Consider the following 56086-nt stretch of genomic DNA (forward strand, 5'->3'; position numbering starts at 1 on the left):
CCCGCACTCCTGGTGCGACTACCTCGCACCCGCAGCGTACGAGAACGCCTACTACGCTGCCCGCAACCCTTCGACGGCAACCGCCGCCGAAGCACACACGACTCTCCACTGAACCCGGGGCGGTTCAGGCCGTCGACCCGCGAGGCGCAGCTGGAGGCCCAGGTCGAAGACCTCACCTTGGCGCTCGGCGAGGCCGCGGTCGAACTCCGGGTCTGGAAGAAGAGCGCGGAGGGCCGGTTGGGCCCTTCGAAGACCTCGAGGTAATCCGGATCGACGAGGGAATGTCGACCTCGAGGTTCTGCGACCTGCTCGACATTCCCGAACGAACCTGGCGACGCTGGCAAGCCAAAGCCCGGGCAGGCGAACCAGTCAAAGGTCCCTGGCGGCCCCATCACGCGACCAGCACCGGGAAGCTGTGGTGACGATGGCCGGCAAGCATCCCGCCTGGGGCCATCGCAAGATCTGGGCCATGGTCCGTCACGACGGGCACGGGCTTTCGCCGTCGACGGTGTTGCGGATCATGGCCCACGAAGGCCTCCTGCTCCATGCTGACTACCAGAAACAGCGCCGGGAGTTGGCCAAGCAACGCAAGGCCGCCTTCGCCGCGGCACCCACGGGTCCGAACCAGGTCTGGCAGTTCGACTTCAGTGAGTACGAGACCACTGGGGGCGGGACCTGGCGGGTCGCCGGCGTCGCGGACTACTACTCGAAGTACGAGTTCGGCTGGCACTGGTCACCCACCGCGAACCAGCACGACGCCATCGCCGGTGTCGAACTTGCCCTCGCGGAGGCCGAGGCCATGCTCGACGGCACCAAGCTCATCGATCACCTGACCGACCCCACCACGGGTGAGATCGTCCCGATCACGTTGGTCACCGACAACGGCGGACCGTTCCGCTCGTTCCGCTTCGAGCACTTCATCACGGCCCATCCCGAGCTGCGCCATGTCCGCACTCGCGTCAGGACGCCGGGTCAGAACGGGGTCCGTGAGCGGGCCTTCCAGAGCTTGAAGTATGAGCGGCTCTACCGCGAACAGATCGACGATGCTCTCGACCTGGTCCGAGAGGCTGATGCCTACCGGGCCCAGTTCAACACCATCCGACCCCACGAGGCGCTGTCCTGGAATCGGCCCTCACAGGTCCACCGCGGTCTGGCCGACCCCGGCATCCCCCACTTTTCCAAGCCCGAAATCCTGCCAACTACTTGACGCGGGACACAATGACCCAAGGACGGCGCCGACGGCCCCGGATGCGTCAATAGGTCATCAAAGCCTGCGACACTCGCGCCGTTTATTCCTGCGACCCACAGTTCCCTGTTGATGCACACAATGCGCTTAGGGTCGGGGGCATGGGCGCACAGGGGCAGACCGTCGGCTACATCCGAGTGTCGAGCGCGGGCCAGAATCCCGCCCGCCAGAAGCAGACGATCGGTGCCGTCGACACGACCTTCGAGGACGTCGCCAGCGGGAAGCGAGGCACGGAGCGGGACGGCCTGGCGCAGCTGCTCGCCTTCGTGCGGCGAGGTGACACCGTTCGTGTCGCCCACATCGACCGACTGGCCCGCTCCCTCGTAGACCTGGAGCGGCTGGTGGGTGTCCTGGTGGAGAAGGGCGTGACGGTCGAGTTCGTCTCGAATCACCTGACGTTCGCACCGGGGGGTGACGACAAGTACGCGAGGTTTCAGCGGCAGGTTCTGGCGGCGGCCGCCGATCTGGAGCGGGCCATGATCGCCGAGCGGCAGGCGGAGGGCATCGCGCTGGCCAAGGAGCGCGGTGTCTACAAGGGCCGGCGCCGGAAGTTCACCGAGGCCGAGGCCGAGCAGGTGCGCAAACGGTATCTGGCGGGGGAGTCCGTGGCGGCGTTGGCGAAGGAGTTGGGGTGTTCGCGGCGGGTGATCTACGACGCGGCCAATCGGTCGGGCGGCTACGCCCGACCGGTGGCGGAGCCGCCGAAGATGAGGGGCGCCGAGACCGTGGCGCTGTTCGAGGACGACGAGGTCGCAGAGCCTTCCGCGGCGCAGCGACGGCGGGCGCTTCGCCGCGCCGCGGCGGCCGCGGAGCGGAGCGCCGGATCGTGAAGGTGACCGCGTCGCTGACTCCGCTCGTGGTGCTCGTCCTGGCAGGGTGCGCGCACCCGGTTGTGGACACGAGCAAGGGGGAGGGGGAGGGCGGCGGCGTCGTGACGGGGGTAGTGGTGTCCGTGGCGGACGGGGACACGGTGACGGTCGAGGCCGACGGGCGAAGGGAGCGGGTGCGGCTGCTCGGCATCGACGCGCCGGAGCTCGGGCACGAGCCCCGGCGCCAGCAAGAGCGCGGTCCCGGCCGAGTGCGGCGCCCAGAGCGCGCGAGCGGCCCTGGCGGAGACAGTCATGGGCCAGGTGGTGCGGGTCTCGTCCGATGACCCGCATGTGGCTAGTAGGGATCGTTTCGGGCGGCTGCTGGGGTACGTCGAGACGGCCACGGGTGACGTAGGAGAGCGTCAGGTGCGATCCGGATGGGCGGAGGCGTGGGCGCCTCGGACGGCGGATCGGCCCGGGCGAATGGCGCGCTACGAGGATGCGCAACGCCAGGCGCGGGCGGAGCCCGCCGGCGCCTGGCGGACCTGCACGAAGGTGGGCCGTTAGCGGCTGGACCTGCGCGCTGTGGGGGTCGTCCACGGGGCCGTGCCCGGGTCGAGCGAAGCGAGTGCCGGGGTGCGGGGCGGTGGGCGAGTTTGGTGAGCTGGGATCTCAGCTTGGGTCGTTCGGGGGCATCTTGGGGCGCGTGGACGGCGCGCAGTGAGCTGGGAGCTCAGCTCGGGTCGGCGGCGGCGCGTGGCCCCGGCCCCGGATCACGTCGGGCGCGGCATACGGCAGGGCTGTCCAGCGTTGGACTAAACGGCTCGCCGCCCAGGTGGGGCCCGTGCGACCCTTGAGGGGATATGACTTCTACTCCACACTTCGACCTCTTCCGCTCCCGCGCCGAGGCGCTGGCCGAGGAGGGCGCCACCGTCGACCAGGCCCCGTTCGACGACGAGGGCGACCACGGCTACGACGGCGAGCAGCTCGACCGCGAGGAGCGGTCCGCCCTGCGGCGCGTCGGCGGCCTGTCGACCGAGCTCGAGGACGTCACCGAGGTCGAGTACCGCCAGCTCCGCCTGGAGCGGGTGGTCCTGGCCGGCGTCTGGACCGAGGGCACCGCGACCGACGCCGAGAACTCCATCCGCGAGCTGGCGGCCCTCGCCGAGACTGCCGGGTCCACCGTCCTGGACGGCGTGATCCAGCGGCGCCAGCGTCCCGATGCCGGCACCTTCCTCGGCAGCGGCAAGGCCGCCGAGCTGCACGACATCGTGGTCGCGGAGGGCGCCGACACCGTCATCTGCGACGGTGAGCTCACCCCTGGGCAGCGCCGGGCCCTCGAGGACGTCGTCAAGGTCAAGGTCATCGACCGGACCGCGCTGATCCTCGACATCTTTGCCCAGCACGCCAAGTCCCGGGAGGGCAAGGCGCAGGTCGAGCTGGCGCAGCTGCAGTACCTCCTGCCGCGCCTGCGCGGCTGGGGTGAGTCGATGTCCCGCCAGGCCGGTGGCCAGGCCGCCGGCGGTGTCGGCATCGGCTCCCGTGGCCCCGGCGAGACCAAGATCGAGCTCGACCGCCGGCGGATCAACACCAAGATCGCCCAGCTCAAGCGCGACATCAAGCGCATGAAGACCGGCCGCGACGCCAAGCGGGCGAGCCGCAAGGCCAACGAGATTCCCAGCGTGGCGATCGCCGGCTACACCAACGCGGGCAAGTCCTCGCTGCTCAACCGCCTCACCGGCGCGGGGGTGCTCGTGCAGAACCAGCTCTTCGCCACGCTGGACCCGACGGTGCGCCGCGCCGAGACCCCGGACGGGCGGCCCTACACCCTGGCCGACACCGTGGGCTTCGTGCGCGCGCTGCCGCACCAGCTGGTCGAGGCCTTCCGATCGACCCTGGAGGAGGTCGGTGACTCGGACCTGCTGCTGCACGTGGTCGACGGGTCGCACCCCGACCCCGAGGGGCAGATCAGCGCCGTGCGCGCGGTCATGGCCGAGGTGGGTGGTGACCGCCTCAAGGAGGTCATCGTCATCAACAAGGCCGACCTCGCCGACCCCGAGGTGCTGATGCGCCTGCGGGCCAACGAGAAGCACTCGATCGTCGTGTCCGCCCGCACCGGCGAGGGCATCGACGAGCTGCGGCGGCTCGTCGCCGAGGAGCTCCCGCAGCCCGAGATCCCCGTCGACGTGCTCCTGCCCTACGACCGGGGCGACCTGGTCAGCCGGCTGCACGCGGACGGTGACGTCGTGAGCGAGGAGCACACCCCGGAGGGGACCCTGGTCCACGCCCTGGTGCACCCGCGCCTCGCGGGGGAGCTCACGCCGTATGCCGTGGAGCCCGCCGCCTCGCGCTGAAGCCGGACCGCCCGGGCCGCCCCTCCAGCCGGTGGGGGAGCGGTCCGTCGCGTCGGCCCTCGGAGACCCTGGTGACCGCCGGCAGGCCGTCGGAGCGACTGTCAGGTGAGGCCCTGGCGGGCGTCGTCCAGGCAGGTCGCCCGCTTGCCGCGAGGGACGCCGACGCTGCGCAGGCAGGTGCAGCGGCGGCCCTCGCGCGTCGCCTCGCCGGCCAGGCGCGCCCACACGAACCGCTCCATCCGCAGGTAGTCCCCGAAGTCGAGCTCCCCGCCGTCGACGAGGGGCGCGAGCTCGGCGCTGACCGTGATCCGGCAGTCCCGCAAGGGGATTCGCTCGGCGAGGGCCGCCAGACGCTCCTCGGTCCAGTCGGTGCCCTCCCAGTCGACGTCGTCCGCGGTCTCGGGCACGTCGACCCGGCACTCCAGGGCCCGGCGCGGCTCCCGCGTCGTGAACGCGAGGCTCTGGGCGCGGCATCCCTCGCCGCCGACGTAGGCGTGCAGGTGGCCGCCGAGCGAGGCGACCATCTCCAGGGCGTCACGGGTGACGTCGAACCGTGCAGTGCCGCCGGGGTGGTCGACGGTGGCGGCATACGGCATGGGTGAGCGTCCTCGGGGGTGGGGGAGTGGGGTCCGGTGGGGTCTGTCGGAGGCTACGGCTAACGTCGACGCCATGGCCACCGCCCCGCCCGACCGTGCCCCGCGCGCCCTCCACCCGGGTGCGCCCCGGACCGTCGAGACGGCCAGGTTGCGCCTGCGACCGCCGACGACGGCGGACGCGGCGTTCCACCACGCCCTGCACTCCGACGAGCGGCTCTATCAGCACGCGCCATGGGCCGTCACGACCGACCGGACCGCCAACCTGGTCGGTCTGCAGACGTGGGTCGAGGGTTGGGAGACAGACGGGTTCGGCTACTGGGTCGCCGAGGACCGCGGATCCGGGCGCCCCGTGGGAGTGGTGGGGGTGCGGCCGCTCGCGCACGGCGAGGACGGTGTCGTCAACCTCTACTACCGCTTCGCCCACGAGAGCCACGGGCAGGGCCTGGGACGCGAGGCGGCCCGGGCCGCCACCGCGTGGGCCGCGGAGTGGCTGCCCGGGTGGCGGGCGCGGGCGGTGGCCCGCGACGACAACCCGGCCTCCGGGCGCACCGCCGCCTCGGCCGGGCTGGTGCCGGGCGAGCCGCACGTCATCCCGGGGGACCCGGTCGAGGCAGGGCCGTCGCGGGCGTGGTGGTTACCGCGGGTCCGCGTCGTGGGCGCCTCCGAGCGATCCGCGGACCCGTCGCTGCGGGACCAGATGCTCGACCTGTGGTGCGCCGTGAACGCCGCCGGGGGAGCGGTGGGATTCACCCGGGACACGCCGCGCGAGGCCGTCGCGGTGACCCTCGACGACGCCCTCGCCGCCACCGACGACGAGCTGCGGACGCTGGCGGTGCTGCGGGACCACACCGGGCTCCTGCTCGGGTTCGGCTGGTGGATCCGCAGCGCGGACGGGCTCTTCCGACACACGGCGACGCTGAAGCGCCTCATGGTCGACCCGGCCGTGCAGGGGCGCAACCTGGGAGCCGTGGCGCTCGCCGGGATGCACGCCGTCGCCCGGACGCTCCCCGGGCTCGAGGTGTGCGACCTGACCTATCGCAGCGGGCTGGGGCTCGGCCGGTTCTACGCGCGGATGGGGTGGACCGAGGTGGGGCGGGTGCCGCGCTCCCTGTGGCTGAGCGCGGACGACCGGCGTGACAGCGTCTGGATGGTCCGGTCGGTGACCGGGGCATCCGTGGTGGCGGAGGGATCCTTATGAGCCGTATGACGATTCGCGTGGCCCGCGACGACGACCTGCCGCTGCTGCCGGCGATCGACGCCTCCGGGGGACCGCTCTTCCGTGGCGCCGGCATGGACCTGGTGGCGGACATGCCCCCGGACCCGCCCGAGGCGTTCGAGCCCGCCCTGGCGGCGGGCACGCTGTGGGTGACGGCGGACGAGGACGACCGGCCGGTCGGCTTCGTGCGGGTCGGGCTCGTCGACGGCCACCCGCACGTCGACCAGCTCAGCGTCCACCCGGACCAGGCGGGGCAGCGCCTGGGGGCGCGGCTCCTCGAGGCCGCGGAGACGTGGGCGCGGTCCGCGGGGCACGCGGAGATGAGCCTGACGACCTACCGCGACGTGCCGTGGAACGGTCCCTACTACGAGCGGCTGGGGTGGCGGGTCCTGCCGGTGGCGTCGCTCGGCCCGGGACTGGCGGCGGCGCGGCAGCACGAGCGCGACCGGGGGCTGGACCGGTGGCCGCGCCAGGCGATGGTCAAGGACCTGGCGCCCGGCCCGGGTGGTCGACCGGTCCTGACGACGCCTCGCGTCACGCTGCGGCCCATGACGCTCGAGCACCTCCCGCTCCTGCACCGTCTCGACGCGGACCCCGAGGTGATGCGCCACCTGCTCGGGCGGGCACGGACGCCGGAGGAGATCGACGCCTTCTGGGCACCCAGGTGCGCGGACCCGAGCGGCGACGCCCTCGGCCTGGGCTGGTGGGTGGGCTTCGCGGGCGCAGGCGCGGGTGCTGACTTCCTCGGCTGGTGGGACCTGGGGCGCCGCGACTCCGAGCCGGGGTCACCGGTGCGCCCGGACGCTGCCGAGATCGGGTGGCGGCTCGACCGTCGCTACTGGCGTCGGGGGCTCGCGTCCGAGGGCGCGGCGGCGCTGGTGCGCCACGGCTTCGAGACCGTCGGGCTGCGACGGATCTGGGCCGAGACGATGGCGGTCAACGCCGCCTCCCGGGGCGTCATGCGCAGGCTCGGGATGCGGCACGTCTCGACCGAGGTGCGCGCGTGGGACGACCCGCTGCCGGGTGCTGAGGAGGGCGAGGTCACCTACGAGATCACCGCGGAGGAGTGGCGCCGCGGGCTTCGCTAGACCGGGCTAGGTGTACTGCCCGGGGACGTTGATCAATCGTGAGAAGGGCGGCTGGTTCCCGCAGGCTGTGGGGCCCTGCCCCCGTGTCCAAGAACCGGGGGCAGGGCCCGATCGGCCAACCATCGTCAACAACCAGACGAGCGACGATCATTCGGTGCCTTGGAGTGAGCGCCGCGTTGGCGTGCAGGCGTGACGGACCAGTCATCAGAACCTCACAAGCCCCGGCCCGGCCACTACTCCAGACCTTGGAGGCCGCCCGCAGACGAGCATGAGGATCTCGAGGGCTGGTCCGGTCACGACCGAGCCCTGACCGTGGGTCCAGTCGATGTCGTCGGCGACGAGCATGACTCCGACCAGCTTCTCTCGGGCGCCCCCAATCCTGACGCTTGTGGCCACTTGGTACTCGATGGCCATCTGGAGGTCCTCTGGCTGATATTCCCGGTGGAGACCGAGGGGGCGGCGAATGTCCTCGCCGTGCACGATTTCCTCGACAAGGCGCGTGGCCAGTGGAGCCATGAAGCGAGGTGGGCCAGACGTTCGATCCCTGACCTGCACAAGCAGGCTGATGAGCTCGTCTGGTTGCTTGTCTCGGTAGCGTTCCACACCGAGTTCGTTCTGCCGGTCGAAGTCGAATCCGGCTCGAACCATGCCTGTGAGGAAGGTGGTCGGGGTGGTGGCGGCCGTGTCGACCAGATGGGCGACCACATCGCGAATCCGCCACCTTCGACACCCGGACTCGGCATCCCAGTCGTGCGGGCCGAGGTCGCGAAGGTCGCGGATGAGTGCTGCCCGTTCGCGGTGGACAGAGTTCCAGATCGCGTCCATCAGGACCCCTCTCCGAGTCGCGAGGCCAGGACGGGGATGCCGTCGCCAGCGAGTTGGTCGAGGTGGCTCGGCCGCCCGGCCATCGCCATGACGAGGCTGAGCGTGGGGCCCGCCACCTCTGGGCCGTTGCCGTGCTCGAAGGTGCCGTCGGTGGCGCGCAGGTGCAGCCCAGACGCGAGGCTCTTGCTGTTGACGGCGAAGTTGCGGCTCGCGTAGAACTCGGCGACCTGCGTCACGGCGCCGACGTCGACCACGCTCGGGATACCGAGGGGGTGCCGGATGTCCTCTCCATGGACGAGAACCTCTCCGAGATACGCGGCCAAGTCCTTGGATGGGGCAACGGACGAAGCGATGACCGCCCGAAAGCGCGCCAACGTCTCTGCGGGGTCTTTGCCCAGGTGCTCACGAAGACGTCGCTCGTTGTGAACGGCAGGCCGGAATCCCGACAGGATGATGCTTCGCAGCCACGCGAGTTGGTTGGTGGAGGCGGCAGCCGTCAGGTGCGCCACTACATGCTCGACATCCCACCCCGAGCACAGGCTCGGGCTTCGCCAGTACGCTGCCGTCAAGCCTCCGAGGTCGTCCGCCAGCCTCTGTCGGGCTTGGTGCGTCCAGGTCAACAGCTGGTCGTTCATCGCGCTCCTTGCTACTGTTTTGGTAGCACTGACGCTACACTTTCAGTAGTAATCTGTGTCAATGGGCGAGCGAAAGACATACGGGTCCTACAACGACGGGTGCGCTGCGGCACACGCGCTGGACCTCATCGGGGACCGGTGGACGATGATCGTTGTGCGCGAGCTGCTGCTCGGCCCCAAACGCTTTTCGGACCTGCAGCGCGACGTGATGGGGATCGGGCCAACGATCTTGACGCGCCGCCTCGGTGAACTGGTCCAAGCTGGCATCGCCGTCAAGACAGAGGTCGACGGGCTCCCCGGTGAGCACTACGAACTGACCTCGTGGGGGCATGGGCTTGAGCGCGTGAACAATGAGCTGGCTGCCTGGGCAGTCGCATCACCTTCCCTTCCATGGGACGCCGACATGAGCCCGGACACCCTCGTGTTGACCATGCGAGCCCACGCGCGACCGCGCCCCGACCTCGTTACCAGCCCCGCAACGGTCGCCCTCCACCTCACCGACTCGCGCCGGGCCGCAGCTGGCGAATACGTCACCTATCTCGCTCGCCTGGCCCCCGACGAGACAACGATCGTCCGCGAGCCCTCCCCGAGCGCCTCGACGGCCGACCTGACCGCGACAACACGAGCCCTCAAGGCCATCATCCTGGGACAGGACCAGTACACGCCCAGCACCCCCGGAATCATCACGACAGGCGACCCGAAGCCCGTGCAATGGCTCCTGGCGGCCACACGCCTCTCCTAACGTCGTCCGGGTGTCTCTGTGCTGCGCTTGACAGGCGCCCTACTGCGGCTGAACGCCCTCCCGCCGAGGCCTTCCCGTTCGTCGGCCGCAGCCACTCAACCAACCTGCCCGGTCAGTACAGCTAGGCGCCGCTGCGGTCCGCCTGGGCCAGGTCGAGCTTGAGCCCCGCGTGGCTGGCGGCATACCCGAGGCGGTCGTAGAACCGGTGCGCCTCCTGCCGCGTCAGGTCGGTGGTCAGCTGGCTGAGCGACGCTCCGCGCTCCCGCCCCCACTGGTGGGCCCAGGCGAGCATCGCTGCCCCCAGACCGGATCCGCGGGCGCGGTCCGCGACGCGCACGGCCTCGACCTGCAACCTCGTCGTGGCGGAGCGGGACAGCCCGGGCAGGATCGTCAGCTGCATGGTGCCCAGCACCTGCTCGTGGGGGTCCGCCTCGTCGCGGACCACGACGAGCAGGTGAGACCGGTCGGCCTCGATGCGATGGAACGCAGCGACATACGGCTCGAGGTCCGCGACCTCCCGGTCCGCCCCGAGGGGGTCGTCGCGCAGGAGCCCGACGATGGCCGGGACGTCGGCCACCCCGGCGCGCTGGACCCGGAGCGTGCGCCCGTCGACGACGAGGTGGTCGAGGTCCTCGGTCCGGGATTCGGCGACGAAGAGGCAGAAGGGGTGACCCGCGGGATCGGCGTAGACGTAGAGGGGTTCGTCGGGATCGTCGGTCCGGTCGAGGAGCAGCTCGGCCCCGAGCGTCAGGGCGCGTGCGTGGTGCTCCTCCAGCGCTGCCCGGTCGGGGACGGTGAGGTCGAGGTGCAGCTGCATCGGCACGTCCGGGGCCGGCCAGGTGGTCCGCTGCAGGTGCTCGACCTGCTGGACGGCGAGCGTCCGCGTGCCGTCCGGCCGGGTCAGCACCAGCCAGTCGGCGTCGTCGGACGCCGGGTCAGCCGGAGGCTCGTCGCCGGGCCGATAGACCAGCCCGAGCAGCCGGCGGTAGAACTCCGCCAGGGAGCGGACGTCCTCGGCGTCGAGCACGGTGTGCAGCACGGACGGGTTTCCCACGCCGAGATTGTCGCGCGCCCACATGCGGTGCACAAGTGCTGCACATGCAGCCTGCCCGACGGATGCGCTCGTTGGGGCACAACAGGATTCGCAGAGCGAACACCCGATGTGCAGCAGATGTGCGCGCTGGGTCAGACGTCGGAGGCCGTGCGGTAGACCGAGACGTGCGAGCCCGACTCCGAGGTGAAGGGTGCACCTCGCCAGTCGGCGTCGCGCGACTCCAGCGCCATCCCGGCCAGACGCGCCATCAGGTCGAGCTCGGACGGCCAGACGTAACGGTGCGGGGAGCGCCCCACCGTCGCCGAGCGCCCCTCACCGAACCTGACGTGGTGGGACATCAGCCGCTGCGTCGCCGTGTCGAGGGTGTCGACGAGCAGATAGCCGTCCTCGACCGCGCCGACGAGCGCGGGCACCCCGGGCGCCCCCTGCTGCAGCTGCGGCACCCACAGCTCGATCACGAACCTGCCGCCTGGTCGCAGGTGCGCAGCCGCGTTGCGGAAGCACTCGACCTGCGCGTCCTGCGTGAGCAGGTTGCCGATCGTGTTGTAGACCAGGTAGACGAGCGAGAACTCGCCCGGGACACGGGTGCTCGCCATGTCCCCCTGCACGACGGGCAGGTCGGCGTCGCTCACCTTTTCCCGCAGGCGGGCGATCATGTGGCGACTGATCTCGATGCCGGTCACCGAGATCCCGCGCCGGGCGAGAGGTATGCCGACCCGGCCCGTCCCGACGGCGAGCTCGAGCACGCGGCCATCGCCGGCCAGGTCGGCGAGACGGTCGACGGTGGGGCCGAGGACGTCGGGCGCCTCCATCCCGGTCCCCGGGGTGTCATAGCTCGCTGCGGCGCGGGCGTCCCACAGCTGCTCTTGGTCGAGGTGGTCCAGCGAGGTCAGGTCGTGGGGCATGCGTCCAGCGTGCCCGGACCGCGAGCCGGACGGCCACCGGTTTGGCGTCAGGCGGCCGGCTCCGACCCGAAGAAGTCCCGCAGGTGGGAGGCGACCTCCTCGGCCCACGGCTCGCGCAGCAGCGTGAAGTGGTCGCCGCTGATCTCGACCTGCGCGTGGGGGCCGATGAGGTGAGGTGCCCACCGGGAACGGGCGTCCTTCTCGGGGGACTGGGCCACCAGGATCAGCGCGGGGCCGGGCCACGGCTGTGAGCGATAGGCGCGCGCCATCCTGTCGGACTGCACGAAGAACCGCCAGGCGTCCGTGGCGCCGGCGGTGTCGCGCAGGGATGCGCGCACCAGACGCACCAGCGAGCGCGTGCGCGCGGCGACCGACGTGCCCTCGACCGGCTCCGGGTGCAGCGTGGGCTCGGGTGGGAAGGAGTCGATCACGACCAGCCGCGCCTCCTGCCCGAGAGCGCGCAGCTGGTGGCACATCTCGAAGGCCACGAGCCCGCCGAAGCTGTGCCCCGCGAGCAGGTAGGGCCCCTCGGGCTGCACGCTCCGCACGACCTTGACGTAGCGCCGGGCGAGCCCGCGCAGGGTCAGGTCGGGCAGGCCGCGGGCCTCGAGCACGGGATTCTGGAGCGCGTATGCCGGCCGCCCGCCCAGTCGCAGGGCGATGGGCCTCAGCGCGATGCCGATGCCTCCAGCCCCCGCGACGAGGAAGACGGGTGTCTCGGCCGGTCCGGTCACCAGCGGGACGAGGCAGTGGTCTGGGCCGGCGTCCGTGCCGCGGACCGCCTCTGCGAAGTCGGCGAGCGCCGGCGCCTGTGCGAGGACGGTGGTGCGGGCCCGGTCCGGGTCGACCCCCAGCTCGGACACGAGCCGCGTCATCAGCGCCTCGGCGGCGAGCGAGTCCCCGCCCAGGGCGAAGAAGTCGGAGTGGGGCCCCAGCGGGCCGTCGTGCTCCAGCGCGGCCGCCCACTGCTCGGCCACGAGTGCCTCCCAGCGTGAGGTGTGGACGTCGGACGGGGCGCGCTCGGGCGCCTCGGGGAGGGCGGCGCGGTCGATCTTGCCGCGGTCGTTACGGGGGAGCGCGCCGACCAGGACGAAGGCCTCGGGGATCATGTGGGCCGGCAGCTGACCTCGCAGCGCCTGCCGCCACGCTGCCTCGAGCCCCGGGTCCGGCAGCTCCGCGCCGGGCAGCCCCGGACCGGTGGGGGGCGCGGGGAGGCGGCGGTGGACGACATACGCCACGAGCCGGGCCCGACCGTCTGCGGGGCGTGGCCCGCTGACGACCACGGCCTCCCGGACGTCCTCGAGGGCGAACAGTGCGGCGTCGACCTCGCCGGGGTCGACGAGGTAGCCGCGCACCTTGACGCTGTGGTCGACCCGTCCGACGATCTGGATCGCACCGTCCGGCAGGACGCGGCCGAGGTCGCTGGTGCGGTAGCGGCGAAGGCCGTCCTCGAGGTCGGCGAACGCGTCCGCGGTGGCCTCCGGCAGCTGCCAGTAGCCCGTCGCGACCTGGGGGGCCGTGACGACGAGCCGACCGGTGGCCCCGGGCGCGGCGGTCGCGCCGTCCTGGTCCAGCACGCTGAGCACCGTGCGTCCGACCCCCCTGCCGGCGGGCAGCGGGCCGTGGAGCGGCGGATGGTCGGGGCCGACGACGTACTCGGCGATCAGGCCCGTCTCGGACGAGCCATAGCGGTTGCGCACGAGGCAGCCAGGGGGCAGCAGGGGGCGCACCGCCTCGATGTCCCGGCCGTATGACGCCTCGCCGGCCACCGTGAGGTTGCGCAGCGTCGTCAGCATCGCCGGCTCGGGAGAGGTGGTGACGAAGCCGCGCAGGATCGCGGGGCTGGTGATCATCAGGGTGCAGCCGTGCTCGGCGACCACCTCGGGGAGGCCGGCGATGCCGCGGCTGCGGGCGTCGTACAACCGCATCCGGGCCCCGACGAGCAGGCCGTGCAGGGTCGTCGTCAGGCCGGCGTGGAAGGCGATCGGCAGGGTGTGCGCGATCGTGTCGGTCGAGGAGTAGCAGCCGGTGGCGATCGCGCTGTTCCAGGCGTCGCGGACGAGGAGGCGGTGGTCGTTGGCGACCGGCTTGGGGGTGCCGGTGGACCCGGACGTGAAGGCGAGTGCCGCCACGGACGTCGGTGACGGCGGGTCGCTCCACAGCGTCTCGGGGTCGGCGGGCTCGAGGCCGCGGACCGACAGGGAGACGACGTGCAGCTCGGAGGCGAGGCGTTCGTTGGCGGGGTCCGTGACCAGCAGACGGGCGCCGGCCCGCTCGACCAGCTGGGCCTGGCGGGGGCCGGGCGTGCGGGGGTCGAGCACGAGGACCGGGTGGCCGGAGGCGACGACGGCCAGCAGGGTGACCACGGCGTCGGCGCTGTGGTCGCAGCACATGGCGACGGTCTCGGCGGCACCGAAGGCGTCCTCGCCGTGACGCGCCGGGGGCGGGTCCAGGGAGGCCAGCGCCTCACGGAGACCGGCGAGGATGGCCGCCGCGCGCTGCGCCACCTGGGCATAGGTGAGCGTCACGTCCTCGTCGGACACGGCGACCGCCTCGGGGCGCGCCGACGCCACCTGCCGGAACCGGGGCACCACCCCGCCGTCGACATCGCGCTCGGACAGCTCCGTCCACACGGCCTCGCTCATGGTGCCCCCGTCGATCCCGCAACCCGATCGGTCTCAGGCCACTCCCAGGGATGAAGGTACGCGCGGTCACGGGGACCTCGCCAGCAGGTGACGAGGCTGGATCCTGCCAGTCAGGAGAAGTCGAGCGTCATCTGGGGTGGGGCATAGGCCGGGTCGACCCCGTCGAACAGGCTCGAGATCGAGGCGCCGGCGTGGATGCGGGCGATCGCCTCGGCGAACAGGTCGGCGGTGGAGCAGACCTTGAGCGCGGGCCAGCCCTGCGGCGGCGGGACGGTGTCGGTCGTCACCACCTCGCTGATCATGGGGTGGTCGCGCAGCCGGTCCACGGCCTTGCCGGTGAACAGGCCGTGCGTGCAGGCCACGGCCGCCTGCTGGCACCCCGCCTCCTGCAGCTTGCCGAGCAGCTCGACGATCGAGCCGCCCGTGGCGATCTCGTCGTCGAGCACGATCGCCGTCCTGCCGGCGACGTCGCCGACGATCATGTCGATCTCGACCTTGTCGTCCGCCTTGCGCTGCTTGGACCCGGCGGCGACGGGCAGGCCGAGCAGGCGCGCGAGCAGGGAGGCGGTCTTGGCGTTGCCGAAGTCGGGGGACACCACGACGTGGTCGGTCAGGTCCCGCTGGCGGAAGTGGTCGGCCAGCACCCCCGTCGCGGTGAGGTGGTCCACCGGCACGGAGAAGAACCCGTGCACCTGCGGCGCGTGCAGCGTCATCGTGAGCACCCGGTGGGCGCCGGCGGTCTGGAGGAGGTCCGCGACCATGCGACCGCCGAACGAGATGCGGGAGGCGTCCTTCTTGTCCGAGCGGGCGTAGGCGAAGTGCGGCATCACGGCCGTCACCGAGGCGGCCGACGCTCCCCGCGCCGCGTTGATCATGAGCAGCAGCTCGAACAGGTGCTCCTGCGTCGGGGGGACCAGCGGCTGGACGAGGTAGACGTCCTTCTGCCGGCAGTTCTCCAGCAGCTGCACCTGCAGGCAGTCGTTGCTGAAGCGGACCACGTCCACCCTCGAGAGCGGCACGCCGAGCTCGTCGCAGATCTGTCGGGCGAGCTCGGAGTGGGCGCTGCCGGAGAAGACCACGATGTCACGCACGAGGGGCACCTTCGAGGGGACGGGGGGAGCGGGTTGCGGCCAGCATATCGACGCCGCGCACCCGGTGCGTGATCGCGTGGCGGGGGTCTGTCACGCCCGTGCCATAGGGTTGCGGCGTGCCGCACCCAGACCTGGATCGCTACCTCGACGCTGCCGTCGCAGGGGTGGGCGGCAGCACCCGCCCCGGCCAGGTCCAGATGGCCCACGCCGTCTCCGACGCGATCGACCGGGACCAGCACCTGCTGGTCCAGGCGGGCACCGGCACCGGCAAGTCGCTGGCCTACCTCGTGCCGAGCCTGCTGCACGCCCTCGGCAGCGACAAGCCGGTCGTGGTCGCCACGGCGACGCTCGCCCTGCAGGCCCAGATCGTCGACCGCGACCTGCCGCGCCTCGCCGAGGCGGTCACCCCGCTGGCGGGCAGGCGGCCGTCATACGCGCTGGTCAAGGGCCGCCGCAACTATGTCTGCCGACACAAGCTCGACGGCGGTATGCCGGACGACGACGCCGACTCCCTGCTCGGGGTGGCCGCTGTGGACGCGGGCGTCGGACGCCTCGGCCAGGAGGTCCTGCGGCTGCGCAGCTGGGCCGAGCACACCGTCTCCGGTGACCGCGACGAGCTGGTCCCCGGCGTCAGCGAGCGGGCGTGGCGCCAGGTGAGCGTCAGCGCGCAGGAGTGTCTCGGCACGAAGTGCCCGCAGCGTGCGGAGTGCTTCGTCGAGCGCGCGCGGGAGGCGGCCAAGGACGTCGACGTCGTCGTGACCAACCACTCGTTCATGGCGATCGACGCCTTCGAGGGGCGGATGATGCTGCCCGAGCACGACGTGCTGGTGGTCGACGAGGCGCACGAGCTGGTCGACCGCGTGACGGCGACGGTCACCGACGAGCTGAGCGCCGGCATGGTCGCGACGGCCTCGAGACGCTGTGGCCGGCTCGCCGACGCCTCGGCGCTCGCGGAGGCCGGCGACATCCTCGGCGAGGTGGTCGAGTCGCTCGAGGAGGGGCGCCTGACCGACCCGCCGCAGTCGTTGATCCAGGCGCTGTCCCGGGTGCGGGACACCGCGCGATCTGTCCTCACCGAGCTCAAGCCCGACAAGGGGCAGGAGGACGGCCCCGACGCGGGCGCCCGCAAGGTGGCGCAGGCGGCGGTGGACGAGACCTTCGACACCGCCGAGCGGATCCTCGAGGGCCGCGAGCTCGACGTGGTGTGGCTGTCCAAGGACCCGCGGCGCGGGGGAGTGCTGCGCGTCGCGCCCATGAGCGTGGCGATGCTGCTGCGGGACAAGCTGTTCGGCGAGCGCACGGTCGTGATGACCTCCGCCACGCTGGAGCTCGGCGGGACCTTCGACGCGGTCGCGGGGACGCTGGGTCTGCGCGGCGACGGCGCGCCCGGCTACACCGGGCTCGACGTCGGCTCACCCTTCGACTACCCCAGGCAGGCGATCGCGTATGTCGCCAAGCACCTGCCCCCACCCGGGCGCGACGGCACGGCCGAGCAGACCCTCGACGAGATCGAGGCGCTCGTGCGCGCGTCGGGCGGGCGGGCGCTCGGGCTGTTCTCGTCCATGCGGGCGGCGCAGGCGGCGACCGAGGCGCTGCGCGAGCGGTTCGCGGCGGACGGCACCGACATCGAGGTGCTGTGCCAGGGCGAGGACCAGACCACCACTCTCGTGCGGCAGTTCGCGCGCGAGCCGCGGGTGGCGCTGTTCGGCACGATGACGTTGTGGCAGGGCGTCGACGTGCCCGGCACGTCCTGCCAGGTCGTGATCATCGACCGCATCCCGTTCCCGCGCCCCGACGACCCCCTGGCCTCCGCGCGCACCCAGGCGATCGGCCGGATGGGCGGCAACGGCTTCATGGCCGTGTCGGCGACCCACGCCGCGCTGCGCCTGGCCCAGGGCGCCGGCCGGCTGATCCGGCGAGGCGACGACCGCGGCGTCGTGGCCTTCCTCGACCCGCGGATGATGACCGCCCGCTACGCCGGGTTCCTGCAGCGCTCGCTGCCGCCCTTCTGGCCCACCACCGACCGCGAGCTTGTGCTGGGCGCCCTGCGGCGTCTCGACGAGACCGCCGCGCCCGTCACCCCGGTCCACGAGCCGGCGCTGCGCTCCCTGACGGGCGAGGTCACCGAGGACGTCGTCTCGGCCACGCCGCGGCCGTCCGCGACCGAGCCGCACCCGGCCCCGCCCTCCACCCGCACCGCCGTCACGAGCGGCCACCCGTGGACCGACGCCGGGGACACCGAGCTGCGCGAGGGCGTCGATGCCGGCCTGTCGCTCGACGAGCTCGCCGACCACTTCGAGATCGAGCCGGAGGTGGTCGAGGCCCGTCTCGCTGCGCTCGGGCTGTCGCTGCAGCCGCAGAGCGGCTTCACCTTCGACCAGGACTGAGCGGGGCTGGGCCTCGGAGCGCCGGGGGCGCCGGTGGCGAGGGCGTCTCGTGCTGCAGGGTGAGACGGGTGCGGCGCGGTGAGGCGCGGCGCGGGTCAGCGGGCGCGGTGCGTCTGCGTCTCCGTCGGGTCGTTGGCCAGCAGGAAGGCCTGCAGACCCGCCAGGTCGTCGGTGTTGATCTGGTCGACACCAGCCGCGACCAGCTCGCGCCACACGGCGTGGCGTGCGGGGCCGGGCAGGTCCGGGGTCGCCCAGAAGCGCACCTCGTAGCCCGCGCGGTGCGCCGTGGCGACGATGTCCTGCAGCTTCGCGCGCTCGGCCTCGGGCATCGGGCCCACGCCCTGCCACGTGAAGGTCTTGGTCCAGTTGTCGCTCACGACCGGCATCAGCTCCGCCGAACGCCCCGAGCGCAGGTCGGTCAGGCGGCCGTCATACGCCGAACGTCGCACGCGAGCGCTCTGCATCGCGGCCAGGTCCCGGTCGCCGGAGACGACGACCTCGACGGGACGTGCGGTGCGGCGGCCGTCGCGCCAGGTCGTGACGAGCTGGGGGTAGCGCGCGAGGATGCGCTCGAGGGTGGCCCAGGTCTGCGGGCCGGACTTCACGTCGACGTAGAGCCGGAACCGGCCGTCGTCGCCGCGGTAGACCGAGTGGGCGTTGTGCTGGACGCGGCGCAGGAGGGGACGGAGGTACTCGTCCTCGAAGCGGCGCGACAGGTCCGGGGCGTCGTGCCCGAGGTAGAGGTCGCCGTCCACCAGCCACACGTCGGCCTCGACGCTGGTGAAGCCGTGGTCGAGGGCGTCGAGCAGGGGGCGGTCGTGCTCGTAGTCGTTGTGCGCGTGCGCGCGCTCGAGGGGCTGCACGTCGCCGGGGCGGGGCTTCGGCGCGGCCTGGGCGCAGACGGAGGGGGTGATCGTGGTGGCGGTGAGAGCCAGCAGCGCCGCGACGAGGGCGACGAGCATGGCGCGCAGGGGGATTCGCATGCGCCAAGGGTTCCGCCGCCCGGGCAACAGGGGGCAAACATCGCCCCAACGCCAGGGCACGAGTCGCCGACGGGTGGGCCGCCAGGCCTGGCGGTGAGGGCGTCTCGTGCTGCAGGGTGAGACAGGTGCGGTGCGGTGAGGCGTGGCGCGCGGGCTGCGTCGACGGCGACCTGAGCCCGCGGGGTTGTCGGTGGGTCGTGGCAGGCTGTATGCCGTGACCGCCGCCCCCACCTCGCGCATCCCGCCGCTCGTCCTCGTCGCCGGGCCCGAGGGGGTGCTCGCCGATCGGGCGCTGCGCTCGACCATCGCCGAGATCAAGGGGCTGCACCCCGACCTCGAGACCGTCCCGCTCCAGGGGGCGGCCTACGAGGGCGGCGAGCTGCCGATGCACGCGAGCCCGTCGCTGTTCGGCAACGCCAAGGCCATCGTCGTGCGCGACCTCGACGAGGCGACCGACGCGCTGCAGACCGACCTGCTCACCCACCTCGGCACGACCCCGCCCGACGACGTGTGGCTGATCGTCACGCACAAGTCCGGCAACCGCGGCAAGAAGGTTCTGGACACCCTCAAGAAGTCCGGCGCCCGGGTGATCGACTGCCCGGCCATCAAGAGCGACGCCGACAAGGCGAGCTTCGTCACCAACGAGTTCCGCACCGCCCGGCGCAAGGCCACCCCCGACGCGGTGCGGGCCCTCGTCGAGGCGGTGGGCAAGGACGTCCGCGAGCTCGAGGCGGCCTGCTCACAGCTGGTCCAGGACACCACGGGGACGATCGACGAGGGTGTCGTCTCGACCTACTACGCGGGGCGCGTGGAGGCGACCGGTTTCCGGGTCGCCGACGCTGCGATCGCCGGCAACGCCGCCGAGTCCCTGCGCCTGCTGCGGCACGCCATCGCCGGGGGGGACAACCCGGTGCCCATCGTCGCCGTCCTCGCCATGAAGCTGCGCCAGCTCGTCAAGGTCGGCTCGGCGGGTCGCGGCCCCTCGGGCCAGCTGGCCGGCTCGCTCGGCATGGCACCGTGGCAGGTCGACAAGGCGCGCCGTGAGCTGTCCGGCTGGGACGGTGAAGCGCTCGGGCGGTGCATCCAGGCGGTGGCCCAGGCGGACTACGACGTCAAGGGCGGCGGACGCGACCCGGTGTATGCCGTGGAGCGAGCGATCCTCACCATCGCCAGGGAGCGTCACGGCGGCCGTTGAGGCGGGCCTGCCGGCATACGGAGGGGGTCAGTCGACCTCCTCCAGGAAGTCGATGACGCGCTGCATCATGAGCTCGGTTGCGGCGGCGTCGTACTCCTGCGTCAGGCCCTGGTCGTTGAACAGGTGCCCGGCCCCGTCGTAGGCGAAGTCCTCGACCTCGGCCCCGCCCGCCCGCAACGACGCCAGGGCCTCCTGCGCCTCGTCCGGCTCGAAGAAGGGGTCCTCGGCCTTGTGGTGCACCTGCACGGGGCAGTCCGCGGGCCAGGTCCTGTCGCCGAACCACCGCGTGGCCGCCGCGCCGCCGACCAGGATCGCGCCGCGGGCCTGCATCTGCAGGGCGACGTGCTCCGCCATCGCCGCGCCCATCGAGAAGCCCGCCACCACCATCCCTGGCGGCACGCCGTCCTTGGCGAGCTTGAGCGCGTGACCCAGCACGACCTTGTCGTCGTGCTCCTTCGCGGCCTCCATGCCCTCGTCGTAGGTCTCGAAGGTGCGGCCGTCGAGGTAGTCGAGGATGCGCACGTCGTGCCCGACGGCGCGCAGCCGGTCCGCGAAGTCGTAGATGCCGGCGCGGACGCCGAGGACGCTGGGGAACAGGGCTACGGTGGCCATGCTCCGACCGTAGTCGGCCCGCCGCCGACCGGCCAGGAGGTGGCCCGAACTCTGGTAACGTTGGTCCTTGCGTGCGCGCCTAGGTCGTGCGCGCAACGCAGCACCACCCAGCCGCCCCTCATCCCACGGGTGCCCCACGCCCGGTCCCGAGGACGGCTGCCGCCCTCAACGGCAATGATCGACCTGACACACAGAAGGATTCTCGTGGCAAACATCAAGTCCCAGATCAAGCGGATCAAGACCAACAACGCCCGGACCGAGCGCAACAAGGCGTACAAGTCCGAGCTGCGCACCTTCATCCGCAAGTTCCGCGCCGCGGTCGAGACCGGCAACGTCGAGGAGAGCACCGTCGCCCTGCGCGACGCCTCCCGCAAGCTGGACAAGGCCGTGAGCAAGGGCGTGATCCACAAGAACCAGGCCGCCAACAAGAAGTCGGCCATGGCCAAGGCCATCGGCAAGCTCGGCTGAGCCTGCGACACCCAGCCTGCGCAAGGGCCGTCACCCTCGGGTGGCGGCCCTTCGGCATGCCTGCGGGGGTGTGACGCAGCGCGGCGTCAGGCGCGCAGAGCGCGTACGGCTGCAGCCACCTCGTCGAACCTCTCGCGTGACAGCGTCGCCCCGATCCGGCGCACCGTGGCCGGGTCGAGCTGCAGCACCCGGTCGACGCGCACCTCGCTCGGTCGCCCGCGCGAGTCCCAGGCCCCCGAGCCGATGTCGCACCAGTAGCGACCCTGCGAGGCCTCCTGCGCCGCGTCGCGATCGTGGTCCTTGCTCGTGAGGGGGAGCGCCAGCAGCAGCGCACCGCGTCGGCCCACCACCAGCACCGGACGGTCCTTGCCCCTCGCGTGGTCCTCCTCGTAGGGCACCCACGCCCACACCACCTCGCCCGGGTCCGGGAGGTCATCGGCCACGGGGGCGTAGGTCATCTCCGGCACCCCGTCGAAGTCCCCGGCATACGGCCTGGTCTCCGGCTCAGGGGAGGGGGACGGCGAAGGGGAGGGGGAGGGAGAGCGCCGTCGGCTGCCCGTCCGCCCGCGCTGCTCGTCCCCGGCACGGCGGGCCGCATCGACGACGGCACCGGCGAGCGCATGGACGAGTCTCCTGCCGAGTGATGCCATAGTGGGACGGTAGCGCTTGCCGAGGGCGTCGAGCCGCATCCCCCCACCCTCGCCGACGTCCAGGAGCTCCGGTATGCCGCCCGCCAGCCCGCTCGCCGCGCCCCCGCACCAGGCATCCCGCCGCCACGCGGGGCTGGCGATCCTGGCCCTCGCCGTCGGCGGATTCGCCATCGGCACCACGGAGTTCGCATCGATGGGGATGCTGCCGGAGATCGCCCGGGGCGTCGGCATCGACATCCCGACCGCGGGACACCTCATCTCGGCCTATGCGCTGGGCGTCGTCGTGGGCGCGCCGACGCTGGCGGTCCTCGGATCGCGTCTGCCACGACGCCGGGTGCTGGTGGCGCTGATGGCGCTGTTCGCCGTCGCGCACCTGGCGAGCCTGCTCGTCACGAGCTACTGGCCGCTGATGCTGGTGCGCTTCCTGGCGGGGCTGCCGCACGGCGCCTACTTCGGGATCGCCTCGCTGGTCGCCGCGTCGCTCGTGGACGACCGGCGCCGCACCCAGGCGGTCTCCAACGTCCTCATGGGGCTGACCGTCGCCAACATCGTCGGCGTCCCCGCCGCGACCTGGCTCGGGCAGGTGCTCGGCTGGCAGCAGTCCTATGCCGTGGTGGGGGTCCTCGGGCTCGTGACGATGGCCGCCGTCTCGACGCTCGTGCCGCACCAGCCCGGCAACCCCGGGGCCTCGGTCCGCACCGAGCTCACGGCGCTGCGTCGCCCGCAGGTGTGGCTGGCGCTGGCGATCGGGACGGTCGGGTTCGGGGGGATGTTCTCGACGTACGCCTACATCTCACCCACGTTGCAGCAGCTCGGTGGCTGGTCGGCGAGCACGGTCCCGTGGATCCTGTCGCTCTACGGCATCGGGTCCACGACGGGCGCGGCGGTGGCGGGGCGGGTCGCGCGGCACGGCATCCTCCGCGGCATCGCCGTGCTCCTGGTGCTGATCGCGATCCTGCTCGCCGTCTACGCCCTGCTCCTGCCGTATGCCGTGGTCGGGCTCGCCGCCACGTTCGTCCTCGGGATGCTGCCGAGCATGCTCGTCCCGATGCTGCAGACCCGACTGATGGACGTGGCCCACGAAGGGCAGTCCCTGGCGGCCGCGCTCAACCACTCGACGCTCAACGTCGCCAACGCCCTCGGCGCCTGGCTCGGGTCGCTGGTCCTGGCGGCCGGCTGGGGGTATGCGTGGCCGAGCCGCGTCGGGGTGGTGCTCGCCGTCCTGGGCCTCGCCGTCACCGCCTGGAGCGCCGTGCTCCAACGCCGTTCGGCCTGATCAGAGGGTTTGTCGGGGGGCGCCGCCCCGTCCTGCGCCACGAGTGCGCGCGGTCGAAGGAGTCGCGCGTCCATCTGCGGCGCTGGGCTGCTCGGTCGCCACCGCTACGTCGTGTCGTTCAACACGGGGGTGCCGGTCAACCTCCGTGTCGCCGTCGTCGGGGCGGTGGTGGCGCTGGACCTGATCCGCGCCAAGGAGGAGAGCTCCTCCAGCGGCTGACGGGCCCGCGGTGACGGTCGTGCACGGGCGGGAGCCGCGGCGGCAGGGAGTGGCCCGCGACGGGGTCGGCCGCCCGGCATACGGGCCGGTCGACCTGTGGGAGACTGGGTCGCTGACCGTGCCCTGTGCTCCCCGGACCCCAAGTTGAGGTAGTCGCCCCGTGTCTCCCATGGCCACCACCGCGTTGAAGCCCCACGCGACGCCACCGGAGCTGATCCGCAACTTCTGCATCATCGCCCACATCGACCACGGCAAGTCCACGCTGGCCGACCGCATGCTGCAAAAGACGGGCGTGGTCGAGGAGCGGGCCATGCGCGCGCAGTACCTCGACCGGATGGACATCGAGCGCGAGCGCGGCATCACCATCAAGTCGCAGGCCGTCCGCATGCCCTGGGCCCTCGAGGGCGCCGACGGTGGCCTGGAGACCTACTGCCTCAACATGATCGACACGCCGGGGCACGTCGACTTCACCTACGAGGTGAGCCGCTCCCTGGCGGCCTGCGAGGGCGCGGTGCTGCTCGTCGACGCGGCCCAGGGGATCGAGGCGCAGACCCTCGCCAACCTCTACCTCGCGATGGAGAACGACCTCACCATCATCCCGGTGCTCAACAAGATCGACCTGCCGGCGGCGCAGCCGGACAAGTATGCCGCCGAGCTCGCCGGGCTCATCGGGTGCGACGAGTCCGACGTGCTCAAGGTGTCCGGCAAGACCGGCGTCGGCGTCGAGGAGCTGCTCGACGAGATCGTCCGGCAGCTGCCGGCGCCCACCGGTGAGGCGGACAACCCCGCTCGCGCGATGATCTTCGACTCGGTCTACGACACCTACCGCGGCGTGGTGACCTACGTCCGCGTCATCGACGGCAACCTCAACCCGCGCGAGCGCATCCAGATGATGTCGACGCGCGCCACCCACGAGCTGCTCGAGATCGGCGTCATCTCGCCCGAGCCCATGCCCTCGCAGGGTCTTGGCGTCGGCGAGGTCGGCTACCTCATCACGGGGGTCAAGGACGTGCGCCAGTCCCGCGTCGGCGACACGATCACCAACCAGGCCAAGCCCGCGGCCGAGGCGCTCGGCGGCTACCGCGACCCGCGGCCGATGGTCTTCTCCGGTCTCTACCCGATCGACGGCACCGACTACCCGCTGCTGCGCGACGCCCTGGACAAGCTCAAGCTCAACGACGCCGCGCTGGTCTACGAGCCCGAGACGTCGGCGGCGCTGGGCTTCGGCTTCCGCGTCGGCTTCCTCGGCATGCTGCACCTGGAGATCGTGCGCGAGCGGCTCGAGCGGGAGTTCGGGCTCGACCTCATCTCGACGCTGCCCAACGTGGAGTACGAGGTCACCATGGACGACGGCCGGCTCGTCGAGGTCACCAACCCCAGCGAGTTCCCCGACGGCAAGATCGCCGACGTGCGCGAGCCCGTCGTGCGCGCCACGATCCTCGCGCCCAGCGACTTCATCGGCGCGATCATGGAGCTGTGCCAGTCCAAGCGCGGCACCCTGCGCGGCATGGACTACTTGTCCGAGGAGCGCGTCGAGATGCGCTACACGCTGCCGCTCGCCGAGATCGTCTTCGACTTCTTCGACCAGCTGAAGTCCAAGACCCGCGGCTACGCCTCGCTCGACTACGAGCCCGACGGCGACCAGCTCGCCGATCTCGTCAAGGTCGACATCCTCCTGCAGGGCGAGCAGGTCGACGCCTTCAGCTCGATCGTCCACAAGGACGCCGCCTACTCCTACGGCGTGATGATGGCCGGCAAGCTGCGCGAGCTCATCCCGCGGCAGCAGTTCGAGGTGCCGATCCAGGCCGCGATCGGCTCGCGCGTCATCGCCCGCGAGACCATCCGCGCCATCCGCAAGGACGTGCTCGCCAAGTGCTACGGCGGCGACATCAGCCGCAAGCGCAAGCTGCTCGAGAAGCAGAAGGAGGGCAAGAAGCGCATGAAGATGGTCGGCCGCGTCGAGGTGCCGCAGGAGGCCTTCATCGCCGCGCTGTCCAGCGACGGCGGCGGGGACGGCAAGGCCAAGGGCAAGAAGTGACCGAGCCGCTCCCGCAGGAGGGCGACCCCGCGGAGCGTGCCTACACCGTCGGGCTGGGGGAGCCCTTGCCCCACAAGGGCGCTCGCCGGATCGTGAGCTTCGCGCGGACCGATGCCCGGTTGCAGGACAAGGACGCCCGGGCCCTGCAGCGGTATGGCGACGCCTACCTGCTCGAGGTCCCCCGCGACGCGGCGCGCACCGACGTGGACCCGGCCGCCCGCCTGGACCCCGCCGCCGTCTGGGGCCGGGTCGCCCCGCTGATCGTGGAGGTCGGCGCAGGATCCGGCGACGCCACCGTGGCCGGCGCGGCGGCCTACCCCGACCACGACCTGCTGTCCCTGGAGGTCTACCGACCGGGGTTGTACGACATGCTCCGCAAGGTGGGGTCTCGCGGCCTCACCAACGTCCGCCTCCTGGAGGCGGACGCGGTGCCGGCCTTCGAGACGCTGCTGCCGCCAGGGTCGGTGCGCGAGGTGTGGACCTTCTTTCCCGACCCCTGGCCCAAGACCAAGCACCACAAGCGCCGGATCGTGCAACCGGCCTTCGCCTCGCTCGTGGCGCGCGTGCTGGAGCCGGGCGGGCTGTGGCGGCTGGCGACGGATTGGTCCGACTACGCGGAGTCGATGCGGGAGGTGCTGGACGCGCACCCGGACCTTGAGGGTGGGGAGGCCGAGCGGTTCGACGTGCGGCCGATGACCCGCTTCGAGCGGCGGGGGATCGCCGCCGGCCGCTCGATCCACGACCTCACCTATCGTCGCCGCTGACCCTCGCCGACTGGTCACGTGCGGGTGACCAGTCGGGGGAGGGGGGCGGGGTCAGCGGACGCGGGTGAGCGACAGGACGCACGAGTCGCCGACGCGGCGATAGCCGACGCGCTGGTAGAGGCGGTTGGACGCGGGCGAGTCCAGGTCGGTGTAGAGCAGGCACCGGTGGCCGGCGCGCCGCTGGCGGGCGCTGACCGCGGCGACGGTGGTGGCGGCATACCCCTGCCCGCGCTCCTCGGGCGGGGTGTAGACCCACGAGATCCGCGAGACCCCGCCGTGCGGACGCGACGCGTGGGCCATCGAGACGGCCCCGCCAGCGGCCTCCCAGACCTGCATGTCGCCGCGTGCGACCCACTGCTGCAACGGGAACCGCGGTGGCGCCTCCGTGCCGGTCTCGTCGAGGTAGGCCCGGGCCCAGGCGTCGAGCAGGGGGATGTCGGACTCGCGCGCCGGTCGCAGCTCGCCGGGGACGCCCTCGGGGTGGCGTGGTGGGCGCGGGAGGTCGTGCATGCCCTCGCGGCGCACCACGCGGATGTGCCCGCCGGTCTCGAAGGCGAGGGTCTCGGCGAACGCGAGTGCCCCGGTCACCAGCCCGCCGATCCGCTCGACCTGCAACCCGTCGGTCAGCACCCGGCGGGCGAACGCGCGCGCGACGTGGGTGTCGACCGTCGCCACGTGGAAGGGCCGCGGGGGTGTGTGCATCGCGAGGGCGGTGACCCGGCCGTCGCGCTTGGCCCAGTACCACCGCGCGTCGGGGTAGTCCGCGGGGGACTCCAGCGCGTGGGCGAGCGTGGTCGCCACGACCGAGTGGATCACCGGGGCGGCCGCGACGCGGGGCGCCGACACCTGCTGGAAGTCACGACCAGCGGTGGTGCGCGCCACCGTGATGCCCTTCGTCGTGCCCCGCTGCATGAGGGCCACTGTGTCACGTGACCGCGGCGGCCGCCCACCCTCAGCCGGAGCGCTCGCTGGTGAAGGCGAGGGTCACGCTGTCCCCGATCCGGCGGTAGCCGAGCGCCTGGTAGATGCCGTTGCTCGAGGGGTTGGCGAGGTCGGTGAGGAGCATGCACCGCAGGCCGAGCTGCTGCTGGTGCCGTGACCACGTGGCGACCACGGCGCTGGCGTAGCCCCGTCCTCGTTCGCCCGGGGGCGTCCACACCCCGCTGATCCGGGTGACCCCGCCGGACGGCGCCGTGGCGTAGCACATCGACACCGGTCGGCCGTCCACCTCCCACACCGCGGTGCGGCCCTCGAGGACGTGCGGCGAGGGGTCCGGGGCCGGCGGGGCGCTCGGCCCGTGCGTCTCGCGGTGGAAGTCCTGCAGCCAGCCGCGGACAAGGTCCAGGTCTGCCGGGATGGCGGCCCGCAGCCCTCCCGCGACGGCGAAGGGCAGGCGCGCCGGTCGGGGCAGGTCGTACATCCCGAGGTCCATCACGACGTCGGCGTCGAGGTCCTTCTCGGCGCACCACCAGTCGCTGAACGCGACTGCCCCGTCGCGCAGCCCGCCGACGCCGTCCACGGGACGCCCCCGGTCCGCGAGCTCGCGGGCGACCGCGACGGCCAGCACCGGCGAGGAGAGCGGCAGGTGCGGGGGATACGGGGGCGTGTGCATGGCCACCCCGACGACCCGGGCGCCTCGTCGTAGCTCGATCCACCACGGGTCGGGGATCCGCCCCGGGTGGCGCCGGGCCAGCAGCACGTTGCTGGCGAGGATCGAGTGCACGACGGGCTCGGACTCCAGGAGGTCCCCCGCGTCGCGGAGGAACTCGTCGGGGTCGCCGGTGACGTGGACGGTGATGGGGCCGGGGTGCGCCATGGGACCCACCCTCTCAGGTCAGGGGAGAGGTGCGCGCCCGGTCCGCGCGGCGATCGACACGAGGTCGGCGGCGGCACCTCGCAGCGGGTCGCGGCGCCATACGGCCCGGAGCTGTCTCTCGAGGGTGAAGCCCTCGGTCGGCACGACGGCCAGGTGGCCGTCGTGCACGGCGTCGGCGACGGCCAGCAGGCTGAGGACGGCGGGGGCGGTCCCGGTGACGGCGCTCGCCCGCACGGCCGCGTTGCTCGACAGCTCCAGCGCCGGGCGGCACGGCTCGAGCGGGGCGAGAGCCGCGTCGAGGGCCTCGCGGGTCCCCGAGCCGCGCTCGCGGGTGACGAGCGGGGTGCCGGCCAGCTCGGCGGCGCCGACGGGAGAGGTGCGGTCCATCCACGGGTGGTCCACCCCGATGACGAGGGCGAGCTCGTCTCGCGCGACCACCGTGCTGGGTAGGTCTGCGGCGGGTTCGGGCCCCTCGACGAAGCCCAGCTCCACCACCCCGCGGCGGACCTGGTCGACGACCACGGTGGAGTTGGCGACGGTCATGCTGGCGAGCAGCCGGGGGTGGCGGCGGCGCAGCTCGGTCAGCCAGGTGGGGGCGAGGTGCTCGGCGACGGTCAGGGACGCGGCGAGCCGCAGCTCGGGGATGGTCTGTCCCTGGAGCGCGTCGATGGCCCGCTCGAGGCGGCGGGTGGCGGCCAGGATCTCGCGGGCATGCTCCACGAGCATGACCCCGACCGGCGTGAGCTGCGCGCCCTGCGGGCGGCGGACGACGACGCGCTGCTGCAGGTCCCGCTCGAGCCTCGCGACCAGGCGCGAGGCGTTGGGCTGGGCCATGCCGACGGCGCGGGCACCGGCACCGAGGCTGCCCTCGTCGTGCACGGCGACGAGCAGCTCGAGGGCCTTGAGGTCGGGCATCACCCCCACGTCATATCACGCTGATATGACGGGGTGCAGCGCTGGGGGCTGCCGCTCACCCGTCCGCGCGGGGGAGGGTGGCACCATGACCACCGCAGCGAGCCGCGCCACCCCGGCGGCCACCCCCGCCGGACGCCCACCCCGCGTCAGCCCCGCTCGACCGCTACCCGGGCTCGCTCTCTGCGCGGTCGCGGTCGCGCTGGCGCTCCTGGTCAACCACGTCGCCCCCGTGATGTCCCCGCTGCTCGTCGCGATCCTGCTCGGCGCCATCCTGGCCAACGCCGTGCCCCTGCCGGCCACGCTCGCGCCCGGGCTGGCCGTCGCCGCCAAGCCCCTGCTGCGTGCCGGGATCGTGCTGCTCGGCCTGCAGGTCGTGCTGGGGCAGATCCTCGGGCTCGGCTGGGGGATGATCGCCGTGGTCGTCGCCGTGGTGGGGCTCGGGATCGCGTCGACGCTCGGGTATGGACGGCTCCTCGGGGTCCCGGCCGGGCTCACGCTGCTCGTGGCCTGCGGCTTCTCCATCTGCGGCGCCGCCGCCGTGGCCGCTGTCGACGGGGTCGTGGACGCCGACGAGGAGGACGTCGCGACCGCCGTCGCCCTGGTCGTCGTGTGCGGCACCGTGATGATCCCCGTCGTCCCGCTGCTCGTCGGCGCCCTCGGCCTGAGCCCGTATGCCGGAGGTCTGTGGGCCGGCGGCTCGATCCACGAGGTCGCCCAGGTCGTGGCCGCGGGCGGCGCCCTCGGGGGAGGCGCGCTCGCGGCCGCCGTCGTCGTCAAGCTCACCCGGGTCCTGATGCTCGCTCCCGTCATGGCGGCGATCTCCTGGCGGCGACGCCGGGCGCTGGCCGCGGACGTGTCGGCGGTCGGGTCCGGCGGCGGTCGGCTGCCGCCGCTCGTGCCGGCGTTCGTCCTGGGGTTCGTGGCGATGGTGGTCGTCCGGTCCGTCCTGCCGCTGCCCGCCCCGGTGCTGGACGGCGCTCGCCTGCTGCAGACGATGCTGCTCACGGCGGCGATGTTCGCCCTCGGGTGCGGCGTCCGGCTCGCGCTCGTGAGGCAGGTCGGTGCCCGGCCGTTCGTGCTGGCGGCGCTGTCGACCGTGACGGTGGCGCTGGTCTGCCTCGCCGGCGTCACCCTCACCACCTGACCGGCCCACCACACCAGCGGCGACCGGCGACCAGGCATCGGGGGAGGACCTCGCCCCAGGCGGCTGTGCGTGGTGAGAGGGCGGTGTTGGTTGTCCACGGCACGGTGGAGGAGCCGTTCGTGCCCTCTCAGGCTCCGGCGGACGAGGGAGCAGGTGTGGCTGGGTGCCGTTGCCGCGTCGAGCCTGGCAGAGCCGCGCCGCCCGGCGGCCGCCTCACGAGGGCGGGCGCGGTCGTCATACACAATGGGCCGTATGCCGAGCGCCTTGCCCGATGGTCAGCCCGCCCCCTCCGACGGCTCGCTCCCGAGCACCGCGCTGGACCGTCTGGGGCTGGGCCCGTTCGGGATCTACGTGCACGTGCCGTTCTGCCGGGTCCGTTGCGGCTACTGCGACTTCAATACCTACACGCTGACCGAGCTCGGCACGCCGGGCGCGAGCGTCGCGTCCTACGCCGACACCGTCCTGGCCGAGCTGGACCTCGCCAAGCGGGTGCTCGGCGAGGACGCGCCGGCCGTCGAGACGGTGTTCGTCGGCGGCGGCACCCCCACGATGCTCGCGGCCGAGGACCTCGCCCGGATCGTCGAGGGCATCGGCGAGCGGTTCGGCTACGCCGGCGACGTCGAGATCACGACCGAGGCCAACCCCGACACCGTGGACGAGCACTACCTGGACTGGATCGCCGCCCGGGGGTTCTCGCGGGTCAGCCTCGGCATGCAGTCCGCCGTCCCGCACGTCCTGCGGACCCTCGACCGCACCCACGACCCCCTCAACGTCGAGCGTGCCGTCAAGGGCGCCCGCGAGCACGGGCTCGACGTGTCGCTCGACCTGATCTACGGCACTCCCGGCGAGTCGCTGGAGGACTGGCGCACCTCGCTGGAGACCGCCATCGCGCTCGAGCCCGACCACGTCTCGGCGTACGCCCTGGTGGTCGAGGAGGGCACCAGGATGGCGGCCCAGGTGCGACGCGGCGAGATCGCGCTGCCGAGCGACGACGACGAGGCCGACAAGTACGAGCTGGCCGACGGGCTCCTGCAGGCGGCTGGCTACGGGTGGTACGAGGTCTCGAACTGGGCCCGGGGCGAGGATCACCGGTGTCGGCACAACATCGGCTACTGGAGCGACGGGGACTGGTGGGGTGCCGGGCCGGGCGCGCACAGCCACGTGGGCGGCGTCCGCTGGTGGAACGTCAAGCACCCGAGCGCCTATGCCGCGCGCCTGGGCGCTGGCGAGTCACCCGCGGCGGCCCGCGAGCTCCTCAGCGCCGAGCAGCAGTACGACGAGCGGGTGCTGCTCGGCGTGCGGCTGGTGGACGGGCTCCCGGTCGACGAGCTGGACGAGCCCGGCCAGGAGGCGGTGGCGGGGCTGATCGCCGACGGTCTCGTCGACGGGGGTGCGGCCCTGCGCGACCGCCACCTGGTGCTCACGCTGCGCGGACGCCTGCTGGCGGACACCGTGGTGCGCCGCCTCCTCGGCGTGTGACTGCCAGCGAGACGGGGACCGGCACTGTGCACGTCGAGGCACAGTCCTGCCATGGAGCTGACCATCAGCGAGGCGCGCACCTGGCCGACGTCGTGATGCGCGCCGAGTCCGGCGAGGACGTGACGATCACCCCCCGAGTGCCTCCACCGCGAGGCCCTGGTGAGTGGCGGGACGGCTGAGGCCGGTCCGGCCAGGGTGGGATCAGGGTCCGGTCAGGGTGGGTTCGGAGGGCCGGCAGGGATCCGACCTGGGCAGACTGGAGTCCGAAGGGTCGAGCGGCAGGCCGCCGCGTCGAGAACGAACCACATCGGGCACGAACCACATCGAGCACGAACCACACGGAGGGGACCATGAGCACCGACGACCAGCACCGCAACGACCGCGAGATCCCGAGCTACCCGCAGGCCGGCCCGGGCGGTCAGGGCGCGAGCCCGCAGGGCAGCTACCAGCAGGGCGGTCACCCGCAGCAGGGCCAGCCGGTCTACGGCAACAACGCGCCGCTGAACCCGGAGTACGAGCGGCAGCTCGTCTGCGCGGCCCACTGGTCGCCGATCGCGTCGGTGCTGCTCGGCGGCATGACCTTCTTCGGCCCGCTGATCGTCCTGCTCATGGGCGGCGGACGCAGCCGCGCGGTCCGGGAGCACGCGATCGACGCGCTGAACTTCCAGATCACCGTCTGGATCGCCACGGTGGCGGTCATCCTCATCTCGCTGCCGCTCATGCTCGTGCTGGTCGGCTTCGTCACCATCTGGCTGGCCGGCCTGATCCCGCTCGCGGCACTGGTCGTCCACGGGCTCGCGGCGATCAAGGTGGCGGCGGGTGAGCCCTACAGCTACCCGTTCACCTGGCGGATCATCAGGTAACCGCCGGCGGCGCGTCGGGACCGATGTCGGGGTCGATGTCCAGGCCGATGTCGAGGACCGGCGCGCTGTGGGTGAGGCGGCCGACCGAGATGAGGTCGACCCCCGCCTCGGCGATGGGCACGATCGTGGTGGCGTCGACCCCGCCCGAGGCCTCGGTGACCAGGCGCCCGTCGACGAGGCGGACCGCCTCCCGCAGCAGGTAGGGCGTCATGTTGTCGAGCAGCACCGCGTCGGCGCCCACCTCCAGCAGCTCCCGCAGCTGGTCCAGCGTGTCGACCTCGCACTCGACCTTGACCAGGTGACCGACCTCCGCGCGGACCCGCGTGACGGCGGCCGTGATCCCCCCGGCGACCGCCACGTGGTTGTCCTTGATCAGCACCGCGTCGTCCAGGCCGAAGCGGTGGTTGTCCCCGCCGCCGGCCCGCACCGCGTGCTTCTCGAGGGCGCGCAGCCCCGGCGTGGTCTTGCGGGTGCAGCACACGCGGGCCCGCGTGTGGGACACCGCGTCGGCGAGCTCGGCCGTCGCCGTGGCGATCCCGGACAGGTGGCCGAGGAGGTTGAGCGCGACGCGCTCCGCGGTGAGCAGCCCGCGTGCGGGGCCGGTGGCCTCGCCGATCACGTCGCCGGGCGCGACGCGGGACCCGTCGCCGCGGTCGATCCGGACCTCGATGCGCGGGTCGAGCAGGGTCCACGCCAGCCGGGCCAGGTCGGTGCCGGCCACGACGCCCGCGTCCCGGGCGACGAGCCGGACCGTCGTGGTGGCGTCCGGCGGGATGGTCGCGTCGGTGGTGAGATCGCCGGCGCGGCCGAGGTCCTCGAGCAGGGCGGCGCGGACGACGGGCTCGAGCAGGATGTCCGGCAGCGCTCTCATGAGGCCTCCTTGTCGGTGAGGGTGGGGGTCGTGACGTCGGCGAGGGTGAGCAGGGTGTGCTGCGGCTCGCCGGTGGCGGGGTGGTCGGTGCGGGTGTGCGCACCACGGGACTCGGTGCGCTGCAGGGCGCCTCGGCAGACCAGGGCGGCGACGAGCGCGTCGTCGTCGTGCGCGGCCAGGGGAGCCAGTATGCCGAGGGCCCGCTGCAGCCCGGGGGCGTCGCGCAGGACGCCGGCGGCCGCCTCCAGCGTGGACCGGAGCAGCGCGAGATCGGTGGCCTGCGGGGCGGACCCGGCGCCGCGGGCGCTCGCGATCAGGTCGCGGCGAGCGGCGGGCCCCACCTGCGGGCCGCCGGGGCGAGCGAGCTCGTCGCGCAGGGTCGCCGCGAGGCGCCGCGAGCAGACCGTCGCCTCCAGGAGGGAGTTGGAGGCGAGCCGGTTGGCCCCGTGCAGCCCGGTCGAGGCGCACTCGCCGACGGCCCACAGGCCGGGCACGGTGGTGCGACCCGCGGCGTCGACCAGCACCCCGCCCATGGCGTAGTGCGCGGCCGGCCGGACCGGCAGCAGGTCGACCGAAGGGTCCAGACCCGCTGCGCGACAGGCGGACTCGATCGCCGGGAAGTGGTCCCCGAAGCGCGGGCCCAGCGTGGCGCGCGCGTCCAGGCAGGTCGCGTGCCCTGCCTGGCGGGCCGCCCACAGGGCGCGGGCGACGACGTCGCGGGCGGCGAGGGGGTCGGTGACCGCCGGCGCCCCCGAAGCGGTGACGAGGGTGGCGCCCTCGCCCCGCACGGCCTCGGAGACGAGGGGCATCGGGTCCAGCCCGACGTCCAGGGCCGTGGGGTGGAACTGCACCAGCTCCACGTCGCGCACGACGGCGCCCGCGCGGACCGCGAGGGCGAGTCCCTGCCCGCGGGACGCGAGCGGGTTGGTGGTGTGGGCGTAGAGGCCGCCGAGGCCACCCGTCGCCAGGATGACGGACCGGGTGGCGACCACGCGGCGCGGACCCGCGCCCTCGGCGAGCACCCCGGCCACCCCGTGGGCGTCGGTGAGCACACGCACGGCGCGTACGCCCTCGACGACGGTGACCGACGGCGTCCGCCGCGCCGCGGCGACGGCCACGCGGAGCAGCTCCGCGCCCGACCCGTCCCCCGCGGCGTGCAGCACGCGGCGGCGGCAGTGCGCTCCCTCCAGACCGAGTGCCAAGGCGCCGTCCGGCCCACGGTCGAGCCTCGCGCCGAGCGCCAGCAGCCACGAGATCGCCTCGGGCCCGGCGTCGGTCACCGAGCGGACCACCTCGGGGTCGCACAGGCCCGCGCCGGCGCGCAGGGTGTCCTCGGCGTGCAGCGCGGGGTCGTCGTCGGGCCCGACGGCCGCCGCGATGCCGCCCTGGGCCCACCCCGTCGAGGTGTCCACGCCGAGCGGTGCGGGGCTGATGACCGTGACGGGAACGGGGGACAGGGCGGTGGCGGCGAGCAGGCCCGCGAGCCCGGCCCCGACGACGACCGGGCCCTCGGCATACGTGATCTCGAGGGTCCCGAGGGTCCCGAGGGTGCCGGGCGTGCTGAGCGTGGACGAGGAGGGGGCCACCTCAGCCCACCGCCAGCATCCGCTCGACGGCAGCCCGAGCCCGGTCGGCCACCGCGGGGTCGATCGTCACCTCGTGGGTCAGGGTCTGCAGCGAGCGGCGGATCGCGGCCAGGGTGTTGCGCTTCATGTGCGGGCACAGGTTGCAGGGGCGCACGAAGTCCACGTCGGGGTGCGCCGCGGCGACGTTGTCGGACATGGAGCACTCGGTGATCAGGGCGACCCGCGCGGGGCGTTCGCGCGCCACGAAGCTCGTCATGTCGGCGGTGGACCCAGACAGGTCCGCCTCGTCCACGACCTCGGTCGGGCACTCGGGGTGGGCCATGACCACCACCCCGGGGTGGTCCGCGCGGATCTGCCGTATGTCGTGCGGGGTGAAGCGCTCGTGCACCTCGCACGCGCCGGGGTGGGTGATGACCTCGACGCCGGTCTGGCGGGCGACGTTGCGGGCCAGGTGCTGGTCCGGGAGCATGATGACCCGGTCGGTGCCGAGGCTCTCGATCACCCGGGTCGCGTTGCCGGAGGTGCAGCAGATGTCGGACTCGGCCTTGACCGCCGCCGAGGTGTTGACATAGGTCACCACGGGGACGCCCGGGTGGGCGGCCCGCAGCGCCCGCACCTGGTCGGCGGTGATCGACTCGGCCAGCGAGCAGCCCGAGCGCAGGTCGGGGATCAGCACGGTGCGGGTGGGGTTGAGCAGCTTGGCCGTCTCGGCCATGAAGTGCACGCCCGCCAGGACGATGACCTCGGCGTCGACCTCCTGCGCCTCGCGTGCGAGGGCCAACGAGTCCCCGGTGATGTCGGCGACCCCGCCGTAGATCTCGGGGGTCATGTAGTTGTGCGCGAGGACGACCGCGTCCCGCTCGGCCTTGAGCCGCCAGATCGCCTCCACGTCGGGCGTCATCAGCGCCCACTCGGCGGGCAGCACGTGATGGCGGACCCGGTCGTAGAGCGCGGTGGTGTCGGGCAGGATCTGCGACACGATGACCCCTTGTGCTAGACGTGAGCAGAAGAAAATGCTGACGGTGAGCATAACGCATCCGGGGACAACCGAGTTGGCTGGCCACCCCCGGTGCGCGACCATGGAGCAGCGACCCCGTCGACGACGCTCCGGGGAGGCCCCCACCGCACGTCATACGACCGGAGACCCCGCATGCAGCCCCACGCCCCCGCCCAGGCGACACCCGCGCCCGACGTGGACCGCGCCCGCACCCGGACGATCCTCACCGTGCTCGTCCTCGCGACCTTCGTCGTGATCCTCAACGAGACGATCATGACCAACGCGATCCCGCGCCTCATGCGCGAGCTGGACGTCACCGCGTCCACCGCCCAGTGGCTGTCCACCGTCTTCATGCTGACCATGGCCGTGGTCATCCCCGTGTCCGGCTGGCTCATGGAGCGGCTCGCGACCCGGCGCACCTTCGGCCTCGCGATGACGCTGTTCTCGGTCGGCACGGCCGCCTGCCTGCTCGCCCCCACCTTCGGCGTGCTGGTCGGCGGCCGGGTCGTGCAGGCCTGCGGGACCGCGATCATGATGCCGCTGCTCATGACGACGCTGATGACCCTCGTCCCCGCCCACGGGCGCGGCAGGGTCATGGGCAATGTCACCCTCGTGATCTCGGTGGCGCCCGCGATGGGGCCGGCGGTCTCGGGGCTGCTGCTGCAGCTCGGCTCGTGGCGGCTGATCTTTGCCGCGGTGCTGCCGATCGCCGTCGGCGCGCTGGTCGTCGGGCTCCGCGCCCTCGTGGACGTCGCCGAGCCCGGGCACAGCGACCTGGACCTGGTCAGCCTCGCGCTGTCCGCCGTCGGTTTCGGGGGTCTCGTCTACGGGCTCAGCGGCCTCGGCGAGGGTGCGTCCCCCGGCGCTGCGTCCTCGGGCCTGCCACCGTGGGGGTGCCTTCTCGTCGGGCTCGTCGCCATGGGCGCGTTCACCTGGCGGCAGCTCGTCCTGCAGCGCCACGGGACCCCGCTGCTCGACCTGCGCACCCTGTCCCACCGCACCTTCACCATCGGCCTGGTCCTGATGGTCCTGTGCTTCATGGGGCTCATGGGCACCGTGATCCTGCTCCCCATCTATCTCCAGGAGGTGCGCGGGCTGTCCTCGCTCACCACCGGCCTGCTGATGATCCCCGGGGGACTGGCCATGGGGCTGCTCGGCCCGCAGGTGGGCAAGGCCTACGACCGGTATGGCGCTCCCCGCCTCGTCGTCCCCGGCGCTGCCGGCCTCGTCGCGGGGCTGGTCATGCTGGCGCTGCTCGCACCGGTCCTGGCGCCGTGGGGCGTGCTGGCGCTGCACGTCCTGATCAGCGTGTCGCTGGCGCTCGTCTTCACCCCCGTGTTCACCGCCTCGCTCGGCGTGCTGCCGCCGCACCTGTACCCCCACGGCTCGGCGATCCTCGGGTCGCTGCAGCAGGTCGGGGCCGCGGCGGGCACGGCCACGACGGTGGCCGTCATGACCTCCGTGACGGCGCGGGCGGCGGCCGGCGGCGCATCGGCGGCGGGCGCTCTGACGAGCGGGGTCCAGGGCGGCTTCGCGGTGGGAGCAGTGCTCGCCGTGCTGGCGCTCGGCGCCTCGACCCTGGTGCGCACCCCGCGGTCCTAGGACCGCGTGGCGTCACCGGGTGCGCAGGGCCGGCAGCTTGGTGCCCGCCACCTGACGCTCGTCGAGCACGGAGCGGCGGAAGCGGTAGAGCCGCGCCGGGCGGCCGCCGGTGCCCGACGACACCGACCCCGTCTCCTCGACCAGGGCCTGCTGCTCCACGAGGCGGCGGAAGTTCTGCTTGTGCAGCGCCTGGCCCGCGAGCGCCTCGACGCACCCCTGCAGCTCACCGAGCGTGAACGCGGCCGGCATGAGCTCGAACACCACCGGGCGGTACTGGATCTTGGCGCGCAGCCGCGCGAGACCCGTCGCGAGGATGCGGCGGTGGTCGCCGATCATCGGCTCCCCGGGGACCAGGTCGTCGTCCGGCAGGCGCCAGGCCTCGCGGGCCTCGGGGACCAGACCGACCTCGTAGAGCAGCTCGTAGCGCTGCAGCGCCAGGTCGGGCAGCCACGCGTGCCCGCCGCGGCCGAAGGTCAGGTCGCAGCGGTGCCGCCGGGCCGTCCGGTCGGCGGGGGACCCGGCCGCGCCGACCCAGTGCGTCAGCTGGGGGGCGATCACCTCGTCGACCAGACGGGTGCCGCCGCGCTGGTCCTCCCAGGGGAGCAGGGCATAGGCGTCGTGCCAGGCAGAGGCTCCCGGCTGGGCGGCCCGGGCCTGCTCCGGCGCGTCGTCCGTCGTCAGCCCGAGGTAGGAGATCGAGATCCGGCGGCCACGCGTGTCGTCCAGCCCGCGGTCGTGGTCGGCGAAGGTGTACAGCTGCTCGACATACCCGAGCTGTCGGCCCGTCTGCGAGGTGACCCAGGAGCGCAGGCCGGCCTGCAGGGACGGCTGGCCAGCCTCGAGGGGGCCGGCAGGGAGGGCCGGTATGCCGGGGGCGGGCGGGGGAGCCGTGAGGACGCGGGGACGCCCGGACAGGACCGCCACCACGACGGCGACCAGCTCGACGGCGAGCGGCTCCTGCTCCTCAGGCACGCACAACCTCCTGCTGGTCATCCTCGAGGGGGACGGTGACGAAGTCGATCAGCTCCTCGACGCTTGCCAGCAGGGTCGGCTCCAGATCGGCGTACGTACGCACGGTACCGAGGATCTGCTTCCACGCGCGGGCGATGTCCGCCTGCGAGCGGTGCGGCCAGCCGAGGTGGGCGCAGATCCCGTGCTTCCACGAGGTGCCGCGGGGGATGACGGGCCACTGCTGCAGGCCGAGGCGCTCGGGACGCACCGACTGCCACACGTCGACGTACGGGTGGCCGAGGACCTTGACGAACCGCGAGTAGCCGGGGACCCGGCGCGCCTCCTCGACGATCCGGGCCTCCTTGGTGCCGGGCACGAGGTGGTCCACCAGCACGCCCATGCGGCGGTCACGGTCGGGGGCGAAGTCCTTGATCACCGCGGCCAGGTCGTCCACGCCGTCGAGCAGCTCCACGACCACGCCCTCGATGCGCAGGTCGTCGCCCCAGACCTTCTCCACCAGCTCGGCGTCGTGGCGGCCCTCGACGAAGAGGCGCGACCCGGTGGCCACGCGGGCAGGGGCCCCGGCGACGGCGACCGACCCCGAGGCGGTGCGCGAGGCGGCCTGGCGGGCCTCGGCCAGCCGGGCGTCGCTCCCGCTCGTGTCCGGGACGAGGGTGACCGGGCGGCCGTCGACCCAGAAGCCGGGGCCCAGCTCGAAGCCTCTTGTCCGCCCCTTGCGGTCCTCCAGGTGGACGACGTGGACGCCGCCGGCCTTCTCGACCCGGGCCACGGCGCCCACCCAGCCGGACTCGACGTCCTCGACGACCAGGCCGCGGGTGGCGGGGACCGCCTCCGAGCGCCCCCGGCGCGGGGCCTTCCAGTCGCCGGACAGGACGTCGGTTCCGTATCGGTCCACCACGGGGTCTCCTCGCTGCTGCGTCGCCGGACGGTGCTGAAGGCTAGCCGCAGGACCGGCGGAGTTCGTCGTGGCGCGCCACCCGGCGTAGAATTGGCACTCGGCATGCCTGAGTGCCAACCGCCGGAAGAGAGGAGGTCGACGATGAGCGACGGACGCCGCCTGCAGGTCCTGCGAGCCATCGTGCAGGACTACGTCGCGACCTCCGAGCCCGTCGGGTCCAAGGCGCTGCTCGATCGCCACCAGCTGGGCGTGAGCGCGGCGACGGTCCGCAACGACATGGCCGCGCTCGAGGAGGAGGGCCTGATCTGCGCCCCGCACACGAGCGCCGGGCGCATCCCCACCGACGCGGGCTACCGGCTCTTCGTCGACCAGCTGTCCGAGGTCAAGCCCCTGTCGGCCCCCGAGCGTGCGGCCATCGCCGAGTTCCTCGCCGGGTCGGTCGACCTGGACGACATCGTGGACCGCACGGTGCGGCTGCTCGCCAGCCTCACCCACCAGGTCGCGGTCATGCAGTACCCCTCGCTCACCCGCTCGTCCGTCCGCCACATCGAGCTCGTGCCCATCGGCGGGCCGCGCCTCATGGTCGTGCTCATCGTCACGACCGGCCGGGTCGAGCAGCGGGTCGTCGACGTGGGCCGCGACCTGGGCGATGCCGACGGCGAGCGCCTGGCCTTCGACCTGCGCGGGCGCCTCAACGCGCTGGCCGCGGGTCGGCCGTTCACCGAGGTTGCGCGGGCGCTCGCCGGGCTGTCCGAGGGTTTTGCCGTGGCTGACCGCGAGGCGGTCGAGGCCGTCACCACGGCCCTGGCCGAGCTCGTCGTCGAGGAGCGCGAGGAGCGGGTCGTGATCGCCGGCACCAGCAACCTCGCGCGCCGCTCGGGCGACTTCCCAACGTCGCTGCGCCCCGTGCTCGAGGCCCTCGAGGAGCACGTCGTGCTGCTCAGCCTCATCGACGCCATGCACGACGACCCCGCCCGCCCCGCCATGGACGCCTCCGACCTCGTCTCGGTGCGCATCGGCAGCGAGCTGTCCCACGCCGGCCTCGTGTCCACCTCGGTGGTCTCGACCGGCTATGGCGCCGGGCCGGACCTCGTGGCCGGGCTGGGGGTGCTCGGCCCGACGCGCATGGACTACCCCACGACGATGGCGGCCGTGCGGGCGGTCGCGGCATACGTCTCCCGGTCGCTCGGTGGCTAGCCACCGCCGGCCGGCGGTCAGCGACTCGACCGGCCCAGCCGACCCGACCGGCCCAGCCGACCCGACCGGCCCAGCCGACCCGACCGGCTCAGCCACCATCGTGACTACCGTGAACCAGGCCAACCACTCTGTCAGGCAAGGACTTTCGTGAACGACTACTACGCAGCCCTCGGGATCGACCGCAGCGCCGGCGCCGAAGAGATCAAGAAGGCCTACCGCAAGCTCGCCCGCAAGCTGCACCCGGACGTCAACCCCGGCCCGGAGGCCGAGGAGGAGTTCAAGCGGGTGTCGCAGGCCTATGACGTCCTCGGGGACCCGGCCAAGAAGCAGGCCTACGACATGGGCGCCGACCCCTATGCCAGCGCCGGGGCGGCGGGCTTCGGGCAGGGCTTCACGTTCAGCGACATCATGGACCAGTTCTTCGGCGCCGGCGCGGGGGCCGCGGGCGGTCGGGGCCCGCGCTCGCGCGTCCGCCGCGGCCAGGACGCCCTGGTGCGCGCCGACGTCGACCTGCGCACCGCGGTCTTCGGCGACACCCACGAGCTCACCCTCGACACGGCCGTGGAGTGCAGCACCTGCCACGGCGACGGGTGCCAGCCCGGCACCTCCCCCCAGACCTGCTCGGCCTGCCAGGGCCGCGGCGAGGTGCAGCAGGTCCAGCGCAGCTTCCTCGGCCAGATCATGACCTCCCGGCCCTGCGGCGTGTGCCAGGGCTACGGCACGGTGATCCCCAACCCCTGCTTCGAGTGCTCGGGGGAGGGCCGCGTGCGCACCCGCCGCTCCGTGTCCATCAAGGTCCCAGCCGGCGTCGACACCGGCACCCGCATCCAGCTGCGCGGCGAGGGCGAGGTCGGCCCCGGCGGCGGGCAGCCCGGCGACGTCTACGTCGAGGTGGTCGTGTCGCCCCACCCGACCTTCCAGCGCAACGGGGACGACCTGCACTGCACGCTCGACGTGCCGATGACGGCGGCGGCCCTCGGCTCGACGATCACCCTGGACACCTTCGACGGCGCCGCCGACGTGCACGTGCGGCGCGGGACGCAGTCCGCCGACACGGTCACCCTCGACGACCTCGGTGTCACCCACCTGCGCGGCGGCGGTCGAGGCGACCTCGTCGTGCACCTCAACGTCACCACGCCGACCCGTCTCGACTCGCGCCAGGAGGAGCTGCTGCGCGAGCTGGCCGAGCTGCGTGGCGAGGAGAACCCCGACGGGCACGCCACCTCGCTCGACAAGGGGCTGCTCGGCAAGCTCCGCGACGCCTTCCGCTGAGTCGATGACGGCGCCGCTGTTCCTCCTGCCGCCCGGCTCGCTGGCCGGCGTCACCCCAGGGGCATCCGTGCTCGTGGACGGGCCCGAGGGCCGGCACGCCGCCGGGTCCTTGCGCCTGCAGCGCGGCGAGGCCGTGCTGCTGTCCGACGGCAGCGGCGCCGAGGTGGCCGGGTCGGTGTCCACGGTCGCATCGGGGGAGATCACGGTGCGCGTCGAGACCGTATGCCGACCCGCCGCCCCCACGCCGCGCTTCGTGCTGGTGCAGGCGCTGGCCAAGGGCGACCGCGACGAGCAGGCGATCGAGTCGGCGACCGAGCTCGGCGTCGACGAGGTCGTCCCGTGGGGCGCCGCGCGGTCCATCGTGCAGTGGCGCGGCGACCGCGCGGCCAAGGCCCACCGCAAGTGGGAGCAGGTCGTGGCCGCCGCCGCCAAGCAGTCCCGCCGGCACCGCACGCCGTCGGTCGCCGAGCACGAGACGAGCCGGCAGCTCGCGGGGCGCCTGGCCTGCGCCTCGCTGGCGCTCGTGCTGCACGAGGACGCGACGACATCGGTCAACGACGTGGAGCTGCCCGGGTCCGGCGAGGTGGTGGTCGTGGTCGGCCCCGAGGGCGGGATCTCCGCCGAGGAGCTGGCGACATTCGAGGAGGCCGGGGCGCGCGCCATACGGCTGGGCCCGCACGTCCTGCGGTCCTCCAGCGCCGGACCGGCGGCCCTGGCCGTGCTCCTCGCCCGCACCCGCTGGTGACCTACCGGGGGTAAGGGCATCGACCGGCCATCGTCCGCCAGGCTGATGATCCGGCCCCCGGTAGGGGCATCGACCGGGCTTCGTTCGCCAGGCTGATGATCCGGCCCCCGGTAGGGGCAATCAGCGGACGGTGAAGGTGCGGGTGGCCCGGCCCAGGTCGCGCTGGCCATCCGCCGGGCTCGGCGCCCAGACCTGCAGCTGATAGCTGCCGGCACCAAGACGGCCGAGGTCGAGCCGCCAGGTGCCGCGCGTCGGGCAACCCACGGAGGCCGTGGTGTGGCCCGACCGCACGGCCTTGCCGGCGCGCGTGAGGGAGTAGGCCACCGTCCCCTCGAAGGCACACGCCTGGCCCGTGGCGACCACGGGCCCGGCCTTGAGCGCGGCCCCCGCCCCCGGCGAGTCGATCCAGACCGCGGCGAGCTCGCCGGTCTGGGCGACGCCGGAGGAGCGGGCATAGGTCTTGCTGGTGGGGAGCGGACCGAGCACGCGACCGTCGGGGGAGCGGAACCGCACGGGGAGGTTCTTGCCGGTCACGGCGGTCACCGTCCAGACGACGGAAGCCGTGCCGATCCGGGCCGTGGCGCCGTCGACGGCGCGGGTCGGACCGTCGAGGGTCACCTCGATCGTGCTCGCGCCCACGTGGACGTCGGTGACGGTGCGCTCGCCCCACACGTTGAGGTAGCCGCGCGACCCGGCCTCGCGCATCGCGACGTTGGCCGCGGTCTCGGCGCGCTGGGCGGTCGAGCCCGGCCGGGGCGTCGGCACGAACTCACGGAAGAGGCGCAGCCGCGGCGTCGGCGCACCGCCGCCCTCGCGGACCTGGGTGCCGTCCAGCCCTAGGAAGTAGACGGGCAGAGCCGCCCCCGACACCGACGCGACGGTGCGTGCGGCGACGTCGGGTCCGGCGGGCGTCGCGGCGCCGGCCGTGGTGGCGTCCACGGGCGCGGGGGACCCGGACTGCTCCGCGGCGGGGCCGGTCGAGCCGGCGGAGCTGGTCGTGCCGGCGGGCGGTGTGGTGGGAGAGGTCGTCGCGCCGGCAGAGCCATCGGTGGTGCCGCTCGTCGCGGCCGCGGGCGCGGTCGCCTGGGAGGTGGTGGTCTGCTGGGCGCACCCGGCGAGAGCGACGGCGGCCGAGGCGGCCACCGCCGCGGCACGCAGGACCTGGCGGGACGTGGCGCTGGTGCTGGTGGTCACGTCGAGCTCCTTCGCTGACGACGACGGTGTGCGTCACAGTGTCTCCCACCCGAGGGCTCGTGGAGGCGCGCCCCGCCGACGAGATCTCGCCGGGCCAGGCTGGAGGCGCCTGGCTAGGCTGCACGCATGACCCCACGTGACCCGGACTGCCTGTTCTGCAAGATCGTCGCCGGGGAGATCCCGGGCGAGGTCGTGCACGAGACCGAGACGACGCTGGCCTTCCGCGACATCCAACCGCAGGCGCCGACGCACGTCCTCGTGGTGCCCAAGGCGCACCACCCCAACGCCGTCGCGACGGCCCAGGCGGACCCCTCGCTGCTGGTCGACGTCGTCCTCGCGGCGGGTCGGGTCGCCGAGCAGGAAGGGCTCGTCGAGCGCGGCTACCGACTGGTGTCCAACACCGGTCAGGATGCGCAGCAGAGCGTCGACCACCTGCACCTGCACGTCGTGGGCGGCCGGGCGATGCAGTGGCCCCCCGGCTGACGGGGGACCGACGACAAGGGGGTATGTCGCACCCGGCACGTAGACTGGCGGGACGATGACACAGACCCCACCACCCGACACCCCGAGCCCTGGCGGCGGCCCCGCCGCGCACCACGCGATCGTCATACCGGCATCCGTCCCCATGATCTCCCTGCTGGGCCCGCACGACGAGGTCCTGCGCACGATGGAGCGCGCGTTCCCCCGGCTCGACATCCACGTCCGAGGCAACGAGTTCCGCCTCGACGGTCCCTCCAGCGACGCCGCGCTCGTGGAGGACCTGGTCGGCGAGCTCCTCGTGGTCGTCGAGTCCGGGGGGACGATCAACCGGGATGCGGTCGAGCGCTCGATCGCCATGCTGCGCAACCGTTCCGCAGAGCGGCCCGCCGACGTGCTGACGACCAACATCATCTCGGCGCGCGGGCGCACGATCCGGCCCAAGACGCTGGGTCAGAAGCGCTACGTCGACGCCATCGACACGCACACCATCGTCTTCGGGATCGGCCCCGCCGGCACCGGCAAGACCTACCTCGCGATGGCCAAGGCCGTGGCCGCGCTGCAGGCCAAGGACATCACCCGGATCATCCTGACTCGGCCGGCCGTCGAGGCGGGGGAGAGGCTCGGCTTCCTGCCCGGCACCCTCACGGACAAGATCGACCCCTACCTGCGGCCGCTCTACGACGCGCTGCACGACATGCTCGACCCGGAGCAGATCCCGAGGCTGATGGCTGCGGGGACCATCGAGGTGGCACCGCTCGCCTACATGCGTGGCCGCACCCTCAACGACGCGTTCATCATCCTCGACGAGGCGCAAAACACCTCGCCCGAGCAGATGAAGATGTTCCTCACCCGTCTCGGGTTCGGGTCCCGCATCGTCGTCACCGGGGACGTGACCCAGGTCGACCTGCCCGGCGGCACCCAGTCCGGTCTGCGCGTGGTGCGCGACATCCTGTCCGACGTGGAGGACATCCACTTCGCCGAGCTCTCGGCCGCCGACGTGGTGCGCCACCGGCTGGTCGGCGAGATCGTCCAGGCCTACGGCGCCTGGGACGAGTCGCAGCGGTCGCAGCAACGGGGCGGCCCCGCCGGCGGCCGGACCACGCACCACCAGAGGGGACTGGCGCCGCGCCGATGAGCATCGACGTCCACAACGAGACCGACCACCGGGTCGACGTGCGCGAGCTCGTCGCGCTGTCGCGCTTCGTCTACTCCGCCATGCGGGTCCACCGCGGCGCCGACCTCGCCATCACGCTCGTGGACGAGGAGGCCATGGAGCGCCTGCACGTGCAGTGGATGGACCTCGAGGGCCCGACCGACGTCATGAGCTTCCCCATGGACGAGCTGCGCCCCGGACGGGAGGGGGCTCGCCTGCAGGAGGGGGTGTTAGGCGACATCGTGCTGTGCCCCTCCGTCGCCAAGAAGCAGGCCGCCGGGGCCGGGCACTCCTTCGAGGAGGAGCTGCTCCTGCTGACCACGCACGGCATCCTGCACCTGCTCGGCTATGACCACGCCGAGCCGGACGAGGAGCGTGAGATGTTCGACCTGCAGCGCACGCTGCTGCTCACCTACCTCGCCGGCCGCGGGCGACCCCAGGGCTGACACCGTGACGATCCAGCTGGTCCTGGGCGCGGCGCTGGCCCTGGTGCTGACCTTCGTCCTGGCGTTGACCGAGGCCGCGGTGCAACGGGTCTCGCGGCACACCAGCGAGGAGATGCTCGACGAGGGTCGACCAGGCTCGCGGGCGCTGGCCACCGTCGTGGCCGACAAGCCCGGCTACATCTCGGCGGCCACCTTCCTGCGGGTCGTGACGGAGGCGACGATGGCCGTGCTCGTCACGGTGGCGGTGACCGAGCGCCTCGACGGCCCCGTCGCTCCCGTGCTGGTCAGCATCGGCGTCATGGCCGTGCTGTCGTTCGTCCTGGCGGGGGTCTCGCCGCGCACGCTCGGGCACCAGCACGCCACCCGCGTGTCCTTGATGATGTCCCCGGCCCTGGTGTGGCTGCGGCGCGTCCTCGGGCCGCTCGTGCGGCTGCTGGTGGCCTTCGGCAACGCCGTGACGCCGGGCAAGGGCTACGCCGAGGGGCCGTTCGCCACGGAGGGCGAGCTGCGGGACCTCGTCGACATGGCGAGCCAGCGCGCCGTCATCGAGGACGACGAGCGCGAGATGATCCACTCCGTCTTCGAGCTCGGGGACACCGTCGCCCGCGAGGTGATGGTCCCGCGCACCGACATGATCACCCTCGAGCATGACAAGACCCTCGGCAAGGCCATGTCGCTGTTCCTCCGGTCGGGCTTCTCCCGCATCCCCGTGGTGGGCGAGGACAGCGACGACGTGCTGGGCCTGCTCTACCTCAAGGACGTCACCCGCCGCGTCAACGACGACGACCACGCCCGGTCCCTGGCCGTCGACGAGCTCATGCGGCCCATGCACTTCGTGCCCGACAGCAAGCCCGTCGACGACCTGCTGCGGGAGATGCAGCAGGACCAGGTGCACCTCGCGATCGTGGTCGACGAGTATGGCGGGACCGCCGGCCTGGTCACCATCGAGGACATCCTCGAGGAGATCGTGGGCGAGATCGCCGACGAGCACGACCGTGAGGCGCTGGGGGTCGAGCCCCTCGAGGACGGCACGGTGCGGATCCCCGCCACGATGCACGTGGACGACTTCGCCGAGGAGTTCGGGGTGGACCTCGAGGAGGAGGACGTGGACACCGTCGGCGGACTCATCGCCAAGGTCTCCGGGCGCGTGCCGATCCCCGGCTCGCGGGTCGAGCTGCTCGGGCTCGAGCTCACCGCGGAGCGTCCGGCCGGCCGCCGGCACCGGATCGCGACCGTCATCGTGCGACGACTGCCGCAGGAACCCTCGCCGGTCGACGTGTGGGAGGCTGAGCGCGACCGGGACCGCATCCTGCGCGCCGACACCGTCGACGCCGCCCGGCACCAGGAGGACCACTCATGAGCACACCGTTCCGCGCAGGTTTCGCCTGCCTCGTGGGTCGCCCCAATGCCGGCAAGTCCACGCTGACCAATGCCCTCGTCGGGCACAAGGTCGCGATCACCAGCAGCAAGCCACAGACGACCCGGCACACGATCCGCGGGGTGGCCAACACCGAGCAGGGGCAGCTGATCCTGGTGGACACCCCAGGTCTGCACAAGCCGCGCACCCTGCTCGGCCAGCGCCTCAACGACCTCGTCCGCGAGACGCTGCTGGAGGTCGACGTGATCGGCTTCTGCCTGCCCGCCGACCAGCGCCCTGGGCCGGGCGACCAGTTCATCGCCGCCGAGCTCGCCGAGCTGCAGCGGTCGCGTCGTCGCCCGGTCGTCGCCCTCGTCACCAAGACCGACAAGGTCGACAAGCAGCGGCTGGCCGAGCACCTGATCGCCGTGGACCAGCTGGGCGAGTGGGACGCGATCGTGCCGTGCTCGGCCACCGAGGGCGACCAGGTCGGCGAGGTCGCCCAGGTGCTCGTGTCCTACCTCCCCGAGTCGCCGCCGCTCTATCCCGAGGGGCATCTCACGGACGAGCCCGAGGCCGTCATGATCGCCGAGCTCGTGCGCGAGGCCGCCCTCGAGGGCGTGCGCGACGAGCTGCCGCACTCGCTCGCCGTGGTCGTGGAGGAGATGGTGCCGCGCGAGGACCGCCCCGAGGACAACCCGCTGCTCGACGTGCGGGTCAATGTCTTTGTCGAGCGCCCCTCGCAGAAGGCCATCGTCATCGGCCGCGGTGGGTCACGGCTGCGCGATGTCGGCACCCGGGCGCGCACCCAGATCGAGGCGCTGCTGGGCCAGCGCATCCATCTCGACCTGCACGTCAAGGTCGCCAAGGACTGGCAGCGCGACCCCAAGCAGCTGCAGCGCCTGGGGTTCTAGCCCGGCCCCGGCGCGGGCGGGCCGCGACCCCTGTGGATGACGGAGCCGGCCGCGTGCCCCGCCTGTGGATGACGCGTCGCCGCGACCGGGCAGGCGCCATACCCTCCTGACGACAGCCGATCAGGAGGCCTGCCGCCCATGAGCATGTATGCCGTGAACGTGCCCGCCGTGCTCGACGGCGGGCACTGCGTGCGCAGCGCGGCCGACGAGCTGGCCCACGCGCGCGTCGCACCGGCCCTGGAGCCGCTCGCCAGCGCGCTGACCGGCAGCGTCAGCGGGGAGGTGGCGTCCCGCCTGGCAGCGCTGCTCGACGGGCGCCTCGCCCTGCTGCACCAGGCGCTCGCTGCGCTAGGCGACGGGCTCGTGGCGGCCGGCGAGGCCTACGACGCGTGCGAGGACACCGCCACGGTCCGGTCCAGCGGTCGCTGTGGCGGTGGGGCGCCGGTCGCTGAGGCGGGACGGCTCGTGCGTCGACGGGGCGCGTATGCCGCGTGGTGCGGCGTGTCGGGCGCGTTTGTGACCCCTCGGTGGCGGGGACCAGCTCGGGTCCTCGCCCCGGCCGGGCCCCTGCGTGATCGTGAGGGTGTGGTCCGAGGACATTGGACGAAACCCCCACGATCATCGGGGGATCGAGCTCAGCGACGGGACGTCCGCGCGCCCGGACCCGCCGGCTCGACGCCGACCTGCTCCCACGCGCGGGCGACGGCGCCGCTCTCCTCCCCGTCGGCGCCGTAGCGGGCGGCGGCCGAGTCCAGGGTGGCCCGCGCGAACCGCGCGAAGTCGCAGTCCTGCGGGATCCGCACGCCGTGCGCCGCCGTCAGCACGTCCCACCACACCTGTCCGGCCCGCTCCCATGCGTGCCCGCCGAGCGCCGCCGCCGCGAGGTAGAACGCCCGGTTGGGGATGCCGGAGTTGATGTGCACGCCTCCGTTGTCGTTGTCGCTGTCGTGCGGCAGGTCGACGTAGTCGGCCATCGACCCCGGCTGGGGGTCCTTGCCGAGGGCGGGGTCGTCGTAGGCCGTGCCCGGCGCCTTCATCGAGCGCAGCGCCACGCCGCGCACCTTGGGCGTGAAGATCCCCGCCCCGATCAGCCAGTCGGCCTGGTCGGCGGTCTGCCCGAGCGCCTGCTGCTTGGTCAGCGAGCCGATGACGTCCGAGATCGACTCGTTGAGGGCGCCGGACTGCCCGACATAGGTCAGGCCCGCCGTGAACTGCGTGATGCCGTGCGCGAGCTCGTGGCCCATGACGTCGATCGAGTCCGTGAACGACGCGAAGTAGACGCCGTCACCGTCACCGAAGACCATCTGCTCGCCGTCCCAGAAGGCGTTGCTGTAGTCCCGGTCGTAGTGCACGGTCGCCACGAGGGTCAGCCCGCGTCCGTCCAGGGAGTCCCGGCCGTAGACGTCGGCGAGCAGGCGGTAGGTCGCCCCCAGACCGTCGTACGCCTCCGTCACCGACTCGTCCGCCGTCGCCGGGTCCGCCTCGGACCGCACGAGCTGCCCCGGCAGGGTCGTCCCGTGGCGGGCGTCGTGGAGACGGCGGTCGGGCTCCAGGGGTGCGGCCCCGCGCGCCGGGTCCGGCCGCGCCGGAGCCGGGGTCGTGTGCCGCGTGCGGGGGTCGCGCAGGCCGATGGCACCGGGCAGGCGCGGCTCGGGGCGCGACGTCCGGACCTGTCGTGAGCCGCGCTGGCGGGTGTCGTGCATGAGGGTGTGCCGCGCGGCCTCGGCGGCGCGCCGCTCCGGGGCGTCCTGGGCGATGTGGCGCAGCAGGTGCGGGGGGACGATGCCGCAGCGGTGCGGCAGGACGGGGGCGGAGGTCTGCGGCGGCGTCATACGGCCACTATGGACCCGACCACCGACAGGCCCCAGGCCTGCGTCGTCCCGGGCCATGTCCCGGCTGTGGGCGCGCGACGCCGTCCCAGGATGCGGGACCGTGCGGCGTGCCAGGTGGACGGGTGGGGGGCATCGCCATACGGTCAGGATCGTGCGTATGCGGAACGGGTCCCACCGCTGGGCCCCCTGGAGCCTCCTCCTTCCCTGCCGCGGCGAGGCCCTCTAGAGACGGCCGCCCTCGCCGCGGAGCTCGCTCTGCTCGGCCGTCGAGCACGACAGCGACCAGCGAACTGTGAGGCACGAGAGCATGATCCACCCCCAGCAGCCCAGCCCGATGCCGGTTGGCAAGTACGTCCCCTTCCACGAGCAGATCCGCGTCGACCTGCCCGACCGCACGTGGCCCGACAAGGTCATGCAGGCCGCCCCGCGCTGGTGCGCCGTGGACCTGCGCGACGGCAACCAGGCCCTGATCGACCCGATGAGTCCGGAGCGCAAGCTGCGGATGTTCCAGCTGCTGGTCGCCATGGGCTACAAGGAGATCGAGGTCGGTTTCCCGAGCGCGAGCCAGACCGACTACGACTTCGTCCGCCAGCTGATCGAGGGCGGCCACATCCCGGACGACGTGACCATCCAGGTCCTCACCCAGTGCCGCGACCACCTGATCGAGCGCACGTATGACGCGCTGCGCGGCGCCCGCCAGGCCATCGTCCACTTCTACAACTCCACCTCCGTGCTGCAGCGCAAGGTCGTCTTCGGCCTGGACCAGGACGGCATCGTCGACATCGCGCTGCAGGGCGCCCGGCTGTGCAAGAAGCTCGAGGAGACCCTGCCCGACACGGACATCTACTACGAGTACTCCCCGGAGTCCTACACCGGCACCGAGCTGGAGTTCGCGGCCCGCGTCTGCAACGAGGTGATCGAGGTCCTCGACCCGACGCCGGACCACAAGATGATCATCAACCTGCCCGCGACCGTCGAGATGGCCACGCCCAACGTCTACGCCGACTCGATCGAGTGGATGAGCCGCCACCTGGACCGTCGCGAGTCCGTCGTCCTGTCGCTGCACCCCCACAACGACCGGGGCAGCGGGGTCGCGGCGGCCGAGCTGGGCTACCTGGCCGGCGCCGACCGCATCGAGGGGTGCTTGTTCGGCAACGGCGAGCGCACCGGCAACGTCTGCCTGGTCACCCTCGGCATGAACATGGTCAGCCAGGGCATCGACCCGCAGATCGACTTCTCCGACATGGCCGGCATCCGATCGGTGGTCGAGCACTGCAACCAGCTGCCCGTCCACGAGCGCCACCCCTACGGCGGCGACCTGGTCTTCACGGCCTTCTCCGGGTCGCACCAGGACGCCATCAAGAAGGGCTTCGACTGGATGGACCGCGAGTCCGCGTCCTCCGGCAAGGGGATCGACGAGCTCGTGTGGGGCGTGCCCTACCTGCCGATCGACCCGCACGACATCGGCCGGTCCTACGAGGCGGTCGTCCGCGTCAACAGCCAGTCCGGCAAGGGCGGCGTGGCCTACATCCTCAAGTCCGAGCGCGGGCTGGACCTGCCCCGTCGCCTTCAGATGGAGTTCAGCGCCGTCGTGCAGGCCCGCACGGACGCGCAGGGCGGCGAGGTGTCGCCGGCGCAGCTGTGGGAGGTCTTCGAGGACGAGTACCTGCCGGCCGAGCGGCGCTGGGGCCGGTTCGCGCTCAAGGGAGTTCGCACCGACGACGAGGGCGAGGGCGGACGCGGCACGTGGTCCTTCCGGATCGACGACCGTGGGGTCGAGCAGGTCCTGACGGGCAGCGGCAACGGTCCGATCGCGGCCTTCGTCGACGCGCTGGGTGCTTATGGAGTCGACGTGCGCGTCCTCGACTACGCCGAGCACGCCATGTCGGCGGGCGGCGACGCCCGGGCGGCGTCATACGTCGAGTGCGCCGTCGGCGAGCGCGTCCTCTGGGGCATCGGCCTGCACGAGAACATCCTGCGCGCCTCGATCGAGGCCGTGGTCTCGGCGGTCAACCGCGCGGAGCGCTGACGACTCACCCCTCCCACCCACCGCCACGATCGTGAGTGTTTAGTCCAAGAATGTTGGACCGAACACTCACGATCTGCGGTTATGACGAGACAGATCTGGCCCACTCGGGCTGTTAAGGGGCCAGATCTGGCCCTGGGTTGATATTCTGCCTGTATGCCGAGCCCGACGCCCCGACCCGTCACCCGCGCTCTGGCGAGCCTTGGGGAGTCGTTGCGCGGCTGGCGGGTGCTGCAGGGACTGACGGTGGCCCAGGTCGCCGACCGCGCAGGCATCTCGGAGCGCACCGTCAAGCGCCTCGAGGCCGGTGAGGGGGCGGCGCTGGAGCACGCCCTGCGGGTGGCCCGGGCGCTGGGGGTGCTCGACGAGCTCGTCGCCTCGGTCGACCCGCTGCGCAGCGACGTGGGACGGCTGCGTGCGGAGGAGCTCCTGCCGCGGCGGGTGCGCCCGTCGCGACCGGGGAGCCGGGCGGGGGAGTCGTGATCACCGTCGAGGTGTGGCTCGACCCCGACGTGCGGGTGGGGACCATGCACGTGCACCAGGGGCGCGGGGCCGAGTCCCTCACCTTCACCTACGACCCGGGCTACCTCGCGCGCGAGGGCGCCTATGCGCTCGAGCCCGGTCTGCCGCTGCGATCCGGTGGGTTCCACAGTGCGGGGAGGTTGTTCGGCGCCTTCGCGGACAGCGCGCCCGACCGGTGGGGGCGGACGCTGGTGCGGCGCACCCTGGCCGAGGCGGCCCGCGAGGCGGGCGAGACGCCCCGTCAGCCGGGGGAGTCCGACTTCCTGCTCGGCGTGCGCGACGACCTGCGTCAGGGCGCGCTCCGCTACCGCCTGCAGACGGACCCGCCGGGCAGCTTCCGGGCCGCGGCGGGGGACGGCGTGCCTGTCCTGACCGAGCTCGGCACCCTGCTGTCGCTCGCGGACAAGGTGCTGGCCGACGAGGCCGATCTCGGCGAGCTGCGGCGGCTCGTCGGAGCCGGGTCGTCCCTGGGCGGGGCCCGGCCCAAGGCCCACGTCCGCCTGCCGGGCGGCGGAGTCGGCATCGCCAAGTTCCCCGCGGACCTGCACGACGACTGGAACGTCATGGCCTGGGAGAAGGTCGCCCTCGACCTGGCCGCGGCGGCCGGGGTCGTCGTGCCGCCGTCACGGCTCGTGGCGGTGGGCGGCCGCGACGTGCTGGTCGTGGAACGCTTCGACCGGCGGGGCGCCGACCGTCTCGGCTACGTCAGCGCCATGACCATGTTCGAGGCCACCGACGGCGACCGCGCGACCTACCTGGACATCGCCGAGGTGGTCGAGCAGGTCTCGCCCCGGGCACGCGAGGACCTGCACCAGCTGTGGCGACGCGTCGTCCTCGGCGCCCTGATCAACAACACGGACGACCACCTGCGCAACCACGGCTTCCTGCGCGAGGGCGATGGGTGGGTGCTCTCGCCGGCGTTCGACCTCAACCCGACGCCCTTCGCCGGCCCCTTCGCCACGGACGTCGCCGACCCGGGCGACGGGGGCTCGATCGAGGCGGCGCTGGACGTCGCGGAGTACTTCCGGCTCGGGGCGGCCGACGCCGCGCGGATCCTCGACGAGGTCCGGGCCGCCGCGAGCGGGTGGGACCGCGCAGCGGCGTCATACGGCATCGGCGAGCGCGAGCGAGCCCGCATGGCAACGGCGTTCACCCGCGCTGCGTCCTGAGACGACCGGCGGTCAGCGGACGCCTCGGGGGCGGAACTGGATCGAGATGCGGGGGCCGGTCGCCGCTCTGGACTTCGGTATGGCGTGCTCCCACGTCCGCTGGCACGAGCCGCCCATGACGACGAGGTCGCCGTGACCCAGCGAGAACCGGTGCGCGGTGCCGCCACCGCCGCGGGGGCGCAGCGCCAGCGTGCGCGCCGCCCCGACCGACACGATCGCGACGATGGTGTCGTGCGTCGAGCCGCGGCCGATCGTGTCGCCGTGCCAGGCGACCGAGTCGGCCCCGTCACGGTAGAGGCAGAGCCCCGCGCTGGTCAGCGGCTCGCCGAGCTCGGGCAGGTAGTGCGCGGAGAGCCGGTCGCGCAGGTCCTCCAGCAGCGGGTCGGGGAGGGTCTCGCCGGAGCCGTAGTGCTTGGTGAGGCGGGGGACGGCCACGACGTTGTCGTACATCTGGCGGTGCTCCGCGTGCCAGGGGACCGCTTCGACGAGCCGGTCGAAGAGCTGCTGGGAGCCCTGGAGCCAGCCGGGCAGGTGGTCGACCCACGCGCCGCGCGCGAGCTGGGTGCGCTGGATCCCGACGAGGGGACCTGGCGCACACTCCTCGGCCAGGTCGAAGATGGAGCCCTGCAGTCCGATCATGCGTTCGATGATAGCGCCGAAAACTCCCTCGGCGCCGTCTCTTCCCGTCGCTACGGTGGCCGCATGGAGCTGCTCACCCCCACCCTGCGCACCGATCGCCTGCTGCTGCGCCCGTTCGCGGCGTCCGATGCCGACGACCTGACGGCCCTGATGAGCGACGCGAGGGTGCTGGAGTACTGGGACTCACCGCCCTGGACCGATCCTGCCCGCGCCGGGGTCTTCCTCGAGCGCTGCCGCACCATGGCCGAGCAGGGCAGCGGCATCCGGGTGGCCGTCCAGCGTCTCGAGGACGGGGCCTTCCTCGGGTGGTGCCTCTTCGTCGACTGGGACGACACCTTCCGCAGCGCCCGGCTCGGGTACTGCTTGACCCAGACGTCCTGGGGCCACGGCTACGCCACCGAGGCCTCCCGCGCCGTGCTGACCTGGGCGTTCGACGCGCTGCCGCTCAACCGGGTGCAGGCCGAGTGCGACACCCGCAACCCCGCGTCCGGCCGGGTGCTGCAGAAGCTGGGCTTCGTCCTGGAGGGGACGCTGCGGCAGGACTGCATCGTCGACGGCGTGGTCTCGGACTCGTGGGTGTACGGCCTGCTCGCCGAGGACTGGCAGGCCCGGTCGCAGACGGCGCCCTGACGTCTGATCAGGTGCTCGACGACGCCATACGCCCGGGTCCGTGGCCGCGCGACCCGCTGCGCAGTCGAGCGACGCCGACGAGGACCAGCCGGAGCAGCACCAGGTTGGCGCCGCCGCAGAGGATCGCCATGACGGTGGCGGCCACGATCTCACCCACCGGGGCGGGCAGTCCGAGCCCGCCTATCGGCAGGGCCGCCAAGCTCCACGGGAAGGTGGCCAGGACCAGCGGGACCGCAGCGAACGATGCGCCGACGGTCTGCGGGTCGGGCCAGATGGCGTCGTCGACTCAGACCCACCAGGCCAGTGCGACGAGGACTGCGTAGAGGGCGGCGACCACCCAGAAGGCCACGGACCAGGGACGGGGGAGGGCGAGCCGTTGCGGGGTCATACGCCGACCCTAGGCACGGGGACGGTCGTCGTCGTGAGTATTCGGCCCCACCATCGTCACACCCGCGTGGGGTGTCGGGCAGGGACCAGTGGGCAGGAGCGGGGATGATGGGGTGATGGCGCTCTACCGGGATCAGGCGGTGGTCCTGCGCACCCACAAGCTGGGTGAGGCGGACCGCATCGTCACCATGCTCTCCCGGCGCCACGGCAAGATCCGCGGTGTCGCCAAGGGGGTACGGCGCACCAAGTCCCGGTTCGGCGCCCGGCTCGAGCCGTTCATGGTCGTGGACGTGCAGCTCTACCAAGGGCGTTCGCTCGACACGGTGACCCAGGTCGAGACGCTGGGGGCCTACGGCGACACGATCATGCGCGACTACGGCGCCTACACCGCGGCCAGCGCGATGGTCGAGACCGCCGACCAGCTCACGGTCGAGCACGAGCCCAACGGCCAGCAGTTCATGCTCCTCGCGGGCGCGCTGCGCAGCCTCGCGGTCGGCGAGCACGACAGCGGCCTGGTCCTGGACGCCTACCTCCTGCGCGCCGTCGCCACGGCCGGGTGGGCGCCCAGCTTCGACGAGTGCGCGCGGTGCGGCGCCCCCGGACCGCACCGCGGCTTCAACCTCGCCTCCGGCGGTGCCGTATGCCGGGACTGCCGCACCCCCGGATCCGCCGCCCCGAGCCCCGCCACGATGGTCCTGCTGTCGGCGCTGCTGTCGGGCGACTGGGAGACCGCCGACGCGAGCGAGGTGCGGCACCGGCGCGAGGGTGCCGGTCTCGTGGCGGCGTTCGTGCAGTGGCACCTCGAGCGCGGGGTACGGTCGCTGAGGCTGGTCGAACGAGCATGAGGAGCGACGCGTGGCACTGAGACGCAGCAGGGTCGAGCCCTACCACGGCGAGATCCGGCCGCCGTTCCCCCACCCCTCCGGCGCCCGGCCGCCCGCCATACCGCGCGAGCTCGTCCCCCACCACGTGGCGGTCGTCATGGACGGCAACGGCCGCTGGGCCAACCAGCGCGGCCTGCCGCGCACCCAGGGCCACGAGGCGGGGGAGGCGAGCCTGCTCGACGTCGTCGCCGGCGCCATCGAGATGGGCATCCCCACCCTGTCGGCCTATGCCTTCTCCACCGAGAACTGGCGCCGCAGCCCCGACGAGGTGCGCTTCCTCATGGGCTTCAACCGGGAC

Annotated in this window: 52 protein-coding genes and 2 pseudogenes (1 of these 54 cut by a window edge); 31 read left to right on the forward strand and 23 right to left on the reverse strand. The window is 72.8% G+C overall.

Annotation, left to right across the window (positions count from 1 at the left end):
* Positions 1-424 precede the first annotated feature (424 nt).
* From GGG17_RS12070 to hflX, 4 genes and pseudogenes are all read left to right on the forward strand, one after another.
* Entirely contained in the window at positions 425-1207 is a 783-nt protein-coding gene (locus tag GGG17_RS12070) for an integrase core domain-containing protein (RefSeq protein WP_230082949.1), read from the forward strand.
* Positions 1208-1347: 140 nt separating this feature from the next.
* Entirely contained in the window at positions 1348-2076 is a 729-nt protein-coding gene (locus tag GGG17_RS12075) for a recombinase family protein (protein ID WP_154593977.1), read from the forward strand.
* A gap of 267 nt (positions 2077-2343) precedes the next feature.
* Positions 2344-2622, forward strand: a pseudogene (locus tag GGG17_RS17390) (thermonuclease family protein); the annotation flags it as partial.
* A gap of 296 nt (positions 2623-2918) precedes the next feature.
* Entirely contained in the window at positions 2919-4409 is a 1491-nt protein-coding gene (gene hflX / locus GGG17_RS12085) for a GTPase HflX (RefSeq protein WP_154593979.1), read from the forward strand.
* Between the two features lie 101 nt (positions 4410-4510).
* Here the strand turns inward: hflX and GGG17_RS12090 are convergent, their stop codons facing one another.
* The gene (locus GGG17_RS12090; RefSeq protein WP_154593980.1) at positions 4511-5005 is read right to left on the reverse strand and encodes a peptidase; all 495 of its coding nucleotides are present in this window, start codon (positions 5003-5005) and stop codon (positions 4511-4513) included.
* 73 nt (positions 5006-5078) lie between these two features.
* Here GGG17_RS12090 and GGG17_RS12095 point away from each other — a divergent pair, with 73 nt between their 5' ends.
* Both GGG17_RS12095 and GGG17_RS12100 read left to right on the forward strand, forming a co-directional pair.
* Entirely contained in the window at positions 5079-6203 is a 1125-nt protein-coding gene (locus GGG17_RS12095) for a GNAT family N-acetyltransferase (RefSeq protein WP_195849226.1), read from the forward strand.
* Between the two features lie 5 nt (positions 6204-6208).
* Positions 6209-7309, forward strand: coding sequence for a GNAT family N-acetyltransferase (locus GGG17_RS12100; RefSeq protein ID WP_195849227.1), 1101 nt, complete (start codon positions 6209-6211; stop codon positions 7307-7309).
* 204 nt (positions 7310-7513) lie between these two features.
* Here GGG17_RS12100 and GGG17_RS12110 read toward each other — a convergent pair whose 3' ends face one another.
* Together GGG17_RS12110 and GGG17_RS12115 are read right to left on the reverse strand one after the other, a co-directional pair.
* Positions 7514-8134: a maleylpyruvate isomerase family mycothiol-dependent enzyme gene (locus GGG17_RS12110; protein WP_154593984.1), complete on the reverse strand. Its 621-nt coding sequence runs from the start codon at positions 8132-8134 to the stop codon at positions 7514-7516.
* A complete protein-coding gene (locus GGG17_RS12115; protein ID WP_154593985.1) occupies positions 8134-8769 on the reverse strand; it encodes a maleylpyruvate isomerase family mycothiol-dependent enzyme in 636 nt (211 codons plus the stop codon). The genes GGG17_RS12110 and GGG17_RS12115 overlap by 1 nt, the downstream gene beginning before the upstream one ends.
* Before the next feature lie 61 nt (positions 8770-8830).
* Here GGG17_RS12115 and GGG17_RS12120 point away from each other — a divergent pair, with 61 nt between their 5' ends.
* Complete coding sequence (locus tag GGG17_RS12120; RefSeq protein WP_154593986.1) at positions 8831-9511, forward strand: winged helix-turn-helix transcriptional regulator; 681 nt, start codon at positions 8831-8833, stop codon at positions 9509-9511.
* 121 nt (positions 9512-9632) lie between these two features.
* On the opposite strand, the gene GGG17_RS12125 is transcribed toward GGG17_RS12120, so the two are convergent.
* The 5 genes and pseudogenes from GGG17_RS12125 to GGG17_RS12140 all read right to left on the reverse strand — a co-directional run bounded on the left by GGG17_RS12125 (position 9633) and on the right by GGG17_RS12140 (position 15206).
* Positions 9633-10088, reverse strand: coding sequence for a GNAT family N-acetyltransferase (locus GGG17_RS12125; protein ID WP_311966702.1), 456 nt, complete (start codon positions 10086-10088; stop codon positions 9633-9635).
* A gap of 72 nt (positions 10089-10160) precedes the next feature.
* Positions 10161-10589 (reverse strand): annotated as a pseudogene (locus GGG17_RS16580) (VOC family protein); the annotation flags it as partial.
* Between the two features lie 107 nt (positions 10590-10696).
* Positions 10697-11470, reverse strand: coding sequence for a class I SAM-dependent DNA methyltransferase (locus GGG17_RS12130; protein ID WP_154593987.1), 774 nt, complete (start codon positions 11468-11470; stop codon positions 10697-10699).
* 47 nt (positions 11471-11517) lie between these two features.
* Complete coding sequence (locus GGG17_RS12135; RefSeq protein ID WP_154593988.1) at positions 11518-14115, reverse strand: AMP-binding protein; 2598 nt, start codon at positions 14113-14115, stop codon at positions 11518-11520.
* A gap of 110 nt (positions 14116-14225) precedes the next feature.
* Positions 14226-15206 (reverse strand): ribose-phosphate diphosphokinase, encoded by a 981-nt coding sequence (locus GGG17_RS12140; protein ID WP_311966645.1) that lies wholly within the window; start codon positions 15204-15206, stop codon positions 14226-14228.
* Positions 15207-15322: 116 nt separating this feature from the next.
* Between GGG17_RS12140 and GGG17_RS12145 the strand changes: the two genes are divergently transcribed.
* Positions 15323-17593: an ATP-dependent DNA helicase gene (locus tag GGG17_RS12145; protein ID WP_311966646.1), complete on the forward strand. Its 2271-nt coding sequence runs from the start codon at positions 15323-15325 to the stop codon at positions 17591-17593.
* 95 nt (positions 17594-17688) lie between these two features.
* Here GGG17_RS12145 and GGG17_RS12150 read toward each other — a convergent pair whose 3' ends face one another.
* Complete coding sequence (locus tag GGG17_RS12150; RefSeq protein ID WP_154593989.1) at positions 17689-18576, reverse strand: phosphatidylinositol-specific phospholipase C/glycerophosphodiester phosphodiesterase family protein; 888 nt, start codon at positions 18574-18576, stop codon at positions 17689-17691.
* Positions 18577-18790: 214 nt separating this feature from the next.
* Here GGG17_RS12150 and holA point away from each other — a divergent pair, with 214 nt between their 5' ends.
* A complete protein-coding gene (holA, locus tag GGG17_RS12155) occupies positions 18791-19771 on the forward strand; it encodes a DNA polymerase III subunit delta (protein ID WP_311966647.1) in 981 nt (326 codons plus the stop codon).
* A 27-nt stretch (positions 19772-19798) separates the two neighbouring features.
* Here holA and GGG17_RS12160 read toward each other — a convergent pair whose 3' ends face one another.
* Positions 19799-20383 (reverse strand): dienelactone hydrolase family protein, encoded by a 585-nt coding sequence (locus GGG17_RS12160; protein WP_154593990.1) that lies wholly within the window; start codon positions 20381-20383, stop codon positions 19799-19801.
* Positions 20384-20587: 204 nt separating this feature from the next.
* On the opposite strand from GGG17_RS12160, the gene rpsT reads away from it, so the two are divergent.
* A complete protein-coding gene (gene rpsT, locus GGG17_RS12165; protein WP_288798994.1) occupies positions 20588-20851 on the forward strand; it encodes a 30S ribosomal protein S20 in 264 nt (87 codons plus the stop codon).
* Between the two features lie 86 nt (positions 20852-20937).
* Here rpsT and GGG17_RS12170 read toward each other — a convergent pair whose 3' ends face one another.
* Entirely contained in the window at positions 20938-21501 is a 564-nt protein-coding gene (locus tag GGG17_RS12170; RefSeq protein ID WP_230082950.1) for a type II toxin-antitoxin system PemK/MazF family toxin, read from the reverse strand.
* Positions 21502-21574: 73 nt separating this feature from the next.
* On the opposite strand from GGG17_RS12170, the gene GGG17_RS12175 reads away from it, so the two are divergent.
* From GGG17_RS12175 to trmB, 3 genes are all read left to right on the forward strand, one after another.
* Complete coding sequence (locus GGG17_RS12175) at positions 21575-22777, forward strand: MFS transporter (RefSeq protein ID WP_154593993.1); 1203 nt, start codon at positions 21575-21577, stop codon at positions 22775-22777.
* A gap of 388 nt (positions 22778-23165) precedes the next feature.
* A complete protein-coding gene (gene lepA / locus GGG17_RS12180) occupies positions 23166-25034 on the forward strand; it encodes a translation elongation factor 4 (RefSeq protein ID WP_154593994.1) in 1869 nt (622 codons plus the stop codon).
* Entirely contained in the window at positions 25031-25798 is a 768-nt protein-coding gene (gene trmB / locus GGG17_RS12185) for a tRNA (guanosine(46)-N7)-methyltransferase TrmB (protein WP_311966648.1), read from the forward strand. Before lepA ends, trmB begins: the two co-directional genes overlap by 4 nt.
* A gap of 51 nt (positions 25799-25849) precedes the next feature.
* Here trmB and GGG17_RS12190 read toward each other — a convergent pair whose 3' ends face one another.
* From GGG17_RS12190 to GGG17_RS12200, 3 genes are read right to left on the reverse strand one after another with little or no spacing between them, the layout of a single operon-like run.
* Positions 25850-26710, reverse strand: a complete 861-nt coding sequence (locus GGG17_RS12190) for a GNAT family N-acetyltransferase (protein ID WP_154593995.1) — start codon at positions 26708-26710, stop codon at positions 25850-25852.
* Between the two features lie 40 nt (positions 26711-26750).
* Positions 26751-27614: a GNAT family N-acetyltransferase gene (locus GGG17_RS12195; protein WP_154593996.1), complete on the reverse strand. Its 864-nt coding sequence runs from the start codon at positions 27612-27614 to the stop codon at positions 26751-26753.
* Positions 27615-27632: 18 nt separating this feature from the next.
* On the reverse strand, positions 27633-28529 hold the full coding sequence (locus GGG17_RS12200) for a LysR family transcriptional regulator (protein ID WP_154593997.1): 897 nt from the start codon (positions 28527-28529) through the stop codon (positions 27633-27635).
* A gap of 85 nt (positions 28530-28614) precedes the next feature.
* Here GGG17_RS12200 and GGG17_RS12205 point away from each other — a divergent pair, with 85 nt between their 5' ends.
* The 3 genes from GGG17_RS12205 (at position 28615) to GGG17_RS12215 (ending at position 32015) form a co-directional block, all read left to right on the forward strand.
* Positions 28615-29673 (forward strand): YeiH family protein, encoded by a 1059-nt coding sequence (locus tag GGG17_RS12205; protein ID WP_154593998.1) that lies wholly within the window; start codon positions 28615-28617, stop codon positions 29671-29673.
* Between the two features lie 252 nt (positions 29674-29925).
* Positions 29926-31152, forward strand: coding sequence for a radical SAM family heme chaperone HemW (gene hemW, locus GGG17_RS12210; RefSeq protein ID WP_154593999.1), 1227 nt, complete (start codon positions 29926-29928; stop codon positions 31150-31152).
* A gap of 350 nt (positions 31153-31502) precedes the next feature.
* Entirely contained in the window at positions 31503-32015 is a 513-nt protein-coding gene (locus GGG17_RS12215) for a DUF4870 domain-containing protein (protein WP_154594000.1), read from the forward strand.
* On the opposite strand, the gene nadC is transcribed toward GGG17_RS12215, so the two are convergent.
* From nadC to nadA, 3 genes are read right to left on the reverse strand one after another with little or no spacing between them, the layout of a single operon-like run.
* Complete coding sequence (gene nadC, locus GGG17_RS12220; RefSeq protein WP_154594001.1) at positions 32008-32886, reverse strand: carboxylating nicotinate-nucleotide diphosphorylase; 879 nt, start codon at positions 32884-32886, stop codon at positions 32008-32010. The genes GGG17_RS12215 and nadC overlap by 8 nt on opposite strands.
* The gene (locus GGG17_RS12225) at positions 32883-34472 is read right to left on the reverse strand and encodes an L-aspartate oxidase (RefSeq protein ID WP_195849228.1); all 1590 of its coding nucleotides are present in this window, start codon (positions 34470-34472) and stop codon (positions 32883-32885) included. Before GGG17_RS12225 ends, nadC begins: the two co-directional genes overlap by 4 nt.
* Before the next feature lies 1 nt (position 34473).
* Positions 34474-35451, reverse strand: coding sequence for a quinolinate synthase NadA (gene nadA, locus GGG17_RS12230; RefSeq protein WP_311966649.1), 978 nt, complete (start codon positions 35449-35451; stop codon positions 34474-34476).
* Between the two features lie 171 nt (positions 35452-35622).
* On the opposite strand from nadA, the gene GGG17_RS12235 reads away from it, so the two are divergent.
* Positions 35623-37071, forward strand: coding sequence for a DHA2 family efflux MFS transporter permease subunit (locus GGG17_RS12235; protein ID WP_154594004.1), 1449 nt, complete (start codon positions 35623-35625; stop codon positions 37069-37071).
* A gap of 12 nt (positions 37072-37083) precedes the next feature.
* Here the strand turns inward: GGG17_RS12235 and GGG17_RS12240 are convergent, their stop codons facing one another.
* Positions 37084-38043, reverse strand: a complete 960-nt coding sequence (locus tag GGG17_RS12240) for an NUDIX hydrolase (RefSeq protein ID WP_311966650.1) — start codon at positions 38041-38043, stop codon at positions 37084-37086.
* A complete protein-coding gene (locus GGG17_RS12245; RefSeq protein ID WP_311966651.1) occupies positions 38036-38941 on the reverse strand; it encodes a DUF3097 domain-containing protein in 906 nt (301 codons plus the stop codon). Before GGG17_RS12245 ends, GGG17_RS12240 begins: the two co-directional genes overlap by 8 nt.
* Before the next feature lie 141 nt (positions 38942-39082).
* Between GGG17_RS12245 and hrcA the strand changes: the two genes are divergently transcribed.
* From hrcA to GGG17_RS12260, 3 genes are all read left to right on the forward strand, one after another.
* On the forward strand, positions 39083-40138 hold the full coding sequence (hrcA, locus tag GGG17_RS12250) for a heat-inducible transcriptional repressor HrcA (RefSeq protein WP_154594007.1): 1056 nt from the start codon (positions 39083-39085) through the stop codon (positions 40136-40138).
* 147 nt (positions 40139-40285) lie between these two features.
* Entirely contained in the window at positions 40286-41410 is a 1125-nt protein-coding gene (gene dnaJ / locus GGG17_RS12255; protein ID WP_311966652.1) for a molecular chaperone DnaJ, read from the forward strand.
* Positions 41411-41414: 4 nt separating this feature from the next.
* Positions 41415-42155 carry a 16S rRNA (uracil(1498)-N(3))-methyltransferase gene (locus tag GGG17_RS12260; RefSeq protein WP_154594008.1) on the forward strand — a complete coding sequence of 247 codons (741 nt, stop codon included), beginning with the start codon at positions 41415-41417 and terminating at the stop codon, positions 42153-42155.
* Between the two features lie 120 nt (positions 42156-42275).
* On the opposite strand, the gene GGG17_RS17210 is transcribed toward GGG17_RS12260, so the two are convergent.
* Positions 42276-43349: a Gmad2 immunoglobulin-like domain-containing protein gene (locus tag GGG17_RS17210; RefSeq protein ID WP_154594009.1), complete on the reverse strand. Its 1074-nt coding sequence runs from the start codon at positions 43347-43349 to the stop codon at positions 42276-42278.
* 126 nt (positions 43350-43475) lie between these two features.
* Between GGG17_RS17210 and GGG17_RS12270 the strand changes: the two genes are divergently transcribed.
* The 5 genes from GGG17_RS12270 to era are packed head-to-tail and all read left to right on the forward strand — an operon-like array spanning position 43476 to position 47699.
* Entirely contained in the window at positions 43476-43832 is a 357-nt protein-coding gene (locus tag GGG17_RS12270; protein WP_154594010.1) for a histidine triad nucleotide-binding protein, read from the forward strand.
* Between the two features lie 55 nt (positions 43833-43887).
* Complete coding sequence (locus GGG17_RS12275) at positions 43888-44964, forward strand: PhoH family protein (protein WP_154594011.1); 1077 nt, start codon at positions 43888-43890, stop codon at positions 44962-44964.
* The gene (gene ybeY, locus GGG17_RS12280; protein WP_154594012.1) at positions 44961-45428 is read left to right on the forward strand and encodes an rRNA maturation RNase YbeY; all 468 of its coding nucleotides are present in this window, start codon (positions 44961-44963) and stop codon (positions 45426-45428) included. The genes GGG17_RS12275 and ybeY overlap by 4 nt, the downstream gene beginning before the upstream one ends.
* A gap of 4 nt (positions 45429-45432) precedes the next feature.
* Positions 45433-46788 carry a hemolysin family protein gene (locus tag GGG17_RS12285; RefSeq protein ID WP_288797779.1) on the forward strand — a complete coding sequence of 452 codons (1356 nt, stop codon included), beginning with the start codon at positions 45433-45435 and terminating at the stop codon, positions 46786-46788.
* Entirely contained in the window at positions 46785-47699 is a 915-nt protein-coding gene (era, locus tag GGG17_RS12290; RefSeq protein ID WP_154594014.1) for a GTPase Era, read from the forward strand. Before GGG17_RS12285 ends, era begins: the two co-directional genes overlap by 4 nt.
* Before the next feature lie 635 nt (positions 47700-48334).
* Here era and GGG17_RS12295 read toward each other — a convergent pair.
* The gene (locus GGG17_RS12295) at positions 48335-49531 is read right to left on the reverse strand and encodes a M4 family metallopeptidase (protein ID WP_154594015.1); all 1197 of its coding nucleotides are present in this window, start codon (positions 49529-49531) and stop codon (positions 48335-48337) included.
* Between the two features lie 307 nt (positions 49532-49838).
* Between GGG17_RS12295 and leuA the strand changes: the two genes are divergently transcribed.
* The 3 genes from leuA (at position 49839) to GGG17_RS17215 (ending at position 53248) form a co-directional block, all read left to right on the forward strand.
* The gene (gene leuA, locus GGG17_RS12300) at positions 49839-51560 is read left to right on the forward strand and encodes a 2-isopropylmalate synthase (RefSeq protein WP_154594016.1); all 1722 of its coding nucleotides are present in this window, start codon (positions 49839-49841) and stop codon (positions 51558-51560) included.
* A 153-nt stretch (positions 51561-51713) separates the two neighbouring features.
* The gene (locus GGG17_RS12305; protein ID WP_154594017.1) at positions 51714-52040 is read left to right on the forward strand and encodes a helix-turn-helix transcriptional regulator; all 327 of its coding nucleotides are present in this window, start codon (positions 51714-51716) and stop codon (positions 52038-52040) included.
* Positions 52037-53248: a type II toxin-antitoxin system HipA family toxin gene (locus tag GGG17_RS17215; RefSeq protein ID WP_311966653.1), complete on the forward strand. Its 1212-nt coding sequence runs from the start codon at positions 52037-52039 to the stop codon at positions 53246-53248. The genes GGG17_RS12305 and GGG17_RS17215 overlap by 4 nt, the downstream gene beginning before the upstream one ends.
* Positions 53249-53260: 12 nt before the next feature.
* On the opposite strand, the gene GGG17_RS12315 is transcribed toward GGG17_RS17215, so the two are convergent.
* Positions 53261-53887: an alpha-ketoglutarate-dependent dioxygenase AlkB gene (locus GGG17_RS12315; protein ID WP_154594018.1), complete on the reverse strand. Its 627-nt coding sequence runs from the start codon at positions 53885-53887 to the stop codon at positions 53261-53263.
* Between the two features lie 63 nt (positions 53888-53950).
* Here GGG17_RS12315 and GGG17_RS12320 point away from each other — a divergent pair, with 63 nt between their 5' ends.
* Positions 53951-54517: a GNAT family N-acetyltransferase gene (locus GGG17_RS12320; RefSeq protein WP_154594019.1), complete on the forward strand. Its 567-nt coding sequence runs from the start codon at positions 53951-53953 to the stop codon at positions 54515-54517.
* Positions 54518-54524: 7 nt separating this feature from the next.
* On the opposite strand, the gene GGG17_RS12325 is transcribed toward GGG17_RS12320, so the two are convergent.
* Positions 54525-54662 carry a hypothetical protein gene (locus GGG17_RS12325; protein ID WP_154594020.1) on the reverse strand — a complete coding sequence of 46 codons (138 nt, stop codon included), beginning with the start codon at positions 54660-54662 and terminating at the stop codon, positions 54525-54527.
* A 358-nt stretch (positions 54663-55020) separates the two neighbouring features.
* Here GGG17_RS12325 and recO point away from each other — a divergent pair, with 358 nt between their 5' ends.
* Both recO and GGG17_RS12335 read left to right on the forward strand, forming a co-directional pair.
* Positions 55021-55749: a DNA repair protein RecO gene (gene recO, locus GGG17_RS12330; protein WP_154594021.1), complete on the forward strand. Its 729-nt coding sequence runs from the start codon at positions 55021-55023 to the stop codon at positions 55747-55749.
* Positions 55750-55759: 10 nt separating this feature from the next.
* Positions 55760-56086, forward strand: the beginning of a protein-coding gene (locus GGG17_RS12335; protein ID WP_311966654.1) for an isoprenyl transferase. The gene runs 483 nt beyond the window's last position; 327 of the gene's 810 nt are visible here — the first part of the coding sequence; the start codon lies at positions 55760-55762; its stop codon lies off the right edge, out of view.

The sequence above is a fragment of the Arsenicicoccus cauae genome (assembly GCF_009707125.1).
GTDB classification, from domain to species: domain Bacteria; phylum Actinomycetota; class Actinomycetes; order Actinomycetales; family Dermatophilaceae; genus Arsenicicoccus; species Arsenicicoccus cauae.

Coding starts and splice junctions, on each gene's coding strand:
- GGG17_RS12070 (WP_230082949.1), top strand. CDS start 425: ATGGCCGGCAAGCATCCCGCCTGGGGCCATCGCAAGATCTGGGCCATG.
- GGG17_RS12075 (WP_154593977.1), top strand. CDS start 1,348: ATGGGCGCACAGGGGCAGACCGTCGGCTACATCCGAGTGTCGAGCGCG.
- hflX (WP_154593979.1), top strand. CDS start 2,919: ATGACTTCTACTCCACACTTCGACCTCTTCCGCTCCCGCGCCGAGGCG.
- GGG17_RS12090 (WP_154593980.1), bottom strand. CDS start 5,005: ATGCCGTATGCCGCCACCGTCGACCACCCCGGCGGCACTGCACGGTTC.
- GGG17_RS12095 (WP_195849226.1), top strand. CDS start 5,079: ATGGCCACCGCCCCGCCCGACCGTGCCCCGCGCGCCCTCCACCCGGGT.
- GGG17_RS12100 (WP_195849227.1), top strand. CDS start 6,209: ATGACGATTCGCGTGGCCCGCGACGACGACCTGCCGCTGCTGCCGGCG.
- GGG17_RS12110 (WP_154593984.1), bottom strand. CDS start 8,134: ATGGACGCGATCTGGAACTCTGTCCACCGCGAACGGGCAGCACTCATC.
- GGG17_RS12115 (WP_154593985.1), bottom strand. CDS start 8,769: ATGAACGACCAGCTGTTGACCTGGACGCACCAAGCCCGACAGAGGCTG.
- GGG17_RS12120 (WP_154593986.1), top strand. CDS start 8,831: ATGGGCGAGCGAAAGACATACGGGTCCTACAACGACGGGTGCGCTGCG.
- GGG17_RS12130 (WP_154593987.1), bottom strand. CDS start 11,470: ATGCCCCACGACCTGACCTCGCTGGACCACCTCGACCAAGAGCAGCTG.
- GGG17_RS12135 (WP_154593988.1), bottom strand. CDS start 14,115: ATGAGCGAGGCCGTGTGGACGGAGCTGTCCGAGCGCGATGTCGACGGC.
- GGG17_RS12150 (WP_154593989.1), bottom strand. CDS start 18,576: ATGCGAATCCCCCTGCGCGCCATGCTCGTCGCCCTCGTCGCGGCGCTG.
- GGG17_RS12160 (WP_154593990.1), bottom strand. CDS start 20,383: ATGGCCACCGTAGCCCTGTTCCCCAGCGTCCTCGGCGTCCGCGCCGGC.
- GGG17_RS12170 (WP_230082950.1), bottom strand. CDS start 21,501: ATGGCATCACTCGGCAGGAGACTCGTCCATGCGCTCGCCGGTGCCGTC.
- GGG17_RS12175 (WP_154593993.1), top strand. CDS start 21,575: ATGCCGCCCGCCAGCCCGCTCGCCGCGCCCCCGCACCAGGCATCCCGC.
- lepA (WP_154593994.1), top strand. CDS start 23,166: ATGGCCACCACCGCGTTGAAGCCCCACGCGACGCCACCGGAGCTGATC.
- GGG17_RS12190 (WP_154593995.1), bottom strand. CDS start 26,710: ATGCAGCGGGGCACGACGAAGGGCATCACGGTGGCGCGCACCACCGCT.
- GGG17_RS12195 (WP_154593996.1), bottom strand. CDS start 27,614: ATGGCGCACCCCGGCCCCATCACCGTCCACGTCACCGGCGACCCCGAC.
- GGG17_RS12200 (WP_154593997.1), bottom strand. CDS start 28,529: ATGCCCGACCTCAAGGCCCTCGAGCTGCTCGTCGCCGTGCACGACGAG.
- GGG17_RS12205 (WP_154593998.1), top strand. CDS start 28,615: ATGACCACCGCAGCGAGCCGCGCCACCCCGGCGGCCACCCCCGCCGGA.
- hemW (WP_154593999.1), top strand. CDS start 29,926: ATGCCGAGCGCCTTGCCCGATGGTCAGCCCGCCCCCTCCGACGGCTCG.
- GGG17_RS12215 (WP_154594000.1), top strand. CDS start 31,503: ATGAGCACCGACGACCAGCACCGCAACGACCGCGAGATCCCGAGCTAC.
- nadC (WP_154594001.1), bottom strand. CDS start 32,886: ATGAGAGCGCTGCCGGACATCCTGCTCGAGCCCGTCGTCCGCGCCGCC.
- GGG17_RS12235 (WP_154594004.1), top strand. CDS start 35,623: ATGCAGCCCCACGCCCCCGCCCAGGCGACACCCGCGCCCGACGTGGAC.
- hrcA (WP_154594007.1), top strand. CDS start 39,083: ATGAGCGACGGACGCCGCCTGCAGGTCCTGCGAGCCATCGTGCAGGAC.
- GGG17_RS12260 (WP_154594008.1), top strand. CDS start 41,415: ATGACGGCGCCGCTGTTCCTCCTGCCGCCCGGCTCGCTGGCCGGCGTC.
- GGG17_RS12270 (WP_154594010.1), top strand. CDS start 43,476: ATGACCCCACGTGACCCGGACTGCCTGTTCTGCAAGATCGTCGCCGGG.
- GGG17_RS12275 (WP_154594011.1), top strand. CDS start 43,888: ATGACACAGACCCCACCACCCGACACCCCGAGCCCTGGCGGCGGCCCC.
- ybeY (WP_154594012.1), top strand. CDS start 44,961: ATGAGCATCGACGTCCACAACGAGACCGACCACCGGGTCGACGTGCGC.
- era (WP_154594014.1), top strand. CDS start 46,785: ATGAGCACACCGTTCCGCGCAGGTTTCGCCTGCCTCGTGGGTCGCCCC.
- GGG17_RS12295 (WP_154594015.1), bottom strand. CDS start 49,531: ATGACGCCGCCGCAGACCTCCGCCCCCGTCCTGCCGCACCGCTGCGGC.
- leuA (WP_154594016.1), top strand. CDS start 49,839: ATGATCCACCCCCAGCAGCCCAGCCCGATGCCGGTTGGCAAGTACGTC.
- GGG17_RS12305 (WP_154594017.1), top strand. CDS start 51,714: ATGCCGAGCCCGACGCCCCGACCCGTCACCCGCGCTCTGGCGAGCCTT.
- GGG17_RS12315 (WP_154594018.1), bottom strand. CDS start 53,887: ATGATCGGACTGCAGGGCTCCATCTTCGACCTGGCCGAGGAGTGTGCG.
- GGG17_RS12320 (WP_154594019.1), top strand. CDS start 53,951: ATGGAGCTGCTCACCCCCACCCTGCGCACCGATCGCCTGCTGCTGCGC.
- recO (WP_154594021.1), top strand. CDS start 55,021: ATGGCGCTCTACCGGGATCAGGCGGTGGTCCTGCGCACCCACAAGCTG.